Below are 57,671 nucleotides of genomic sequence, written 5' to 3'. Positions count from 1 at the left end.
GCGAAGAACGGGCCGTAGGGGGCGTACATGCAAGCCCCGGCAATCACCAGCAATGCATAGGACGCCCAGAAATGCTCGGTGCCCAACGCGTAGGAGCCATAGAACGCCAGCGCGGCGATCAGCAAGGGCGGCCAGACGAAGCGCTTGCGCTTTTGCAGTTTGTCAGAGGCCCACGACACCCCGACCATGGCCAGCACCGCTGCCAGGTAGGGCACCGAGGCCAGCCAGCCGGCCTCGACGATGTCGACGTTCGCCGCTTGCTTGAGGATCGAAGGCAGCCACAGCACGAAGCCGTACACCCCGATGCTCCAGCAGAAGTACTGCAGTGACAGCACGATGACCTGCGCCGAGCGAAACGCTTCGCGGTAGTTCTTCACCGGCTTGATGCCTTGCTGCTCAGCGGCCAGGGCCTGTTCGAGCGAGGCTTTTTCCGCCTCGTTCAACCAGCCCACCTGGGCTGGCCGGTCGTCCACCAGGCGCCACCAGATGAACGCCCAGAGCACCGCCGGCAGGCCCTCGATGATGAACATCCAGCGCCAGTCGAAATGCTTGATCAGGTACCCCGAGACCACCGACATCCACAGGATGGTCACCGGGTTGCCCAGCATCAGGAAGGTATTGGCGCGCGAGCGTTCGGCGCGGGTGAACCAATGGCACAGGTACACCAGCATCGCCGGCATCACCGCGGCCTCGACCACCCCGAGCAGGAAGCGGATGCCAATCAGCAGGTAGACGTTGCTGACCATGCCGGTCAGGGTCGCCAGGCTGCCCCAGAGGATCAGGCTGACGAAAATCAGCTTTTTGACGCTGCGTTTTTGCGCGTAGATGGCGCCAGGCACCTGGAAGAAGAAGTAGCCGAGGAAAAACAGCGCCCCCAGCAGGGACGACAGCGCCGGGGTGATGTTCAGGTCATCGGCCATGCCTGAGGCGGCGGCGAAGCCGTAGTTGGCGCGGTCGAGGTAGGCCAGGCTGTAAGTGACGAAGACGATCGGGATGATGTACCACCAACGGCGTGGGGCGAGGCTTGTCGATTGCATGATGCGGCTCCTGAGCTTGTTGTTTTTGTAGCAACCGGCCGGCGTACCGGCGATCAAAGTTTCAGGCACTCTTGAGTAACGCGTACGCTTCCAGCTCCCGGCGCAGGGGCAGTCCTTCCATGTCGCCGCGCGATTGCACGGCGCGGCTGCCGCACCAGTTGCCGCGAGCGACCGCCTCGGCCAGCGGGCGGCCTTCGAGCAGGCCACTGACCACGCCAGCGGCAAAGGCGTCGCCGGCGCCGACAGTGTCCACCACCCTGGCCACGGGTACAGGGGCGACCTGCCCTTGGCCTTGAGCATTGCGGTAGTAGGCACCCTCGCCGCCCAGCTTGATCACCACATGCTCGACACCACGGTCCAGGTAGAACGCAGCGATGTCTGCCGGGGTTTGCAAACCGGTCAACAGGCGCCCTTCCTCCAGCCCTGGCAGCAGCCAATGCGCCTTCACCGCCAGCGCGTTGACCTCACGGACCATGCTCGCACTGTCGGGCCACAGCGACGGGCGCAGGTTGGGGTCGAAGGAGATGCTGCGCCCTTCGCTGCGCATGCGTTCGACCAGCTCATGGGCCAGCGCCCTGCAGCCGGCCGACAGCGCCAGTGGAATACCGGTAGCGTGAAGGTGGCGGGCCTGCAGCAACGCCGGGCTGAGCTGCGCCAGCGACAGGTGGCTGGCCGCGGAGTTGCGGCGAAAATACTCCACCACCGGGTCGCTGCCGTCGTCGCAACGGCCCTTGAGCTGAAAGCCGGTCGGGTGCTGGTCATCGACCTCCACTTGGCTGCAGTCCAGCCCTTCCTGCTGCAGGGTGTCGAGCACGAAGCGCCCGAGCGAGTCGTTGCCCACCCGGCTCAGCCAACGCACCCGAAAACCCAGGCGGGCAAGGCCGATGGCCACATTGCTGTCGGCGCCGGCAATGCGCTTGGTAAATGCCCCTACAGCCGCCAGGTCACCGACCTGCTCGGCAACGAACATGGCCATGGTTTCGCCAAAACACAGAACGTCATGCGTAGGCATGGCTCACCTCCTCGCTCATGGCGATGCGGGCCAGGTTATTGACCTGGGCGCGGGTCAACGCCAGCAAATCAGCGCCGGCCAGCGGGTACTCCACGGCGCGCATCAGCCCAGGGGTGAACTCGGCGAACATCGCCTCCCAAGCCATCAGGTCGCGTGCCTGGGGCACAACAGCTACCAGGCGCCCGCTGGCTTCGCGCTGCACCGCCTTGCAATGCACATAGCGCACCCAGCGGCCAAGCGACTGGGCTGCCTGCGCGGCGGATTCACCCTGCCATTGCCAGTTGCCGATATCGAAGGTCATGCCCAGCGCCAGCCCCTGCTCCTCGCAGCGCTGGAAAAACTGCAGCAGCGGGGCGATGCGCCCGCCCTGCACGGTCTGGTCGTTCTCCACCAGCAACAGCGGGTCACCCGGGCGCAGGTGCGCTTGCAAGCCTGCCAGGTCGCCTGCGCCAGGGTAATGCCCCAACGACACCTTCAGCGCCACAGCGCCGAGTGCGCGGGCCAGCGCCAGCTTGGCGGGCAAGCGCGCGTCCAGCTGCCCTTCAGGCGTCCACAGCTCCAGTGGCGTGGAATACAGGCACTGCAACTGCAGCGCGGTGATTGCCGCCGACAGCGCGGTGGCATCCGGCGCCTCGTCGAACAGCTCTTCGCGCAGTTCGACACAGCTCACGCCGGCAGCGGCCAGCATTTCAAGGAAGCTCTCCTGGCCACGCTCCCGGACCAGGCTGGCACCGTAGCTGGAAAGGCTGATGGAAACGGGGTTCGCGTGCATTGTTCTTATCCTTATGAAACCGGTTTCATTTTTAGGCTGCAGCAATGGCCGGCGTCTTTGCCAGCCATTGCTTCAGTTTCGTGATTGCGTGGAACCTCGGATGATCAACTCTGCTTCGAAGTTCAGGCGCCGGGGCGCCCCGCTCTCCCCGCGCAGGCGGTCGAGCAGGCAGTCGAAGGCGGCCACGCCGATGCGTTGGGTGGGTTGGGCGAGCGCGGTGATGCCGCTGCCCACCAGCGGGTACCAGTCCAGTTCGTCCAGCGCAATCAGGCCTACGTCCTGGAACAGGTTGCAACCAGCGTCGTGCAGTACACGGGTCACCGCCAGGGTGGCCACGCCGTTGAAGGTGAAGATCGCCTGCGGGCCATGGCCCTTGCTGGCGAGAAAGGCGTCAAGCCGGGCGGGCAGCGCGTTGTCGATTTCCACCAGTTGTTGGCGCATGCCAGCGCGGCGGCTGATCGACGCGGTGAATGCCTGGGTGCGTTCCAGCCGGGAGCTGGTGCCGTCCAGCGGTTCGGTGACCGCCAGGATGTCGCGGTAGCCGCGCGCCTGCAAATGGTCCAGGGCCTGGCCGATGGCGTGGGCGTTATCCAACCCTACCAGGTCGACGTTCAGCTCTGGCAGTTGCCGGTCTACCAGGACCATGGGCATGTCACGCTGCAGGTTCAGCAGTTCGCCGGGGTGATGGCCGAGGGTGTTCACGATCAGGCCCTCGACGTTGTAAGACTGCAGGGCCGCCAGGTGATGGCGCTCTTGCTCGTCGTCGCGGTTGGTGTTGCACACCACGAGGCTGTAGCCGTGCTGGCGGCAGGCGGTTTCAACGCCGTGCATCACCGCGACTGAATAGGGGTTGAGGATGTCTGCGACCAGCATGCCGATCAAACGCGTCTGGCCACGCTTGAGGCCGCGGGCCATCTGGTTGGGCCGGTAGCCCAGGCGTTCGATGACTTCTTCAAGGCGCTTGGCGGTAGCTTCTGCCAGCAGTTGGCGATCGCCGCCGATGTAGCGCGACACGGTGGCCTTGGAGACGCCGGCAACGCGTGCGACCTCGCTGATGGTCACGCGCTCACGGGAATGGGCAGGCAGATCGGTCATTTCGGTCCCTTGTGATTATTGTCGGTGACGGTGAATGAAACCGGTTTCAATACATCAAAACCGCGCGCTTTCGTCACCTACCGTTCGTCGGGATTTTACAGGGGTGCGACCTTTGCGGGTCACTGAGTAATTCAATTTGCCAGCGATCACCGGCGAAGCCGGTGCCATGCACCGCAGTGTCCGCATCGCCGGCAAGCCGGCTCCCACAAAGGTCTAGTGCCAGTCTTATTGACGCCACATCTAGCCGCCAAAGGCTGGATTGGTGTCCACTATTTGAGGCGCCGCTCACCCCCCAGTGGGAGCCGGCTTGCCGGCGATCACCGGCGAAGCCGGTGCCATACACCGCGGTGTCGGCACCACCGGCAAGCCGACGCCCACAAGGGGATAGCGCCAGCCCTATCGAATGGCCTTCACATCACTGGCCGAAACAGCGCTGCCCTGGTTACCCCAACTGGTGCGGATGAAGTTCACCACCTCAGCCACTTCCTGATCGCTCAAGCGCCAGCCGAACGCTGGCATGGTGAGGTTCGACGGCGCGGTATGGGTCGCCGGCACCGTGCCGCCTTCGAGCACCACATGAATCAGCGAGGTGGCATCGGCCGTCTGTACCACCGGATTGCCGGCCAGCGCCGGGAACACCCGGGTATACCCCTGGCCATCGGTGCGGTGGCAGGCGGCGCAGTTGTCGATGTACACCGCCGCACCCGGCTTGCTGTCATCGCCATTCCACAAAGCCTGTGCCACTTGCTTGTCATACACATGCGGCTGGTCGTCCGGGTCGCTTGCCGGCAGCGTCTTGAGGTAGCGGGCAATGGCCGTCAGGTCGCCATCGCTCAAGTGCTGCATGCTGTGTTCGACCACATCGCTCATGCCGCCGAAAACGGCACTGCGGTCACTGCGGCCGGTTTTCAGAAACTGCACCAGCTGCTCCTCGCTCCAGCTGCCCAGCCCGTCCTTGTGGTCACCGCGCAAGTTCTTGGCGATCCAGCCTTCCAACGGCGCGCTGCCGGCAAGGAACTGCTCGCCATCGGCGGGGCTTAGGGCCTTTTCCTGCATGGTCAGGGCACGCGGTGTATGGCACGCGCCGCAATGGCCCAGCCCCTCCACCAGGTAGGCACCCCGGCTGACCACCGGGTCTGCGCCGGCCGGCGCTTGCCAGGCTTTCACCTCTGGCGCGAACATGCCCCGCCAGATCGCCAGCGGCCAACGCATGCTCAAGGGCCAAGGGATGTCGGTGGCCTTGTTCGGCTGCGCCACCGGTTGCACGCCTTGCATGAAGTAGGCGTACAGCGCGCGCATGTCCTCGTCCGTGACCCGCGCATAGGACGGGTACGGCATGGCCGGGTACAGCGTGCTGCCGTCCTTGGCCACGCCCTTGCGCACGGCCAGGTCGAAATCTTCGAAACTGTACTGGCCGATGCCGGTGACATCCGGGGTGATGTTGGTGGAGTACACGGTGCCGATAGGGGTTTGCATCGGCAGCCCACCGGCAAAAGGCTTGCCGCCCTTGGCGGTATGGCAGGCCACGCAGTCACCGGCACGGGCCAGGTACTCGCCCTTCTTCACCAGTGCATCGGTGGCTTCCTCAGCCTGGGCAGCCAGGCCCGTGCCCAACAGCAGGGTCGCGATCAACAGTCGTTTCATGCCATCGCTCCTCACGCCTGAACCAGCGGGCCGGGGTTTTTCAGGTACTGCTCGCGGATGGCCCGCGCCGACCAGTAGGTCAGTGCCGCCACCAGGCCGGTGGGGTTGTAACCCAGGCCTTGGGGGAACGCCGAAGCCCCCGGGACGAACACGTTGTGCACGTCCCAGCTTTGCAGGTAGCGGTTCAGGGCACTGGTTTTGGGGTCGGTGCCCATGATCGCGCCGCCGTTGAGGTGGGTGGTCTGATAGTTGGCGGTATTGAAGTGCTCCTGGACCTTCTTGCCGAGCACAGCGATCGTTTTCGGGTTCATCGCCTGGGCGATCTTGCTTAGCTTGTCGACCATGAACTGATTCATCTTGATGTCGTTTTCCTGCCAGTCGAAGGTCATGCGCAGCAGCGGCTGGCCATAGGCGTCACGGTAGGTCGGGTCGAGGTCCAGGTAGTTGCCACGGTAAGACTGGTGCGCGCCGTGGGCGTCCATCGACACCTGGTGGGTGTAGTAATCGGCCGTGGCCTTCTTCCAGGCACTGCCCCACGCGGGCGTGCCCGGTGGGTTGGCAACACCGGCAATCGGCCGGCTGCCGGCCTGGTTGACCCACATCGGCGAGCCGCCGACGAAACCGTGCGGCCCATGGTCGAAGTTGTCGGCGTTGAAGTCGTCGATCGCCACACCGTTACCGCCAGCGCCGATGAAGTTGTTGGTGTAGGTGTCCTTGTCGAAGAACGCTTTCACCGTGCCCATATTCTGGTAGGCGAAGTTGCGCCCCACGACCCCTTCGTTCTTGATCGGGTCATAGGGTTTGCCGATGCCCGACAGCAGCATCAGGCGCACGTTGTTGAACTGGAACGCGGCCAGGATGACGATGTCCGCCGGCTGCTCCACTTCCCGCCCCTGGGCATCGATGTAGGTCACGCCGGTAGCCTTGCGCTTGCTGTCGTCCAGGTTCACCCGTAGCACGTGGGCATTGGCCCGCAGCTCGAAATGCGGCACCTGGCGCAGCGCCGGCAGGATGTTCACGTTGGGCGAGGCCTTGGAGTACATGTAGCAGACGTACCCGCTGCAGAAGCCGCAGAAGTTGCACGGCCCCATCTGTGCGCCATACGGGTTAGTGTAGGGGCCCGAGGTGTTGGCCGAAGGCAGGTTGTAGGGCTTGTAGCCCAGGCTGGCGGCGGCCTTCTGGAACAGCTGCGCCGACACCACGTTCTTCTGCGACACCAGCGGGAAGGGGTTTGAGCGGTCCGGTGCATAGGGGTTGCCGCCCTTGCCTTCGCCGACCACCTTGCCGTTCACGGTCCAGGCCTGGCCCGAGGTGCCGAAGACCTTCTCGGCGAAGTCGAAGCAAGGTTCGAGCTCCTCGTAGCTCACGCCAAAGTCCTGGATGGTCATGTCTTCAGGGATGAAGCGTTTGCCGTAGCGCTCTTCGTAGTGGCTGCGCATGCGCAGTTCCATCGGGTCTACACGAAAATGCACGCCGGACCAGTGCAAGCCTGCGCCGCCCACGCCCTTGCCGGGCAGGAAGGCACCGAGCTGGCGGTTGGGCAGCGCGACATCGTGGACGCTGTGGCGGATGGTGACGGTTTCCTTGGAGACATCCACGAACAGCTTCTTGCGCACGCTGTAAGTCAGCTCATCGATGACCTGTGGGTAGCTGCCCTCGGGGTAGGTGTCCTGCATCGGCCCGCGCTCCAGCGCGACCACCTGCAGCCCGGCCTCGGTGAGTTCCTTGGCCATGATGGCGCCCGCCCAGCCGAAACCGACGATCACCGCATCGACCTTCTTCATTGCATTGGCCATGCCTTACGCCCTCTCGCCACGAATCGATACTGCCGGGAAGGGGTAAGGCTCGTTGCGCTCGGCCCAATCCATGAAGTCTGCGCGGGCACCTGGGAAGCCGATTTGCGTCCAGCCGACCATGCCCTTGTTGCCACCGTGAATCGGGTCACAGAAGAACCCCTCGCGGGTGTTCTGCACCAGCAGGCTGAAAAACACCTTTGCCGGCAATTGGTCGAAAACGATCTCACCGGCTTCGATCTTGGCAAGAACCTTGTCTCGGGTAGCGCTATCTTGCTCGGCGAAAGTTTTGCCGCTGGCATTTTTGCACCAGGCGTCCGCAGCGGCGATGCCCAGGCGGTAGATTTGCTGTGGGCTCAGTTGCAGCTGGTAGCCAAGCTCCGGGGCGGCATCGGCCTTGAACGGGCCTTGCATGTACCACTGGGCACCTGTGGCATAGGGGGTGTTCATCTGGCGGTCGATAAATTCGGCGGCGCCTGCTTCGAGTGCGCCGGGGCCCAGCTCGTCAGCGGGGATGATGCGCGACACCGCCGCCTGCACGAAGGCCCATTCCTCAGCGGTGAAGAACGTCGGCTGGTAATGGCCAGCGGGCGGTGTCGCGGGTACCTTCGGTTCGCGGGCCGGCTGGGCCAGCAGTTGGCCGGCACCCAGGCCGGTGCTGGTCGCCACGGTGACCACGGGAATCAGGGTCAACGTTTTGCGCAGGAAGTCCCGGCGCGGGTTGTCGGGGGCATGCTCAGGCATTGCGAGTCCTCATCAGCATAGGGCGGCCTTGGGTTGCGCCGTCTGGGTTTCGGTCAGGGAGAGGCCCTGATAAACCGCCTAATCTAGCTGGTTCGGAAACATTTTGAAACCGGTTTCATATCACTTGCATGGGTCGTGGCCACCCGCGCAGGCGCGCTTGCGTGGGTGGCCACCCAAAGCGAAGAACAAGCCATCCACTCACTAGAGCACACTTGTACTCCACCCATCAAAACTCGACCACATACCCCACGATCACCCGATTTTCATCCGCCGCATCCGCAAAATTCGAGCGCATGCTCGCATTGCGCCAGCGCAGCGAAAGATTCTTCAGCGCCCCCGACTGCACCACATAGGTCACGTCCGTTGTGCGCTCCCACTCCTCCCCTTCACCGCCTCGCGCAGCCAGCGCCCTGCCCTTGGCGCTGGCGATGCGCTGCGGGTCGACCTGATCGCCTTTCACATAGCGCACATTGAACGTGAGTCCAGGTATGCCCAGCGCGGCAAAGTTGTAGTCATAGCGCAACATCCAGGCGCGTTCGTTGGCCAGCGCAAAGGTGCTCACCTGCTGTTCGCTGAACAGATAAGTGTCGGTCCCGCCCACATAGGCGTAGGCCGTATCGCCACTGACCTTCTGATAACCCCCGCTGAGGGTATGGCCGGTGAAGCTGTAACCAAACTGGGTGCTCAAGGTCTGGTTATCCACCTCACCGAGCAACGCCCTTCCCTGCTCCTGGGCATTGAACCAGCGCCATTCGGTGAAGGCTTCACCTGGCCCCACGCCAGTCCTGTACTTGAACCCGGCGTAATCCCGGCGGATCAGGTCATCCAGTTGGCTGGCGTGCAGGCTCAGGGTCAGGTTCTTGATCGGCTGATAATCGGCCCCCAGGTAATACAACCGGGTACTGCTCACTGTGGCCGAATAGGCGCCCTGCTGCGCCATCGCCGTCAGGTCTTCATAATCGGTGGAGTCACGCAGCTTGGTGGCATCTACCTGCAGTAACGTCAGCACCAGGTTGTCGAGGTCCTTGCTCACCAGTTGCGCGCCGTTGAACCATTGTGGGAACAAGCGGCTGTTGTTCGACGCGAGCAACGGCAACTGCGGGCTGAGCGCGCCCACCTGCAGCTCGGTCTGCGACAGCTTCGTCTTGAACGTGGCGACCGCCTTGCTGTAGCTGTCCGCCGCGCGCTTGTCGCTGCCCCGCGGCAGCAGTCCGGTGCCGCTGCGGTTCGGCGATGAATCGAGCTTTACGCCAAGCATCCCGACCGCATCCAGGCCAAACCCCAGCACACCCTGGGTGTAGCCGGACTGCCACTTGAGCATGAAGCCCTGGGCCCATTCGCCACGCCGGGATTGGCTGGCGGCATCACCGTGAAAGTCGCGGTCAAAGTAGAAGTTGCGCAGCTCCAGGCTACCTTTGCCGTCCTCGACAAAGGCAGCCTGCGCGGGTTGCCACGCGCAGCAGAACGCCGCGAGCATCAGCGATGCCCGCACGGAGGTGGAAGTGATCATGAATGTGCCTTGTTATTGTTGTTGTCGGGCAGGTTCAGGCCTTGGGGTTTTTGACGTAACGCATCACCACCAGGCAGGCGAGCAGGATCAGCGGCGCAATGGATAGCATGCCCATGTAGCTGCTACCGGTGAGGTCGTTGATCTGCCCCACCATCACCGGCGCCACGATGCCGCTGAGCTGCCCCACAGAGTTGATCGCCGCCGTGCCGGTGGCGATCGCCAGGCCCGAGAACGTGGACTGCGGGATGGTCCAGAAGATCGGAATGGCGATGAATGTACCTGCCGTGGCCAGTACCAGCGCCGCCATCATCGCCCAGGACGAGTCCGAGAACAGGCACGCCAGCAAGTAGCCGGCCGCGGCCGCCAGCAGGCAATAGACCAGGTAGCGCTTGCGCTCGCCGGTGCGGTCCGAGCGCCGGGTCAGCAGCACCATGCCGACACAGGCTACCGCGTACGGCAGCGCAGACAGCACGCCGACCCACAGCATGTCCTGCACACCCGAGGACTTGATCAGGTGCGGCATCCAGAAGTTCAGGCCATAGGACGCGGATTTCACCACGTAATAGATGAACGCCATGATCGCCACTTCGCGGGTCAGCAGTACCCGCCACAACGACCCCAGCACCGGTTTCTGCGCGCGATGGTCCTGCGCCAGGTTTTCCACCAGCAGGTCTTTTTCTGCACGGCTCAACCAGCGGGCCGACTCGATATCACGGTCGAGCTTGTACAGCACTACGATACCCAGCACTACGCATGGCAGGCCCGACATCAAAAACAGCCAGTGCCAGCCGGCCAGGCCAAGCACGCCGTCCATGGTCCCCAGCAAGAAACCCGCTGCCGGCCCACCCATCGCACCGGCCAGAGGCACTGCGAGGAACCACAGGCCATTCATCTTCGCCAGGTGTCTACGCGGGAACCAGCACGCCAGGTAGAACAGGATCGCCGGCCCGAAACCGGCCTCCATCACACCGATCAGAAAGCGCAGGAAGTACAACGTGTACTGTGTGTAGGCGAACACCAGCGCGGCGGTGGCCAGCCCCCAGGACACCATGATCCGGCAGATCCACGCCGGCGCTCCGTAGCGTTTCAGGCCCAGGCTGCTCGGCACTTCGAACAATACGTAGCCGATGAAGAACATGCTCGCGGCCAGGCCATAGGCAGCGTCGCTCAGGCCAAGCTCAGCCTGCATCTGGGCTTTGGCGAAGCTGATGTTGATGCGGTCGAAGTAGGAAAACAGAAAACAGATGATGGCCAGCGGCATGATGCGCCAGGCCACGCGGCGGTACAGCAGCAGTTCATTGATGTGGCTGTCATTGCGCTCGCGCGCCAGAACACCGGTCAAGGCAACCATGATGGATCTCCGTTCTTGTAATTATTGGAGAGCGGCGGCGCCCTTATGGGCGCCACTGAAGGGCTGTTAGCCAATGCGCACAAGCTTTTCCTTGTAGGCGGCCCCTTTGCGAAGGTAATCGGCTGCGTTGGCATGCATGTGGGCGATAGCGTCAGGCGTCAGCTCGCGCACCACCTTGGCCGGTGCGCCGAGGATCAGGGAATTGTCGGGGAAGACCTTGCCTTCGGTAACGATGGCGCCCGCGCCCACCAGGCAGTTGCGGCCGATGACCGCGCCATTGAGTACCACCGCCTGGATGCCGATCAGTGCACCATCGGCGACCGTGCAGCCATGCAGCATCGCCTGGTGGCCAATGGTGACGCCATTGCCCACGGTCAGTGCGAAGCCTGGGTCGGCATGCAGCACCGCGCCTTCCTGAACATTGCTGTGCTGGCCAATGCGGATTGCAGCGTTGTCGCCGCGCAGCACCGCCTGCGGCCAGACACTGGCACCCTGCTCCAGGGTGACGTCGCCTATCACCGTGGCCTGTTCGGCGACGAAGGTTTCTGGGTGTAGGTTGGGAGTGAGTGTGTCGTAGCGATAGATAGCCATCCTTAGCACCCCTGCTCGTCAGTCTTGAGAACGCCCGCTGCACACAGCTGGGCGATGTGTTGGTCGCTGTAGCCCAGCTCGCGCATGACCTTGTGCGTGTGCTCGCCAATGCGCGGGATCGAGCGGCGCGGTTGCAGGCGCTGGCCATCGAGCGACAGCGGCAGCAACGGCATCGGCGTGCTGCTGCCGTCTTCCAGGACCAGCTCGGCCATGCCGCCGCTTTCTAGCAGGTGCGCATCATCGAACAGTTCTTCAGGGCGCCGGATGGGCGCGAACGGGATGCCGTTGGCCTCCAGCTCGACCGCCAGTTGCTGGGCATCGAGGTTGGCGAACACCTCAGCCAGGTGCGCCAGCAAGCGTGGGCGCTGCAGCACCCGGTCATTGTTGGTGGCCAGCGTCGGGTCATCCCGCAATGCGGCCTGGCCCAGCAGCTGGCACAGCGCGTTCCACTGCCCTTCCCCGGTCGCGGCCACGAACATCTGCTCGCCCCCGGCAAAGGTGAACACGTCGTAGATGGCCCAGGCACTGATGCGGTTGGGCATGGGCGCTGCGGCCTCCCCGGTCACCACATACTGCTGCATGTGCTGGGCGGCCAGCAGTACGCAGTTCTCGTACAGCGCACTTTGTACCTCGCGGCCGCTGCCGGTGCTGTTGCGCTCGTTCAGCGCGGCGAGCACGCCAATGGCGCCGAACATGCCGCCCATGATGTCGTTCACCGAACTGCCCGCGCGCAAGGGCCGGCCCACCGGGCCGGTCATGTAGGCCAGGCCCGCCATCATCTGCACCACTTCGTCCAGCGCCAGGCGGTTGTCGTAAGGGCCACTGAGGAAGCCCTTGTGCGAGGCGTATACCAGCCGGGGGTTGCGCTGGCGCAGCGCGGCGTAGTCGAAACCAAGCTTGTGCATGCGCCCGGGTTTGAAGTTCTCGATGAACACGTCGGCCGTGTCGATCAGCTGCAGCACGGCTTCGCGGCCCTGGGGCGTTTCGACGTCAACGGCGATGCATTGCTTGTTGCGGTTGAAGGTGCGGAAAAAACCCGCCCCCGCACCCAGCAACCGGCGCGTGCCGTCACCGCGGGTAGGCTCGATCTTGATCACTTCGGCGCCAAGGTCACCGAGGATCATGCCGCAGGTGGGGCCCATGACCATGTGCGAAATCTCGACGACACGGATGCCATCCAAGGGGAGTCTGGACATTGCTGTATCCCTTAATAGTTGAGTGGCAGCCCGGCACGGGCGATAGCGCCGTAGAGCGGCTCTTCGGGCAAGGCGTCACGCAGCACCTGGCGTGAGTCGATCAGCGCCTGCAGGTCGATGCCGGTGTCCAGGCCCATGCTCTGCAGCATGAACACCAGGTCTTCGGTGACGGTATTGCCCGAGGCACCCGGCGCGAACGGGCAACCGCCAAGCCCCGCCAGCGACGCGTCCAGCTCGCGGATGCCCTGCTGCACGGCGACCAGGCTGTTGGCCAAGGCCAGGCCACGGGTGTCATGAAAATGCGCGGCGCGCAGCCGCTCGCCGGCGATGGCACGTACGGCCTGGATCACCGTCGCGACCTGGCCGGGGTTGGCGTAACCGGTGGTGTCGCCCAGCGAAACCAGGTCGCAACCGGCCTCGATCACCTGGCGGGTCAAGGCGCACAGGTCGCTCAGCGGCACGTCACCCTGGCGGGTGCAGCCAAAGGCCACCGACATGCCGGCGATCATCTGCACCTCATGCCGGCCCGTCTCATTGCGCAGCTGGCACATGCGCCCCAGCTCCTCGACCATCTCCTGGGGCGTACGGCGGACGTTGGCCAGGCTGTGGGCAGTGCTCACCGACACCGGCGCCACGATACGCTGCGCGCCAGACTCCAGCGCATCCAGGGCGCCGCGCAGGTTGGGGGCCAGTACCGTGACCAGCAAATCGGGGTATGTCAGGGCGTGGGCGACTACCTGTTTGGCGTCGGCCATCTGAGGCAGCAGCCTGGCCGGCACGAACGAGGCGACTTCCATATGGCGTACGCCGGCGGCGTAGGCGCTGTCGATCCATCGCAGCTTCGCGGCGGTCGGCATGACCGTTTGCAGGCTCTGCAGGCCATCACGCAGGCCGACTTCGTTGATTGTTATTGTTGTCATCAGGGGTTCTCTGTCTGAAGCGTGCAGCCAGACTACGAGTACCACGGCAGGCAGAAAAGACGTCTTTCACGGGCTGATCCATCGCCAGCCACGATGGATATCAGGGCAGGCTTTGCCTGGCTGGGGCGCGCAACAACAGGTGGTCCAGCAAGCGCCGCGCCGACAGCGACAGCGAATGCCGGTCGCGCATGCAGATGACGAATTCACCCAGCGCCCAGTCATCGGTCAGCGGGATCACGCGCAAATCGAACAGCGGCGCATAGCGCGCCACGGCCTCCTGCGGGAACACCGCCAGGCCCAGGCCGAACTGCACCAGCCGGTACGCGGCGTCGAACGACGACACATAGGAGCGAAAACGCAGTTCTTTGCCGGTTGCCTCGGCGCTCTTGCGCATGAAGTTGTTCAACGTGGCGAATGCCGAAAGGCCCAGGTGCTCGTAGCCCAGGGTTTCGGCAAAGGCAATGCTGCTGCGCCCTGCCAGCGGGTGGCTGGCGCCGACCACCACGGCCAGGTGGTCCTGACGATAAGGCACGTATTCCAGGTCACCGACTGCCGCAGACTGCCTGCAAATGCCCAGGTCGGCATTGCCCTCAGCCACCCCGCGCACCACATCCGGGCTGAACCGCTCTTCGATGTCTGCCTGGATCAGCGGGTGTTCCAGCATGAAGGCCGACAGCTCCTCAGGCAGAAACTCGATGATCGACGACACATTGGCCAGAACCCGCACATGCCCACGCGCGCCTTCGGCGTATTCGCTCAGCTCGCTGTCCAGGCGCTCCATGGCCCGCGTCAGGCCGCGGGCATGGCGCAACAGCGCAAGCCCTGCCGGGGTTGGTTCGACCCCACGTTTGCTGCGGGTGAACAACGCAGTGCCAAAACGGGCCTCGATATCGGAGATACGCTTGCTGACCGCCGACGGCGCCATGAACGCCCGCTCGCCGGCGCGGGCGATGGTGCCCTCTTCGCAGACCACGATGAACAGGTGCAGTGACAGGTGATCGAGGGGCTGCATGGCAGTGTCCGGGCAGAGGGTGGCAGCCATCCTAGCATCAGTTGAAAACGGCGCTGTTGTCTCTTGGGGTGGGCTTGGCTCGTGTTCGCGGGTGAACGCGTGCCCACAGGTTTACCCAACGGCTTTATCATGGGGCCCCCTTACCTGAGGCCCGCCATGTTCGATTGGGAAGATCTGCGCCATTTCTCTGCCTTCATCAACGAAGGCTCGCTCTCGGCTGCGGCCAAGCAATTGGGCGTCGACCACGCCACTGTGGCCCGGCGCATCGCCGCGCTGGAAGCCGCGCTCAATCTAAAACTGGTCGACCGCCGCCCCAGGGCCTATGTGCTGACCGAGCAGGGCCGCCGCGTGGGCGAATATGCCGAGCAAATGACCCAGTCGTCTTTCGCCCTCGAACACTTCGCCACGGCGGACCAGCAACAGGTTGCAGGCGACGTGGTGCTGGCCGCCCCGCCCGCGCTGCTGGGCAGCATCATCGCCCGGCGCCTGGGCGAGTTGTGCAGCCGTTATCCGCAGCTGCGCCTCAAACTGGTCGGCAGCAAGTCCCGGGCCTCGCTGGCACGGCGCGAGGCTGATATCAGCATCACCTTGGCCAGGCCGAGCGAACCGACGCTGGTGGCCAGCCTGCTCGGCCACCTGGATTACCGCCTGTATGCCGCCCCCGGCTACCTGCGCAGCACCAGCGCGCCACGCTACATCGGCTACGACCAGTCCCAGGCCAAGTCGCCGCAGCAGCAGTGGTTGCTCGCGCAAACCCACCATCAAACCTTTGTCTTGCAAAGCAACGACCTGCGTATCCAGGCCCAGGCGGCGGCCGGCGGCATCGGCATCGCCTGCCTGCCGGCGTTCATGGCCCAGGAGCATGGCCTGCAGGCCATCGGGGAAGAAACACAAACCATGAGCATCGAAATATGGCTGGCCGTGCATGAGGACGTGCGCAATACACCACGCATCAAGGCCGTCACCGACTTTTTGCAGCAACAGGTCAAGCCCCTGCTGCGCTTGTGAATTTCTGCAGAGCTCGCCTGCAGCGATACGGGATTTCCGCAAGGCCATAGCCCCGCTAAGCTTCACCCATCGCAAACGACCACGAGGAGAAGCGGATGCAGTACGTCAAGTTGGGCAACACCGGCCTGGATGTTTCGAAACTGTGCCTGGGCTGCATGACCTTCGGCGAGCCGGGCGCCGGCACCCACCCCTGGACCCTCGGCGAAGACGACAGCCGCCCGATCATCCGCCACGCCGTGGAGCAAGGCATCAACTTCTTCGACACCGCCAACAGCTACTCGGCCGGCACCTCGGAGCTGATCCTGGGCAAGCTGCTGAAGGCGTTCACCCGCCGCGAAGAAACCGTGATCGCCACCAAGGTGTTCTTCCCGGCCAACATGTGGGAAGGCAGCACCCGGCCCAACGAGCAAGGCCTGTCCCGCAAGGCGATCATGGCCAATATCGACGCCAGCCTCACCCGCCTTGGCACCGACTATGTAGACCTCTACCAGATCCACCGCTGGGACTACCACACGCCCATCGAGGAGACCATGGAAGCGCTGCACGATGTGGTCAAAGCCGGCAAGGCGCGCTACATCGGCGCCTCCTCGATGTATGCCTGGCAGTTCGCCAAAGCCCAGCAGGTGGCGACCTGCAACGGCTGGAGCCGCTTCGTGTCGATGCAGAACTACCTCAACCTGATCTACCGCGAGGAAGAGCGCGAAATGATCCCGCTGTGCCTGGACCAGGGCGTGGGCCTGATGCCCTGGAGCCCGATGGCCCGCGGCCGCCTGACCCGCCCGCATGGCCAGCAGACCGAGCGTACCCGTACCGACATTTCCGGCCAGTCGTTCTATGAAAAAACTGAAGTGGAAGACGGTCGGGTGATCGATGTGGTCGAACAGATCGCCGGCGAACGTGGCGTGCCCATGGCGCAGGTGGCGCTGGCCTGGGTCCTGGGCAAGCGAGGGGTTTCGGCGCCGATCGTAGGGGCATCGAAGGTGGCGCACCTCGACGATGCGATTGGCGCACTGCAGTTCGAGCTCAGCGCTGAGGAAGTGGAGCGCCTGCAAGCCCCGTACGTGCCACATGCGGTGACGGGCTTCAAGTAGGCCTGTGAAGTACCACCTGTGGCAATCCGATGCCCGCACAGCACTGCGCTGCCTGTGCGGGCCTCAGTAACCCGTCATCTCCAGATACCCACGGCCCTTCTCGCCCACACGTACCGGGCCCTCCCAATAAGGGAAGCGTGTGCCCATCCAGGCCTTGGGCTCTAGCGCATCCACCTCGACATCCACCTGCACCGCTGGCACTTTCACCCGCCAGCGGGTGGGCACCTGTTTGCCATTGTCTTGCCGCGTCCAGGCCAGCGGTGCCAATTCGATCTGCCCGCCCTGCAGCGCCCGTACCTGCCCCTGGGCATCGACCCAGGTGCCCGCGCGGTAAGGCGGCCCTTGATCCTCGCGTACCTGGAACAGCATCAGCTTGGCGCCCGTATCCAGGTGCAGGGAAAACCAGTCCCAGCCACTTTGCCCGGCGGCCAACGGCTGGCTGCTCCATTCCCGGTCAAGCCAGGCCTGCCCTGTGACGGCGACACGCTGCCCCGCTCGCTCGACCTCTCCACTGACCCTGTAGAACGGCTGACTGTAGTAGTACGACGCCTGGCCCTTGCCGGATTTTTCGCTGTAGCCCTGCACCCCGTGCAGCAGCAGCGGCTGATCGCTGGTGAGGGCCAGGTCATAGCCAAACCCCTCCCCGCTGGCACGCATCTGCAGGCGCTCGACACCGGGCTTGCCCAGCAGCGACCAGTCGTTGATCCACGCCCGGAACGGTTGCGCCTCGACGCCAGCCTGGCCGATGCCACCGCGCGCCAGGGTTTCACTGACCTGATGGCCGCCCGGGCCGGTCAGCGCGGCGTGGCCCATCCACAGGTTGGGGCTGTTCCAGTTCCAAGTCTCAGGCCCGGGCCGCAAGGCCGAGCGGAACAACGTCCATTGCACGCCCCAGTCACGGCCCTGGGCATCGCGCAGGTTGGCGGTGACGTACCACCATTCGATACGAAAGCCCTCGTGCGTGCCATGGTCACGGGGGAATGCCAGCGCATGCCCCGGTACCACCTGGCTGAACGCCGCCGCATCCTCACCCAGGCCCGCAAAGCTCTTGGCTGCTGGCGCAGGCGGGTCGCAGCCGGCCAGCAGCAGGCATGCCATCAACAGCCACGTTTCAGCTTTCATCGGCAAATTGCCTCAACAGTGCGCTTGGCTGGCTGCGTGCCAGCTGCCATAACGGCCAGGCGCTGGCCAGCAGGCTGGTCAACAGACCTAATACCGCCAGTTGCACCAGCTGCCCGGTAAATACATGCCAAGGCAACCGCCAACCGAACGCCTGCACGTTCACCACCGCCACCAGGCACCAGGCCAGCAGCAGGCCCAGGGGTATCGCCAGCAGCACGGTGAAGCAACTGAGCATCAGCGTTTGCCCCAGGCTCAGCCAGGCCAGCCAGCGCCGTGGCACACCCAACGCCCACAACGGCGCCAACTGCCCCAGGCGGCGCTGGCTCAAGGTCAGCTGGCTGATGAACAACGCAACGCCGGCAACCCCTAGCGTCAGGCTGTTCAATGCCGCGGTGACCGCGAAGGTGCGGCTGAACACCTCGCTCGACCAGGCTTTGAGGCGGGCCTGCTCCACCACCTGATTGTCATCCAGGGCATAGCGTCGTTGCAGTTCATCCTTCAGTGCAGCTACCCGTTCAGGCGGTACCAGCAGGCTCAAGCCGGCCAGGCTGGCCGCTGGTGCATGCCTGCGCAACCAGTCAGCGTTGACCAGCACATGGCCCTTGGGGTTGCCATAGTCGGCATAAATGCCCACCACGGCCATGGCCTGCGGTGGCTCGCCAGGCAACTGCAGGGCCTGCCCTACAGCCAGGCCAAGGCGACGGGCCAGCTGCTCGCTGAGCATCGCACCACGGCCGTCGGCCAGCGCCTGCCAGGCGCCCGGCGCCTGCTGCAGCAATGGCCAGTGCTGACGGTAGAAGCGGTGATCATCCACCCCCTGTACCTGCACCGGCCACTGCTGCAGGCGCCAGTCCACCCGCCAGCTGGGCAGCACCGCGCTGACGGTACGGTCTGCCCGCAAGCGCGCGTAGATCTGCTGCGCCTGCGCGCTGTCGCGGGGCGTGACGTACACATCGGCGGCCAGGCGCTGGTCCAGCCAGCCGATGAAGGTGCGGCGAAAGCCTTCGGTCATGCCGCCGACCCCGACACTGGCGGCCAAGGCCAGCAACAGCGCCATCAGTGCCAGGCTCAAGGCCGGCAGTTGCTGGCGGCTGTCGGCAACGAACCACTGCGCCAGCGGGCGCTTGCACACCCGCGCCAGGCCGCCGAGCAAAAGCGCCAGCAACCCCGGCAACAACAGCGCCGCCGCCAGCAGCAAAGCGGCCAGCATGCCAAACGCACTGGGCAGCCCCTGACCCAGGTAGCCGCAGCCCGCCGCCACCATCAGCAGCACGGCGCCAGCGCCACCCTGGCGCCGCAACCAAGGCACTTGCGCCAGGCGCCAGGCCTGGGGCTGCGCCAAGGCCAGCAATGGCAGACGCGCCGCACGCAGCAGGCTGTCGAGCCCCGCCAGCAGTGCGCCGAACAAGCTGACGGCAATGCCTGCCAGCCACCAGTGCGCCGGCAAGTGCAATTGCCCTGCCACCTGGGCCCCATAAAGCCCGCGCAGGCTGGAGGCGAAATCAGGCAGCATCAGCGCGGCCAGCAGGTAGCCTGCAGCCACGCCCGCCACACCACCCAGCAGCGCAAACAACCCCAGCTCCAAGGCGAGCGCTGTCAACAGCACCTTCAGGCTCACACCGCATGCGCGCAAGGTGCGGATCAACCCGCGGCGCTGCTCCAGCGCTAGCCCGATGGCAGCATGGGCAATGAATAACCCCACCACGAAGGCCAGCAGGCCGAGGGCGGTGAGGTTCAGGTGAAAGCTGGCGGTCAGCCGCTGCAGGTCGGCATCGTCGCCGGGCGGCTGCAGCTTCAGGCTGGCCGCGATGTCACTCGGCAGTGGCCGGTCACTGTCGCTGAGCAGCCACGACAATTGCCCGGGGGCATCGAGCAAGGCCTGCGCCTGGCCGATGTCGACCACCACTACACCCGGTGCCAGCTGCGCGTGCAAGGTAAGCGGCGGCAGTACCTGCCCGTCCACCGTGCTGACCTGATCGCCGGGCTGGCGGCCCAGCTGGCGCAGCGTGTCCGGGCCTACCCACGCTTGCCCCGGCGTGCCCACGAACGCCTGTAAGTCAAAATTCTGCACATCGGCACCGGCCACGGCCATGCCCGGCAACAGGCCAAGCGGCTCGATGCCGATCAGCCGCAACGCGACCTGCTGCTGCCCCGCCAGGCGCAGGCGCCCTTCCAGCACGGGCGTCACCGGCCAGCCCAGCCTGCGCAATTGCACATACAACGCCTGGTCGAAACGCTGCCCCGAGCGTGCTACCAGTTGTGGGCGGGCAGGCCCGGCAAGCACCGCACTGGCTTGTGCGTAGTCGTTACGGGCCTGGGTGTTGAGCGCCTGAACGCCGCTCCACAGCGCCGTGGCCAGCCACAGCCCGGTGAAGATGCTGATGCACTGCAGCCGGTGGCGCCACCAATGGCTGCACAGGGCCTGCAAGGTGGTCCGCAAACTGATCATCACCCCTGCACCCGGCCCATCTGCAGCATGCAGCGGCGCTGCAGCCTGGCGGCCAGGCGCTGGCTGTGGGTCACCATCAGCACGCTGCTACCCGCCTCGTTCACCAGTTGCAGCAGCAGCGCCAACACTTCATCGCTGCTGGCCTCGTCAAGGCTGCCGGTGGGCTCGTCAGCCAGCAGAAGTAACGGCCGGCTGGCCAGCGCGCGGCCGATGGCAACGCGCTGCTGCTGCCCGCCAGACAGTTGCTCCGGGTAGCGTTGCAGCAATGGGGCCAGCCCCAACCGGCGGGCCAAGTGGGTCACCCAGGCCGGGTCATGGCGCCCCGCCAGGCGCGCTTGGAAGGCCAGGTTGGCCGCCACGTCCAGGCTGCTGATGAGGTTGTACTGCTGGAACACCAGGCCGATGCTCTCGCGCCGCCAGCGTGCCAAGGCCGCTTCGCCGCGGTTGTCCAGTGGTTGGCCATCGATCAGGATGCGCCCGCTGTCGGCGCGGTCCAGGCCCGCCAGCAGGTGCAGCAAGGTGCTCTTGCCGCTGCCCGACTCGCCCATCAGGGCCAGGCTGCTGCCACGGTCCAGCGACAGGTCCACCCCGCGCAGCACCTCCAGAGGGCCTTGGGCGGTGGCGAATGACTTGCGCAGGTTTTCGACGACCAACATTAGCTTGGGACCTTGTTTGGGGGGCAACAGTAGGCATAGCTGCAAACGCCGCTTTGGGGCAACTGTTTGCACTGTTTTCACTGGCCTCATCGCCGGCAAGCCGGCTCCCACAGGGACCGCGCAGTGCTTGAGCTCTGTGCTGTACCTGGACTGCCCAGGGCATTGGATGGGTGTCCAGATTCCTGAACCCAGCCCAGGTCCCTGTGGCCGGCTTGCCGGCGATGAGGCCAGCTTGCCGGCGGTGAGGCCGGAACAGCCGCCTCAGTTCAGCAACGCGTGCTGTACCTGCCCCACCGTCGCCGCCAAGCTGTTCAGGTGCAAGCTCTGCACCCGCTCCACCGGTGCCAGGTCCAGCGGCCAGTGCAGCGCGATGCTGCCCACCAGCCGCCCCTCCACCCGCACCGGCAGGGCAATCGCCCGGATCAGGAACGGCAAGCGCACCGGGTATTCCCAGAACCCTTCGGTGCGCTGGCCAAAGCCGTTGTGCCCATCAGCCTCGATATCGCGCAACAGCGCCTCATCGCGCACCCGCTCATGCGCCGCCAGGCGCTGTACCTCATCCGGCGCCAGCTCCTTCAGGCACGCCCGGCCCATGGCCGAGTGAAACAAGCTGGCATGGTGCCCAACGAGCTGGCAGGTGTGCGGGTAGCGTTTGCGCAGCACCTGCGCAATGGCGCTTTCCATCACCTCCAGCCGTTCGCCGTCAAAAGAAGAAAGGTCCGCCACCAGCCCGGTGCGCTCGCTCAGCTCCAACAACAGCGGCGCGGCGCGTTCCACCAGTGTGCGCTTGAAGCGCAGCTGGCGGTCGCCAAACAGGCGCCGGGCACACAAGCGGTAACGGCGGTCGCTCAGGCCACGGTAGACCCAGCCCTGCTCCTGCAAGGTGGCGAGCATGCGCGATACCGTGGCTTTGGGCAGTGCCGTCAGGTAATGCAGCTCTTCGAGCCCCAGCGCGTGGTGTTCACCAAGCAGTTCGACAATCGCCAGTGCCCGCTCCACCGAGCGCACGCCCCCGCTGTCTGCGGTAATACCCATGGGTTCGACCTCCGTGTCTGTGCGTGGATGGTCATCATGCCCAGCAAGATACGGGCCTGCCCAGGGCTTTCAGCGCACCTGCAGGCACCCAGGCGGCTGCCGCGCTACCCAGCGGGTCAGTTGTTCGTGGGCATAGGCCAGTTGCAGCACGGCATGGTCCGCCTGGGCCGGGCCTATGATCTGCAGGCCCATCGGCAGCCCGGCGGCGTTGAACCCCACCGGCACGCTCATGCTCGGCAGGCCGGCCAAAGTCGGGCCAATCACCACCTCCATCCAGCGGTGGTAGGTGTCCATCGCCTGCCCGCCAACCACCTTGGGCCACGGCTCGGCTGCATCGAAAGGGAACACTTGGGCAGCCGGCAACAGCAAATAATCGTAACGCTCGAACAACTTGCCCAGCGCCAGGTACCACGCGCTGCGGTCCAGCGAAGCCTGGTAGACGTCCGCCGCGGTCAGGCGCAGGCCGCCCTCCACTTCCCACTGCGCCTCAGGCTTGAGCTGTGCACGCTTGCCTGGGTCGGCATACGCCGCGCCCAGGTTGCCGTGCACCAGGAAGTGGCGAAGGGTGAGCCAGCATTGCCATAAACGCCCCGGGTCAAACCCTGGCTGGCACGCCTCGACCTCGCAGCCCAGCTCGGCGAAGTCTGCCAAGGCCGCCTGACACAGGTCCATCACCCCCTCGTCCATCGGCAGGTAGCCGTCAAAGTTGCCCAGCCAGCCCACCCGCACCCCTTTGAAATCGCGCTGCAACCCGGCGGCAAAGTCACGCGGGCCGTCACTGAGCGACAGCGGCGCGCGCGGGTCGTGCCCGGCCTGCACCGACAGCAAGCGCGCCACGTCCGTCACCGTGCGCCCCATCGGCCCCTCGGTGGCCAACTGCTGCACGAACAGCTCCGGCGTTGGCCCGTAAGGCACCCGCCCTTGCGAAGGGCGCAGGCCGAACACGTTGTTGAACGCGGCCGGGTTGCGCAGCGAGCCCATCATGTCGCTGCCGTCAGCCACCGGCAGCAGGCGCATGGCCAACGCCGCCGCGGCGCCGCCACTGCTGCCGCCGGCCACACGGCGGTGGTCATAGGCATTGGTGGTGGTGCCGAACAACGTGTTGTAGCTCTGCGAGCCGAGGCCGAATTCCGGCACATTGCTTTTGCCGACAATGATCGCCCCGCTCGCCCGCACCCGCGCCACGCTGATGGCGTCATGCGCCGGCACTTGCTCGGCAAACAGCGGCGAGCCAAGCGTCGTGCGCAGCCCCGCCGTGGCGGCCAGGTCCTTGACCGCCTGCGGCATACCATGCATCCAGCCGCGCGACTGGCCGGCGGCCAATTCGCGGTCACGCACCTCGGCCTCGGCCAGCAGCACCGCGCCCTCGCGCAGCGACACCAGCGCATTGACCTGTGGGTTGAAGCGCTCGATGTGGCCCAGGTAGGCCTGCATCACTTCACGGCACGACACCTGGCGCGCGTGGATCGCCTCGGACAGCGCCTGGGCATCCAGGGCAACGATCGGGTCAATGGCTAACGGGTTCACGGTTTCACTCCAAAGTTGAAAGCGGCAGCTTTGCCAGCGCGAGGGGCTTCTTTCAGGCAGTAGGTGCCCAGCAGAGTCAACAAGCAAGCGAACAGCACATAGAACGACGGCGCCACCGGGGTGCCCAGCACCTTGCTCAGCCACGTGACGATCAACGGCGCGAAGCCGCCGAACACCATCACCGCCACGTTATAGGCCACCGACACCCCGGTGGAGCGCACCTCGATCGGGAACTGCTCGGCCAAGGCGGTGGGCGCCGGCCCGAAGAAGCCGCCGATGGCGGTACACAGCAGCAGTTGCATCACCAGCAGGCGCTCGATCGACGGCGCTGCGGCTACCCACACGTACAGCGGGTACACCATCACGAAAAATGCCAAGGTAAAGGCCATCAGCACCGGGCGCCGGCCAAGCCGGTCCGACAGTGCTCCGGCCAGGGGGATGACCACGGTCATCAGGCCCACGGCCAGCATCTGCACCAGCAGCACCTGGTCCAGTGGCAGGCCAAGGTTTTTGTGGGCGAAGGTGGGCATGTTCACCAGCACCACGTAAAACGACACGGTCGCCCCACAGGCCAGCCCCATCGACACCAGCAAGCTGCGCCGATGCTCGCGCAGCACCTGCCACAAGCTCGGCGCCTGGCCCTTGGCCTGCTTGCGCGCTTCGAGGAACGCCTCGGGCTCTTCCATGTGCTTGCGAATCCACAGCCCCACCGGCCCGATCAGCAAGCCGATCACGAACGGAATTCGCCAGCCCCAGCTGTCCAACGCCTCGGGTGTGCACAAGTGGGTCACCAGCGCGACCATGGCCGCGCCCGAAAACACCGCCAGGCACTGCCCTACCAGTTGCCACGAACCATACAACCCCTTGCGGTGGGCCGGTGCGCTTTCTACCAGAAACGCCGTGGCACTGGCGTACTCCCCGCCCGTGGCAAAGCCCTGCAGCATGCGCGCCACCACGATCAACAGCGGCGCGCCCATGCCAATGGCCAGGTAGCTGGGCGCAAAGGCGATCATGGCGATGGACACTGTCATCAGTCGGATGATCAGTTGCATCGCCGCCTTGCGCCCTTTGCGGTCGGAATAGATACCCAGCAGCACCCCGCCCACCGGCCGCATGAAAAAGCCCACGCCGAAGGTGGCCAAGGCCATCAGCAGCGAGGCGTACTCGTCGTCGGAGGGAAAGAACTGGCGGGCGATGATGCTGGCCAGAAAGCCGTACACGATAAAGTCATACCACTCCAGGGCGTTACCGATGACCGCCGCGACCACTTGCCGGGTACGCGACGCGCCTGTTTGCGAAGTCTGCATGCGGGACACTCCATCAATCTGTTGGCCAGAAACGGCGGCGAACGGCGAGCTGCAAGCTGCAAGCTGCAAGCTGCAAGCAGAAGCGGGCCATGCGCGGCCTTTACTTGCAGCTCGAAGCTCGAAGCTTGAAGCTGCCTAGTTGAGCCAGCGCTCGGTGAGGGCGCCCCAGTAGGCGGCACCGGTCAGCAGGATGTCGTCGTTGAAGTCGTAGGCAGGGTTGTGCACCATCGGGCGCTGTACGCCGTTGCCGATGAACAGGTAGGCGCCGGGGCAGCGTTGCAGCATCCAGGCGAAGTCTTCGCTGCCCATCAGCTTGCGGGTGTTGCCATCCACCGCCTCGGCGCCGAGCAGCTCGACGCCGACCTGGTGGGCAAAGGCGTTTTCGTCGGGGTGGTTGACCAGCACCGGGTACGCCGGGCGGTGTTCGATGCGGGCGCTGCAGCCATAGCTTTGGGCCTGGCTGACGATGATCGCCTGCACCCGCTCCAAGGTCTGCGCCCGCACCTCGGCGTTCAGCGCACGCAAGCTCAACCGCAGCAGCGCCTGCTGCGGGATCACGTTGGCCGCCTCGCCTGCCTGCAGGGCGCCCACGGTTACCACCGCCGCCTCCTGCGCATCGATATTGCGCGCCACCACGGTTTGCAGCGCCATCACCACACTGGCTGCCGCCACCAATGGGTCGACCGTCAGGTGCGGCATGGAGCCATGCCCGCCGACGCCTTCGATGGTCACGGTCAGCAGGTCCTGCGAAGCCATCATCGGCCCTTCACGAAAACCCAGGTGCCCCGCCGGCAGCCCCGGCATGTTGTGCATGCCGAACAGCGCATCACACGGGAAGCGCTCCAGCAGCCCATCGGCCAGCATCGCCTCGGCCCCGCCCTGGCCCTCCTCGGCCGGCTGGAAAATCAGCGTCAGCGTGCCGTCGAACTGGCGCGTGGCCGCCAGGTAGCGAGCCGCGCCGAGCAGCATGGTGGTGTGGCCGTCATGGCCGCAGGCGTGCATGCAGCCCTGGTGACGGCTGGTGTATTCAGCGCCGGTGGTTTCTACGATAGGCAGTGCGTCCATATCGGCACGCAGGCCCAGTTTGCGTGGGCTGCTGCCATTGCGCAGCACGCCGACCACACCGGTTTTGCCGATGCCGGTGTGCACTTCGTAGCCCCACTCCTGGAGCAGTTGCGCGACCAGGGCCGCGGTGCGGCTTTCTTCAAAACCGAGTTCGGGGTGGGCATGGATATCGTGGCGGATGGCGCGCAGGTCGCTGGCTACGTCGGTGAGCCAGGCCAGGATGTGCTGGTGCTGCTGCATGGGGAATCTCCTCGCGCGGGTGGGTCCCGTTCTTGTTGTTCGCTTTGAGGTCACGACGGTTGAGGCAGGTCGTGGTTGCGAACAGATAAGCGCGAGTGGGGCGGGAGCACAATTGAATGTGGTTTCACGTGGTGGAACATCACGGTGGCGGGGATGTTTTCCTACGGAAAACGGCTGAAAGAATCAGATTAATTCCCTTTGTTGTAGTCCATTTCCCAAAGATAATGCGTGCACCTGTTTTTCGTTGCATGCGCTAAACGTGGGTCATAGTCTCGGCCGGTCGCTGCCAATCGGCGATACGGTTTTGACAGACCGTGAGTCACTGAGAGCATGTGCAATGCCTGTTATGGCAGCTGTACGTGGGGCACCTCTGTGTGCGCCGGGATTCTCAGTGCCCTCGGTCTGTCAACCCACGAACAGCTGCCACCCTTTCCGTTTGACAGCGGATTTGCGGCAGCCCTGCAGGCACTGAGAGGGTTTTATGCTGAAGATAGTCCCCGACCCACCCCACACTCCCCACACCCTGGAAGACACACTCATGATGGCTGCGGACTACGCACTCTGTGCCGAGGCCGTCGCCCAGCAGGCGATGATGATGCACCCCAAATCGCCCTGCTCCTTGTTGATCATGACCTCCATGCACGAGCTCGAAACCTTGCGCAAGCTGCTTGAGGTGGCCTTGGTGCAAGTGCAAATGCCGACAGAGCCGAGAACGCTTCACTAAGCCGCATCATGTCAGGCCTGTTCTGGCGTTTTCAAAGGCTAACCACTCGCACGGCGCCGCCCCTGAGGTTGTAGACGACCCTTAGGCGCGTGGTGAACCCGTGTGGGCCCGGCTTGCCGGCGAAAGGGCCAGCCCAGGCACCCGCATTTTCAGGGAGCTAGCCAATGCCAAAAGACGGCACAAACGAATACACCACACCCGGCAAAACCATGTTCTACCAGGCTGAGGGCCAAACCCGCCCGCTGTTCTGCATCGCCCCAGGTATCCCCTGCCAGGATGCCAGGGAGCAAGCCTCGGAGCTGATGGGTTGCGTGCGCGATCTGACCATCACCGGGGTGATGGATGAAAATCCGCAACTGATCTGGGCGTCCTACTACCTGAGCGCGCTGGCCAAGGCGCTTCTGGATGATGCTGAGCTCGGGATGCGTCGTTAGGTAGTCAATCTGCAGGCTGGCCTTTTCGTGTGGCAGATTTTGATGGGCCGGCTGTGTAGTTATCGAACGAGGCTTGGGATGCGGCCACCGATCTCTTATCGAAGCCCATGGCCGGGGCGACTCAATGGCGTGTCTGGGTGCTCTGCTTGGGGATAACGACCTTGAGATCAAAGGGACGCCCAACGTTACCCCGTTGACAATATCCGACAATTGACCGAACCCATCGACACGAGCGACCTTGAGCGCTATAGAATGACGTTATCAATAGTTTTACTGAAGCGCTTATTGCGTACGGCCATCGACAAAGGGATTCAGGGTTACTACATGATTTACCCCCTAATTTTATTCCGAGTACACCAGGCTTCGATTGGCCTGAGGCGTCAAGCTGCCTGCGCTTTCCGGACTTCAACACCCTAGGTTTTGAGCACGCACCAATGACTCCGAGTAAATGGTCTACTGAATCTGTCAAGTTCAGGATACGTGCCGCATTGACCCTTTTGATATGTGCGGTCATAGGCGTATTCTCTACCTATTGGCTGATTGCTCATGTGCTGCCAATTTACGGGCAGCTGTGGCGACAGGCATCTGCAATTGAGGTTCAATACATGGCTTTCGGCTTGCTCATGGCCCCGCCCGTGATGCTTGTTTGCGTCGTTGCAAGCGCGTTCGCAATATACACAGGAAAAAGGTTCGATCCACCTACCAAATCCGGCCTTGCGAAATTTCAGACGGGAATGATGAAAGCCTCTGTTTACTCGCTCATCGTGCTCGCGCCGTTAGCGGGCATCATCACGACAATTGCGCTTAATAAACTGGACTATACCAGTTGCCCACAACTGAGGAAGTCAGGCTCGGCCTGGCAGACCTATTGGGTAAGCCACCCCGGTTTCTGTTTTGTGCCCGACAGTTACACAGAAAATAGATGGCCCTGCAAAATGGTGGATGGGAAAAAACTATGCCTTAACATGGATGAGTGACCTTATCGGGAGCAGATAGGGCTTGAATTAGGCCGGGAAATCAGAAGTCAATAAGCTTGGCTTGATCATCGACAGTCTTAAGGTAGAAGAAACAGAATGCTCTGGCCAGGCGTCTCCTCACGCAATACCCGGAGCCCTTGCCACAGGAAACGCTTCTGCTCCGCGGTGCCATTAATCTCCGACTGCTTGGCAATCCGCCGCACCAGGCTTTCATAGCTATTAAACCCTCGTATTTTCAATCTAGCCGTTTACCACTGTCCGAGCGGGTATTGCGACTGTCCAACTGGACGTGGCCTTCGTACTCGCACTTGATTTCGCCACGCACTTTGTCGAGGGAGCGTATCTGTTCACCTGCCGGATCGTATGGGTAGCGACGGTGAATCGGGTTACAGCGTCGACCACCAGCAGCGAGGCGTTGATGCCGGTGTTGTGTACTTGAGAGAGATTTCTGCCGGCAGCGTTGACGCAAACTGCCACCCCTTGCGCCCCATGGCGTCATACCCGAAGCACCTGGTGAGCTTGCCCTGCGCGCGGTACACCTCGCGGAGCTTGCCCGAACAGTCGTCGAAGCGCTCAACGCGACCGCAGGCGTTCCACCACAAATACTTGGACTTGAAGTTTGCATCGAAGATCGGGAGCGGTATGAAAAAATGGGTGTTCCGATACGCGATCAACGCTTTAAAAATTTGTAGTGACCGAACGCTCGGCCACTACCTACACGGAACTAAACAAGAAGCCAACAAACGCTAGCAGCGATTACTTATCCATAAAAATAGTCTACGAAACGAGCAGCATTATGCTCACCCAAAATCGGAGTAACTTCTTCACTCAGCAAGGTTAAAAATATGCTACTAACACCCTCATCACTAGAAATATCAAATATATTGAACCGACCGTAAACTATATCTACCAATCTCGCGAGCGCCAATATAAAGTCGGCCAAAGAATCAGCAACCTGAAAACATTCTACGACATCATAACTTGCGAAGACCGGAGTTTTCTCAACATCAGTTACAGCGATGATTGGCTTGCCGCCGCCACTATCATCCATTATCACCAGATCTTGGTGTGGCCAGTCATCGTTCAAGACAACGCTCTCGGCAGAATTGACCCAACGATAGCCAAGCTGCGCTTTCTTCAAAGAGGCTAGATCAAACATCTTAAGAGGTGTAAGACCCGTCTCAAGCCGCACACCACAAGGCTCGTATTCATCATAGAAAAGGTCAGTTTCAATAGAGCGGGGAAGCTCGGCAGGCCAATTAGACTCAGCGGCATGTAGCGCTCGATAAAAACCATCAATCTGATATTTATCATGCACCAAGCTCAATTCCTTCAGCGCATCTTTTATATCTCTCATTCCAGCCTCCAATAGTTACCCGCAAGCCCGTTTTTACACTTTTAAGGCGGACGATCAGACCGCCTTCTACGGATTCTTGTAGTTTCCGTGGCGCCCCTGATCGGCATTCAACTACCCATCAATTACGCTTGAATGGTTGGCACACTTCAGGAATATAATCTTCCGAGCTTCACCATCCCGGCATCTTCCTTGTTCAGCGAAACCATAAAAGTGCTTCCACCAGACTCATAAGCAAAAGGAATATAGGCTTGAAGCCTGCGATCTTGACTTGCATACTCCTTCATTGATGTTTCTATCGGCAGACTACCAAATTTTATTGAGTTGAAACCATTTATACTACGAGTCATAATTCGCCCCGCACCATAGCCTCCGCCATTTATTACAAAGCAGAAAATATCTCCAACCTTTATACTTCGCAATGCAGTTTTTTTATTCAAGCCAAAAAATTGAATAGCACACCGCTACGCTCTCTCTTCTCCGGCGGCCAAGCCAGTGACATCAGCTCCGTACAACCACTGTTGAATGAGGTTAGCATTCCATATTGCGTTCGATGAAGCGCAAGCCCAAGCCCAAGCCTTGCTTACCCTCCCTGTTCGACCGGCCCAAATACCGACAGCGCAACATCATCGAACGCACGTTTGGCTGACTGAAAGAGAACCGCCGGATCGTGACACGCTCGACAAGCTCCCAAAAAGTTATGCCGCCATGGTCTCACTCGCATGCTCCATGCGGTGTGTGCGACATCTCTTTTTACACAGAACCTAACATTGATCACAACAATTGCACCTCAAGATATTTAACGAACCACAGACAATCAAAAATCAACATCACCTTCATCAACTAAAGAATCGATAAAATCACTAAAGGAACATGACATGACTCTTTGGGAATTGATGTGATTAAGTCGCATGCCAAGATCCGCTTGAAAAGTATCCCGGCTGCTGACTAGCAAACACTCCAAAATCACAGTCCTCTAGAGCAATTCTAGCCCCACCAATCTTTAGCGCAGCATCAGCAATCAGCCTTGAGTCATTAAGTGTAATGTAACGAACATTATTTGCTTTCATTAACTGCACCCTGGCATTGCTGCCCCTTTTGATCATGCCGCCAATAGGATCTTGAGTTACAAACCTTCCGACTACGGAATCGTAATATCAAAAAGTGTTTTAATACAGCCCCGTTTCGCTGTCGGAATACTGCCCTTGAAATCTCAGATTCTGCTCGATTTCAGTGACGGTCAGCTGCTCAATCGCTCCCCAAGAGCGATACGTCGCCTGCCAAACAATCTAACCTTCGCTGTTACTTAACTCTAATGGCGTCCCGATCTGGTCCGTATGGAAGTAGTAGACCTTAGGATCTTGTCCCTCCGCCTGATCAACACGAGCCAGCGGCGCATAACTGCCTGGCTCGTACAGGTACAAGATGTTCTGCTCCGGCGTCTCCTCACGCAGCATCCTCAGTCCTTACGAGAGGAAGCGCTTCTGCTCCGTGATGCCGTTGATTTCCGACTGCTTGGCTACCCGTCGACCCAGGCTGTCATACCGATACGAGCCGGTGCGTTCCAGCTTGCCATTCACCAGCGTCTCCGCCCGAACCAGCCGGTTCTCGCAGTCATAGCTATAACTCTGCAGCTTGCTATCCCCCGAGCGCTTCTCGATCAGTTTGCCCCACGGGTCGTAACGGTACTCCTGATCGCGCCAACGCTTGATGCGGTTGTCTTGGACCTTCTCAAACTGCCGCCACCCGCTTCCGATTCAACAATTTTAAAGATCGTCATTCAAGTATTTAATCAGCAGGTGAACATCACTCCAGATCGACGCCCATATTCAAAGACCTACAGGAAGCAAAGCAAATCGAAAATCTTACGATCGGAACTAATTTACCAGAACATTGCCATCAATTTACAGAAAAAGCTAAAACTGCATTCGAGTTTAAATTTCGCCTATAAAAAATTCAACAAGCTACGCCAACAATATCATTCAGCCTGCCTCAAACAGCTCCTTAACATCCTCGTCGCCCATCTGCTCATAAGGAGGCAGACCTAGAGAATCATTCTCTGATATTTTTTTCTCATCCTCATTTACATCAATACTTTTCAAGTCAAATGGCGGAGTGCCAAACACAAACCGCAAACCATCTATTTTATCATCATTCTCTCCTTTCGCATTGCCGATCACAGACCATTCCCCCTCTCCCATTTCTAACAACGAAAAAGTATCCAATATAACCGGGAATTTTTTTATTTTATTTCTGACAGATAACCCCTCACTGGGCGACGCAGCAGTCTCACAATAAATCTCAGAGACATAACCCAGCTCTATCTTTCTTATCAACCTCGCGAATCCATACACTTCCTCGTCAATTTTAAAAGCAAGGATGTCGCCCGATGAATATTTGATGGTTTGATTTTTGCGCACTGAAGCATCCTCACACTTATCTGAGCCAGTTTCCAGGCCATAAAACAACCCGGGACCATTAACCTTGAGAGATAACTCAATCATATAGCGTATTTCACCAAGCGCAGGACGTCTACCCAAGGATTCGAGATAAAGCTCCTGAAGCTCCTCCAACAACTTCCCAATTCGATCTAAGGGAATATCTCCGACAACTAATTCATTTTTTCCGGGTACATTCCACCATCCCATCATCAATCTCCTCAACAGGCAACGGCGCTCGACGTCGACTTTTTGATGGATCAACCCACGCTATAGGGTTGATTCCATATAAATAAAGATTGGATCCACCATCAATTCCAATGGGATCTTGAGTAGTAAATCTATCTACTTTCGAAGTACTGGCCCTGGCAGCGCAGATTTTGCTCGACTTCATTGATGGCTAACTGCTCAATCGCCCCCCCCAAGGCAGATACGTCGCCTGCCAGACATTCTCACCCTCGCTATCCGTAAGCTCCAGCGGTGTACCGATCTGATCGGTATGGAAGTAGTAGACCTTCTGCCCTTCCCCTTCCGCCTGATCCACTCGCGCCAACGGCGCATAGCTACCCGGCTCGTAGAAATACAGAATACTCTGCTCAGGCGTCTCCTCACGCAGCATCCTCAGCCCTTGCCAGAGGAAGCGCTTATGCTCCGTGATGCCGTTGATCTCCGATTGCTTGGCTACCCTGCGTCCCAGGCTGTCATAGCGATACGTGCCGGTGCTTTCCAACTTGCCATTGACCAGCGTCTCAGCCCGAACCAGCCGGTTCTCGCAGTCATAGCTAAAGCTCTGCAGCTTGCTGTGCCCCGAGTGCTTCTCGATCAGGTTGCCCCACGGGTCGTACCTATACTCCTGATCCCGCCAACGCTTGATGCGGTAGTCTTGGACCTTCTCAAACTGCCGCGCATTGAAGTCCAGCCTGTTGGCGGCCGGGTCGTAGCGGAACTCTTCACTACCTACGAGGGAACCGGTATCACGGTTGTGCAACTGGCCGTGGGCTTCGTACTCGTATTTGATTTCGCCACGCAATTTGTCGAGGGTGCGTACCAACTCCCCAGCCGGGTCGTACTGGTAACGGCGGTGAATCGGGTTGTACGCATGCTCCACCAGCAACGACGTATTGATGCTGGGTTGTGCACTTGCGACAGCTTGTCGGCGGGTACCGTTGACGCAAACTGCCAGGCCTTGCGCCCCATGGCGTCGTAACGAAAGCAACTGGTCAGCTTGCCCTGCGTGCGATACACCTCGCGATGCAGGTCATCGCGCTCCATGTCGCTGATGACCTGGCCGTCCAGGTTCAGCTGGTGCAGGTGACCACTGCCGTAGTACAGGTGGTTGACCTTGCGCCCGTCTGGTAGGGTCAGTGTGGTCAGGTTGCTCAGCGGGTCGTATTCATAATCCCGTGCTCCGCTCGGGGTCAGTTCCTACGTCAAGCGTCCCAGCAGGTCGTAGCGGTAACTCAGCTTTTCCTCCCTGATGCTCAACTGCTTGCCCACACTGCTCGGCGTGCGCTCAATGCTCAGCAACCGATCAACATCGTCATAGGCATAGTGTTGTCGCGCATCGCGGTTGACCTTGGCCAGCAAGCGGCCAATTGCGTCACGCTCGAACAGCGTGTTGCGTTCCGGGCGCTCGCCGTTTTCGCCATAGCCGATTTCATCCAGGCGAACCAGATTGCCGCCCGCGTCATAGCTGAAGCGCCGGGTCAGGTTGTCCGGCCGCACTTCTTCACTCAGGCGGTCCGAGGCGTCATAGGCAAAGCGGTAGGCCGCGCTGTTTTCGTTGACCAACGCAGTCAGGCGAATCGCTTTGTCGTACTCGTAACGAATCGACTGCCCTTTAGCATCCTCGCGTCTGCTGGGCAGGCCACGCGAAGTACGTTGCAGGCGCGTGATCTAGCCTTTGCCGTCGGTGTGGGTCAGCACTTGGCCGAGGGCGTTGTAGGTACATCGGTGACGGCGATCAGGTGTTGCCGCTCATCGTAGCGGTAGTAGGTGCTTTTGCCCGAGTAGTCGAAACGATCGACCTGGGCGTACGCGTTCCACCACAGGTACTTGGACTTGAAGTGGGCATCGAGGATGGTATGCGGCAGGCCGTCTTCGCGACAGAAAATCTCGTTCCCTCACTAAGCGTAGCTTTGGATAACCTCAAGCGCGGCAATGGCAGCGACATAACCCCTACTGCAGACTTAAATGAATCTCAATAAATTGGGGCGGTTACTGCCCCATAGATATCATCTCCTATTTTAAAGAGCATGACCTAGATTCGGCCTGTAGAACATACACATTATGTAAAGTGGAACTGATTTGACCGATGACGCCAAATCTTATAACAGGGCGCTAATCTATACACCACCCAGAAACCAAGAACATTGAATTATACGGCTTAAGTCAAAATGTGAATCGTCAGAGACCATTTATCCAAATCTCGAACTCCTTGGCCTCCTCCGCCGAGTTCAACTGGGCAATCCACTTGCACTCCCAGTCTGGCCTAACCATATCGGAAACCGCAAAAACTACAATTTTACCGGACAAATGCGTAGCACGCACCTCATCCAACACGTCTACGCACATTTGAAAAACACCTTCATAATGAGCTTCAAAATCTTGCTCTGGACTTACGGAATCGCTCAGGCTTGCTAACTCCTCAGAAATCCCATCAAACAATTCAGCAGCATAAGCTTCATGGCTCCACTCCGCTGGCGCCCACTTATAATATATAGCATCATCTGGATCACTCGACTGCATTGCCTCCAAATTGCTCTTCAGATTAAAGGTGGGGACTAAAGTACGAGCATCTGTGTCCGAGTAAAGAGCAAACGCACAAACTTCATGACCCGAAAACTCATTAGCCATTCTATTAATAGCGGCAATCGTAGCCGCCTTAATTTTTTCTTTCAAACCCTTACAGTCCATGTACTCACCTTCATCATCTATGGCAATAAATCAATCGTACCGTCCGCTAAATGCTGTCTCATTTTTTTATAGCTGCGACTACGCTATCTCTGGACCTTGCGCCACCGGCATCGGCCTTAGCCAAAGCCTCGTATACTTTTCGCAGTTGAGTGCCCAGTATTGGGTGTCCAAACCACGTTCTCTTTACCCTTTCACCAATCAATATCATGTCTTTCCAGAATTTCCTTACTCTTATCAAGAATAGCTCGCATCTCTTTGCCTTTACCATTCTTGAACACAATGTGATGGGCATGCGGCCTGACCATTCCTTTAGAGGGGTCACCTCCACCAATGCTTCTGAGATGATTACCCCACTTGACAGTATCGGCGCACAGGCCCAAGGGATCCACCCAGATGAATGGATTGACTGTATACTCATAAAGGTTCAAACCACCATATAAACCGCTTGGATCTTGCGTTAAAAACTTACCAACTTCAGGGTCATAGTACCGTAACGTATTGTAATGAAGTCCTGTGTCGTAATCAAAATACTGACCTTGGAATCGCAGATTTTGCTCAATCTCATTAACAGCAAGGCTCTCAATCGCCCCCCACGAACGATACGTCGCCTGCCAAACGATCTCACCCTCACTATTGCTCATTTCAAGGGGCGTGCCGATCTGATCGGTGTGGAAGTAGTAGACCTTCTGCTCTTGGCCCTCCGCCTGATCAAGACGAGCCAACGGTGCATAGCTGCCCGGCTCAGTAGCGGAATGGTGGTGCTCGCCATCACTGGACCAGTGCTTCACCACAGGGGGTTTGTCGTGATGAAATTGCCAGCGGTACTCGCAAATCAAGGGCATTGCTGTGGCGGACCACGACTTACTGAACTGTCAGACCCAATGACCGTTCCGATTGAAAGGTAATGGCAACCCGGCATACGAAGAAGATAATGGATTGAGGAGGTGTCCAAGCCCCCAAAAAAACGCTAAGTTTTAAAAGAGCAATCTGCCAACGCCCATCAAGTCTCACAGCGACACATGATACCTGACTTACCAAAGGCCGCTATACCTTGAACTGCACGCCACAAATATTGTTTTTCTCAAAAATAGTCTTCACCCGAGCAGCCACAACAATCGTAGCGATATCTTCCTCAGCCCTTATAATATCGCTGGACAAGTCAGCACCCTCAGCCAACACAATCTTAGTAAACCATCTCGGCCCATCCGGCAAGTAACTAAGCAAGGGCTCACTTTCAGAACCCTTCAAATCAAACACAGGCGATGTAGTGACAACATTGAATAGCTTATACCCGGCATAGGAGACACCTGAAACCACTAATTCAGCATCAATAAACTGAACACCAGAAACACCCTCCTTAACCATTAGTTCGTACAGTCGCGGCGAGATCAAATTTGGCCCATCACTAAAGAAAAAATCGTATTCCAATAACTTCCTGGCGCTAATGCCTTTAGCGCTTTCAAACCGCACAACTACAGAATCTGTTACAACCAAGCCCTCCTTAAATATACTTGAATCCTCGCCCGACAAAACCTTAGCCTTAAGCCAGTAGCTTTCCGGATAATCATCTGAAATACACAGAATATAGTTATCAGCCACAACTCATCCCTCGAACAGAGTTTTTGTTCAACATTGTTTTACCGGAACGAAGACCTTTCCTCTCATCAACCATTATTCCATGGATAGCTTTCTGGTAATCGGCTTTATTCCAACCATTCTTTTTACCATAATCATGGTAATATCCAGGTTTTCCTCAACAGCGGCACTATACTGCGCATGAGGACCTCGACGCACAGTTCGAGTAGGGATGATTTTCCTCATACTTAGGCAAATATATTATATTAGACAACTTATGAATATTTACTTCTCCCGCCTGCATGGCCGCATGGTTAGACAGCTGCTGCGGAAAAATATGGTGCTTTTGAAAGCCTTCAATCCCCGGCATGATATTGTAGGCAAGCCAACCTAATGTTTCCAGCCAGCTAACCGGATTAGGTACATACTTGTATAGGTTGCCCCCCACAAGCCCGATTGGATCAATTGTTACATGGCGCCCTAGTTCCGCATCGTAATATCGAAATGTGTTGTAGTGCAGTCCAGTTTCACTATCAAAGAACTGGCCTTGAAAACGCAGGTTCTGCTCAACTTCGTTGACCGCAAGCTGTTCAATCGCTCCCCAAGAGCGATACGTCGCCTGCCAAACAATCTCACCGTCGCTATCCGTCAGCTCCAGCGGCGTACCAATCTGATCGGTATGGAAGTAGTAGACCTTCTGCCCTTCCCCTTCCGCCTGATCCACCCGTGCCAACGGCGCATAGCTACCCGGCTCATAGAGATACAGAGTACTCTGCCCCGGCGTCTCCTCACGCAGCATCCGCAGCCCTTGCCAGAGGAAGTGCCTCTGCTCCGAGGTGCCGCCGATTTCAGCGGTTTTGGCAATCCGCCGCCCCAGGCTGTCATAGCGATAAGCGCCCGTACTTTCCAGCTTGCCGTTGACCACTGTCTCGGCACGCACTAAGCGGTTCTCGCAGTCATAGCTAAAGCTCTGCAACTTACTATGCCCCGAACGCTTCTCGATCAGATTCCCCCAAGGGTCGTAGCGGTACTCCTGATCCCGCCAACGCTTGATACGGTTGTCCTTGACCTTCTCCAACTGCCGCGCATTGAAGTCCAGGCGGTTGGCGGCCGGGTCATAGCGGAACTCTTCGCTGCCGACCAACGAGCCGGTATCGCGGCTATGCAACTGGCCGTTGGCTTCGTATTCCTACTTGATCTCGCCACGCAGCTTGTCCAGCGTGCGCACCAATTCGCCCGCCGGGTCGTACTGGTAGCGACGGTGAATCGGGTTGTAGGCGTGCTCCACCAGCAGCGAAGTGTTGATGCCCGGGTTTTGCACTTGCGACAGCTTTTCCGCCGGCAGGGTCGAAGCAAACTGCCACGCCTTGCGCCCCATGGCGTCATAGCCAAAGCAACTGGTCAGCTTGCCCTGCGTGCGATACACCTCACGGTGCAGGTCATCGCGTTCCATGTCGCTGATGACCTGGCCGTCCAGGTTCAGCTGGTGCAGATGGCCGCTGCCATAGTACAGGTGGTTGACCTTGCGCCCGTCCGGGAGGGTCAGCGTGGTCAGGTTGCTCAGCGGATCATATTCGTAGCCGAGTACGCCTTGTGGGGTGATTTCCTGGGTCAGTCGCCCCAGCAGGTCATAGGCGTATTCCAGCTTTTCTTCGGTGATGCCGAGTTGTTTGCCGATGCCGCTGGGTTGCCGTTCAATGCTCAGCAACCGGTCAACATCGTCATAGGCATAGTCTTGTCGCGCATCGCGGTGGAGCTTGGCCATCAGGCGGCCAATGGGGTCGCGCTCGAATAGCGTTTCGCGTTGTGGCTGTTCACCGTTCTCGCCGTAACCAATTTCATCCAGCCGGGTCAGATGACCGCCGTCGTTGTAGGTGAAGCGCCGCGTCAGGTTGTCCACCCGCACTTCTTCCACCAGCCGGTCCGACGCATCGTAGGCAAAGCGGTACGGCATGCTGTTTTCGTTGACCAACGCAGTCAGGCGGATGGCCTTGTCGTACTCGTAGCGAACTTGCTGACCTTTAGCATCCTGGCGGCTGCTCGGCAGGCGTCGGGCGGTGCGCAGCAAACGCGTGGTCTGGCCCTTGCCATCGGTATGGGTCAGCACCTGGCCGTAGACGTTGTAGGTAAACGTCTCTGCCGTGCCGTCCGGATGGTCGATCTTGACCACCTCCCCGTCCGGTTTGCGTTCCAGCATGGTGGTCTGGTTCAACGCATCGGTCACGGCCACCAGGTGATAGCGCTCGTCGTAGCGGTAATAGGTGTTCTTGCCCGAACAGTCCTGATACCGCTCGACCTGGGCCAGGGTGTTCCACCACAGGTGCTTGGATTTGTACGTCGCATCGATGATGGTGTGCGGCAGGCCATCATCGCCGTTGAGGTACTCGGTCATCTGGCCCAGCGCGTCGATTTCGGCGAGCAGGTTGCCCTTGTCGTCGTAGCGCTTGCCAGGTGCTGCCGTCCGGGTAGGTGACCTTGGTCACCATCTTCACCCAAGCAAATTACCGATAGCGATATCGGACGGACAAAAAATCTTTACCCCCCACAAAGTGAACTTATAAAATCATCAAACCTCGAACAAACCTTTTCCAAGCGCTTTTCATCTTGAAGCCACAAATATACCATCCCGGCATCTTCTTTGTTCAAAGAAAGCATAAAGCTATTTCCACCATCATCATATGCAAAAGGAATATAACCTTCAAGACTGCGCTCTTGACTCGCATACTCTTGCATTAATTTTTCTATCGGTAGATTACCAAATTTTATTGGATTAAAACCATTTATACTGAAAACATACTGATCACCTTCGACCTCGGTCGCCTCGGGAAAGCCGCCATTATTCTTAAGATAAATCTTCTTGAATAGAGGAGGAAGCTTTGCTCCTGCCAAATATTCAATTTGGGAAAAATCGCCCATATCAATACCCGACTCAGACTCTTCGAGATCTAACATGCCGTTCCTCCTGCCTTTTTTGCTGTCGCTGGTTTCCTGGCAGGGAATGTATATGGCTTACCAGTTGCTGCCTTGTACTGGGCCACTCCTCCTTTATGAGGAATACCTTGGTGTGCTCTCTGCTCCACTAGCTGCATAGTAACACTGTTAGTTTTAGGATCATAGTCATCCAGATGATGCCAAACATAGCCACGAGGGGTCGTTTTCTGATTCAATTCAGCGACCTTATTCGCTGCTTCAAAATCCTTAATGTAGTCGCCCGTATATTCTATTGTAAGTATAGGGTTGACATTAGGCCTTTTCGCATAAAGGGCATTACTGCCAGAATAATCTAACCCACCCCCAGTGTGTTCGTTACACCTGAATACCCGCGCTCTGCAAGAGTGCTTAGTGCATCCAGGCCAAGGGGATCCACCCAAGCTGTTGGGTTGGCTACGTATTTGCATAGATTCCAGTCACCTCCTAAGCCAATAGGGTCTTGGCTAATAAACCGTCCAATTTCAGGATCATAGTATCTAAATGTGTTGTAGTGCAGGCCCGTATCTGAGTCGAAATACTGCCCCTGAAAACGGAGGTTCTGATCTATATCCTTGACCATCAGTTGTTCGATCTGCCCCCAACACCGATACGTCGCCTGCCAGACAATCTCACCGTCGCTATCCGTCAACTCCTGCGGCGTACCGATCTGATCGGTATGGAAGTAGTAGACCTTCTGCCCTTCCCCTTCCGCCTGATCCACCCGTGCCAACGGCGCATAGCTACCCGGCTCATAGAGATACAGAGTGCTCTGCCCCGGCGTCTCCTCACGCAGCATCCTCAGCCCTTGCCAGAGGAAACGCTCTGCTCGGCAGTGCCGTTGATTTCGCCGTTGAAGTACTCGGTCATCTGGCCCAGCGCATCGATTTCGGCGAGCAGGTTGCCCTTGTCGTCGTAGCGCGCCTGCCAGGTGCTGCCGTCCGGGTAGGTGACCTTGGTCACCAGGGTGGTCAGGTGGTGGTATTCGTAGGCGATGGTGCGGCCCAGCGGGTCGGTTTCTTCGAGCAGGCGGGCGAACTCGTCGTACTTGAAGTGCAACTGGTTGCCGTCCGGCAGGGTCAGGCCGACCATGTTGCCGAAATCGTCCAGGTCGATGGCGTAGCGCTCGCCGCCGTAGTCGCGGCTGGCAAACACCCGGTGGTCGGCGTTGTACTGCACCTCCAGCTCGCGACCGAGTACGTCCGTGGCCCAGCTGATGTGCTGGGTGAAGTCGTAGCGGAAATGGAAGTGCTCGCCGTCGCTGGTCCAGTGCTCGACCACGCGGGGTTGGAAACTTCGCCAGCAAGAAAGTCTGCCGCTATCTCACTTCGAAATGAATAATTTTGTATAAAATCTTTGACAAATAGCCCTAATCGCTCCAGAGCATGAAATGAAAGCGAATGAGACAAGGTTGGCATTCGCTCTCGTTCTAGAATTTTTTTAAAGATCGGGGGTCGGCAAGACAAGCCTCCACAAGTCAACAGCAACACTTAAAGCCATTACTCATTCAAGGAGAGGGCGCGGGACAAAAACCTTAGACCAAGCCCACCCTCTGCATTACTTAACTTCGCGACCAGCGACGCAGGAGCGGCCTAAGATTTCAGAAAGGCCCCACTCTAGTAGCTTACAGAGCAGGATCTTAAATCATTCTTCCTGGATCAAAATCACACTCCCACCGAGAGCGGTGACTAACGCATCAAAGAACCATCTATGCCATCCGCAATGAAATACAAATGACCTGAGTCATTCTGCTCAGCCATGTCAATCCTATTAGCTGATCCACCCTCATGCAAGTGAGTTCGCCCCCAATAACAGTTCCCAACCTGCCTCACATAGCAGCACAAAAAATTTCCACCTCACGTCTTTCACCGATAGCCAATACACCTCCAATAAAACTTAACTCATCAATGAATCTAGCGCAGCCTGGTAACAACCATTCATTCTTACTAAAAAATTTCTATACCTGCCTGACAACACCACATTTAATGCAGAATAAAATTGATTCATGACAGAATTCTTCAGGCTAGACCTGTATACAGATAGCATACTTTCACCCAGCTAACCACCGAACGGCTCACTTACAATAGCCCTACAAGAAACAAGAAACCCAAGTATCGACACCTAGTTAAACACCCATAAACTCTTTAATATCTTCATCACCCATAGGCGCGTAGAGAGGAAAGCTAGCTTTAGCACCACTAAAGGGCACTTCATTGTCAAATATATCAACCAATTTTACATTGTCAGCCACTCCATAAACAAATCGGACTGGTTCCTCAACCGAAGGTTGATACTCCAGGTCGTGAGCAATAATTCGCCAGTCCCCCTCCGTTTTACGATCAAAAAGTGAGTACGAATCTAAAATAACAGGTCTAGCAAACCTTTTTTCAGGAATTTCATTTATGTTCGGCTCTTGGGTTACGACATCAAATATCTCCGCAACATGGCCAAGGCTATTACGGGTCATGATTCGCCCTACACCATAGCCTCTGCCATTTATTACAAAGCAGAAAATATCTCCGATTTTTATACTTCGCAATGCAGTTTTTGCTTTTTTATCCCAACCAAAAAATTGAATAGCACTCATCCACAAGCTCCTTTCAAACCAGCAGTCTTTCTATCGAAATTACTTTCAAAGTTCGCCTGTCGAGCGGCACTTCTTGTTGTGTTAGCATGATCATAAGAATTGATTTTGTTACCGCGATTAGTCGACGAGATATCCTCACCAATCACTCCAGTTTTCGTCTCATAGTGTTCTATATAAGCCTGTTCAAAACCGCGAGCCTCACCATAGGTCACATTTTTATCAAGCGGGACCATTTGAGATCCACGCCCTAACCTTCCTGTGCCCATGTGCTCATTCCTCCGGCGGGATAAATCATCAGTGATCCCTACGTAGTAGGGCTTTTCAGCACCTTTATCAAACAACCCATAGACATTATAGCCAGGCGCTAATTCATGTACCCATCCAAGAGGGTCAATCCATCGCACTGGGTTTGGAGTGTATTTGTAAAGATTATCCCCACCTTCCAACCCTATCGGATCTGGAGTGATGAAGCGTCCAATTTCTGGATCATAGTACCTGAAGGTGTTGTAGTTAAGGGCTGCCTCATTGTCAAAATACTGCCCTTGAAAGCGCATATTCTGCTCGACCTCACTGATCGTCAGCTGCTCAATCGCCCCCCACGACCGATACGTCGCCTGCCAGACAATCTCGCCCTGACTATCAGTCAGCTCCAGCGGCGTACCAATCTGATCGGTATGGAAGTAATAGATCTTCTGCTCATCCCCTTCCGCCTGGTCAACCCGCGCCAACGGCGCATAGCTACCCGGCTCATAGAGATACAAAATGCTCTGCTCCGGCGTCTCCTCACGCAGCATCCTCAGCCCTTGCCAGAGGAAGTGCTTCTGCTCCGAGGTGCCGCCGATTTCAGCGGTTTTGGCAATCCGCCGCCCCAGGCTGTCATAGCGATAAGCGCCCGTACTTTCCAGCTTGCCGTTGACCACTGTCTCGGCACGCACCAGCCGGTTCTCGCAGTCATAGCTAAAGCTCTGCAGCTTGCTGTGCCCCGAACGCTTCTCGATCAGATTCCCCCAAGGGTCGTAGCGGTACTCCTGATCCCGCCAACGCTTGATACGGTTGTCCTTGACCTTCTCCAGTTGCCGCGCATTGAAGTCCAGGCGGTTGGCGGCCGGGTCATAGCGGAACTCTTCGCTGCCGACCAACGAGCCGGTATCGCGGCTATGCAACTGGCCGTTGGCTTCGTATTCGTACTTGATCTCGCCACGCAGCTTGTCCAGCGTGCGCACCAATTCGCCCGCCGGGTCGTACTGGTAGCGACGGTGAATCGGATTGTAGGCGTGCTCCACTAGCAACGAGGTATTGATACCGGGGTTGTGCACCTGCGACAGCTTTTCTGCCGGCAGGGTCGAAGCAAACTGCCACGCCTTGCGCCCCATGGCGTCGTAGCCAAAGCAACTGGTCAGCTTGCCCTGCGTGCGATATACCTCACGGTGCAGGTCATCGCGTTCCATGTCGCTGATGACCTGGCCGTCCAGGTTCAGCTGGTGCAGGTGGCCGCTGCCGTAGTACAGGTGGTTGACCTTGCGCCCGTCCGGCAGGGTCAGCGTGGTCAGGTTGCTCAGCGGATCATATTCGTAGCCGAGCACGCCTTGTGGGGTGATTTCTTGGGTCAGTCGCCCCAGCAGGTCATAGGCGTATTCCAGCTTTTCTTCGGTGATGCCGAGTTGTTTGCCGATGCCGCTGGGTTGCCGCTCAATGCTCAGCAACCGGTCAACATCGTCATAGGCATAGTCTTGTCGCGCATCACGGTTGAGCTTGGCCATCAGGCGGCCAATGGGGTCGCGTTCGAACAGCGTTTCGCGCTGGGGCTGTTCACCGTTCTCGCCGTAACCAATTTCATCCAGCCGAGTCAGATGACCGCCGTCGTTGTAGGTGAAACGCCGCGTCAGGTTGTCCACCCGCACTTCTTCAATCAGCCGGTCCGAGGCATCGTACGCAAAGCGGTACGGCATGCTGTTTTCGTTGACCAACGCGGTCAGGCGCACGGCCTTGTCGTACTCATAGCGAACTTGCTGACCTTTGGCATCCTGGCGGCTGCTCGGCAGGCCTCGGGCGGTGCGCAACAAACGCGTGGTCTGGCCCTTGCCATCGGTATGGGTCAGCACCTGGCCGTACGGGTTGTAGGTAAAGGTCTCTGCCGTGCCGTCCGGGTGGTCGATCTTGACCACCTCCCCGTCCGGTTTGCGTTCCAGCATGGTGGTCTGGTTCAACGCATCGGTCACGGCCACCAGGTGATGGCGCTCGTCGTAGCGGTAATAGGTGTTCTTGCCCGAACAGTCCTGATACCGCTCGACCTGGGCCAGGGTGTTCCACCACAGGTGCTTGGATTTGTACGTCGCATCGATGATGGTGTGCGGCAGGCCATCATCGCCGTTGAGGTACTCGGTCATCTGGCCCAGCGCATCGATTTCGGCGAGCAGGTTGCCCTTGTCGTCGTAGCGCGCCTGCCAGGTGCTGCCGTCCGGGTAGGTGACCTTGGTCACGAGGGTGGTCAGGTGGTGGTATTCGTAGGCGATGGTGCGGCCCAGCGGGTCGGTTTCTTCGAGCAGGCGGGCGAACTCGTCGTACTTGAAGTGCAACTGGTTGCCGTCCGGCAGGGTCAGGCCGACCATGTTGCCGAAATCGTCCAGGTCGATGGCGTAGCGCTCGCCGCCGTAGTCGCGGCTGGCGATGACGCGGTGGTCTTCGTTGTATTGAATCTCCAGCTCGCGGCCGAGCACGTCGGTGGCCCAGCTGGTGCGCTGGGTGAAGTCGTAGCGGAAGTGGAAGTGCTCGCCGTCGCTGGTCCAGTGCTCGACCACGCGGGGTTTCCCGTTGAGGGTTTCCCAGCGGTAGTGGCAGCCCAGGCCAATGGCGTTGCTGTGGGTCACCATCACGCCGTCGGCGTAGCTGAAGCTGCGCAGGGGTGCCGCTGGTGGCGCTGATGTCGGTCAGCGTGCCTTGTATGGTGCAGGTGCAGTGCAGGAAGTGGCCGAGGCCGTTTTTTAAAGCGTTGCAGCAGTTTGGCACTTCGCCAACAGGACTGAGGCTTGTGCCTCAGGCCTTAATTTAGATTTTTAAAGATCAACTGGTTAGACAAGCGGAATTTGCAACGCCAACCATACCCTTTGTAAACTCATGGAACTCCAACCCTGCCAATCAAAATCCTTAGCTACTAATAATGCTTAGCTGATTAGTCACGCGCTCACAAATCAATCTCTGGCTCATCTTTTAGATCAAAAACAAAAACAACGAACATCTGAGCCAGCCAACGATAAGCTTAGTTAATTTTCACTAACAGGAAGTTCAGAGCTATAAGATCGGTCGAATCAAAACATGCTCACCCGCCGACCAAGTCAAGGCAGAAAATTACCACCATCATAAATTGCAAATGAGAGCAACGTTACAGGCATAACTTGTTAAACTTTCACAGTTACAATAGCCCACCGAAACAATTCGCATCAGAAGCATCTTGAGCCCCAGACCGTGCTATAGCTTTAATCGAATCGCTTCGCTTTCGTCATCACTATCTCACCAAGTCGTATCACTTACCCCGCCCCAAAAAATGCTTCAATGACTCTGGCAATTGAGCAAAAATCTGAGTTTCGAAGCGCTGCGACATCATTAAGATCAATCGCCACCTCAGACCAGGACAATTCCGACTTAATAAAGAGCCTCGCAAACCAGCATGTTGCAGCGGTGCTTTTTTAGTTCATGCCACCATCTATTAAATCGCAATTCCAAAAAGTGGCTGAAGAGTATCTTCAGCCTGTGGCAAGGCAGGACTTCTCGTCAATTGCTTGCTAAACTCTCGGAGCTCCGTAGCGGCATCACAGAAGCCTACCGCTACTACCCCCCCCACTCCTACACAGATCTGCTCACCTCGGAAAGCACCCGGAAACATAACTAGCCAAAAGCTTACTAATAAAATCCACGCTGTGGAACTTAGAAGCCGATTCTGCAATAAGTCCAAAATCATCCGAGATATAACCTGCAACTTCAGAATTACTCACAAGAGAAAAAACCTTTTTGAAGACCAACTCTCTTATCTCACTTACAATTACCTCGCTCCCGCAGACAGGGTAATCAAGAGCCTTAAGCTCTTCAAAAGCGCTGACCCACGCCTCATCAAACTCAGGCTCGTCACGCTCATCTAAAGCGTTATCCCAGTCACTAACACCATTCAAGATAGTTTCAAAAAAACCATCTCTCTCAACAATCTGCTTTATAGAATCCAAAGAATTACTCATCTCAAGCCACTCTCTTTAAGCCAGTTTTCAATTAAATCAACCGCTGCGCGCGGAGTAACACTTTCCCCAAGTACATGAGTTCCATTTGGAGAAACCACATCTACCTTTATGTGATCCAAATCTTTATATGCCTCTCGATACGCAGAAAAAAGCTGATCATCAGTGCCCTTGAAGTCTCCTTGTCGTGGACCAATTGGCCCTCGTTCCGCCTCATGTAGAAGCCAATGTTCATGCTCTGGATTTTCCCCCTTTGGAAATAATGTCGGCCTGGTTTTATCAGATCTCGATACGGCAAAAGGTCTTCCTTTAGACTTCCGTACCGATGGAACATGATGCCCAAACTTACTCACACCCATCCCTTTCTTTTCGCACCAGCCCCATGGGTCGATTCTATTAAAGGGATTAGAAACATAGCTATAAAGATCGTATCCGCCCAACAGGCCTATCGGGTCATGGCTGATGAAGCGACCGGTTTCAGGATCATAATATCTAAAAGTATTGTAATGCAGTCCCGTCTCGTCATCATAGTACTGACCTTGGAAACGCAGATTCTGCTCAATGTTACTGATGGTAAGCTGCTCAATCGCTCCCCAAGAACGATACGTCGCCTGCCAAACGATCTCGCCTTCGCTGTTACTTAACTCTAATGGCGTCCCAATCTGGTCCGTATGGAAGTAGTAGACCGTCTGCTCTTCCCCTTCAGCCTGATCAACGCGAGCCAACGGCGCATAGCTGCCCGGCTCGTAGAGATAGAGGATGCTCCGCCCCGGCATCTCCTCACGCAGCATCCTCAGCCCTTGCCAGAGGAAACGCTTCTGCTCGGTGGTGCCGTTGATCTCGGACTGCTTGGCTACCCGTCGACCCAGGCTGTCATAGCGATACGCGCCGGTGCTTTCCAACTTGCCATTGACCAGCGTCTCAGCCCGAACCAGCCGGTTCTCACAGTCATAGCTAAAGCTCTGCAACTTGCTATGCCCCGAGCGCTTCTCGATCAGGTTGCCCCACGGGTCGTACCTATACTCCTGATCCCGCCAACGCTTGATGCGGTTGTCTTGGACCTTCTCAAACTGCCGCGCATTGAAGTCCAGCCTGTTGGCGGCCGGGTCGTAGCGGAACTCTTCACTACCTACGAGGGAACCGGTATCACGGCTGTGCAACTGGCCGTTGGCTTCGTACTCGTATTTGATTTCGCCACGCAATTTGTCGAGGGTGCGTACCAACTCCCCAGCCGGGTCGTACTGGTAACGGCGGTGAATCGGGTTGTACGCATGCTCCACCAGCAACGACGTATTGATGCCGGGGTTGTGCACTCGCGACAGCTTGTCGGCGGGTAGCGTTGACGCAAACTGCCAGGCCTTGCGGCCCATCGCATCGTAACCAAAGCAACTGGTTAGCTTGCCCTGCGTGCGATACACCTCGCGGTGCAGGTCATCGCGTTCCATATCGCTGATGACCTGGCCGTCCAGGTTCAGCTGGTGCAGGTGACCGCTGCCGTAGTACAGGTGATTGACCTTGCGGCCATCCGGCAGGGTCAGCGTGGTCAGGTTGCTGAGCGGGTCGTATTTATAATCCAGTGCTCCGCTCGGGGCCAGCTCCTGCGTCAAGCGTCCCAGCAGGTCGTAGCGGTAACTCAGCTTTTCACCCGTGATACCCGATTGCTTGCCCAAACTGCTCGGCGTGCGCTGAATGCTCAGCAGTCGGTCGGCCTCGTCGTACTCGAAATCCTGGCGGGCATCGCGGTTGACCTTGGCCAGCAAGCGGCCAATCGCGTCACGCTCGAACAGCGTGTTGCGTTCCGGGCGCTCGCCGTTTTGCCATAGCCGATTTCGTCCAGGCGAACCAGATTGCCGCCAACGTCATAGCTGAAGCGCCGGGCCAGGTTGTCCACCCGCACTTCTTCACTCAGGCGGTCCGAGGCGTCATAGGCAAAGCGGTAGGCCGCGCTGTTTTCGTTGACCAACGCAGTCAGGCGAATCGCTTTGTCGTACTCGTAACGAATCCACTGCCCTTTTACATCCTGGCAGCTGCTGGGCAGGCAACGCGAAGTACGTTGCAAGCGCGTGGTCTGGACTTTGCCGTCGGTGTGGGTCTCCGCTCCCAAAACTCACATACGATTTTAAAGAGCAGTATTCCATTTTAAGAATCCTGGATGACAAACTGAGCATCTTTACACAACGCGTAGCTGGACAGCCCTCAGATATCGTCCAGCTCAGACCAAGGATCGTACTTGTACGTGTCATCTATTAGCAAAAATGATATCCCTTTCAATTCTCTTGCAGCCGCAAAAAAACGCTGACTGCAAAATAGCTCCAAAGTTTCCTGACATCTAAACATATCACTCTGTATATCTTTGGATATCACAAGCAAATCTATCTTATCGATACTCACTGAGCATGGATAAAGGGAGCTATCAATTACTTTACCTGTCTCAATATCTTTCGAGACTTTGTATATTGACTTAGCTTTATCCATTGCAGCCAAGCTTTCCCCTGGAAGGAAAATAAAAAACTCACCCCGCCGAGTCTTTTGCCCTACTTGCAACTCGAGCGGGACCGCCCTATACTTGACTCCCAAACTATCGCAAACATCTAAAAATCTCTGAGAAACATAGGTAGCTCCAATCTGGTAAAAATCGAAGTCGATCTTATTAATATCTAAATTCGAATCCGTCAAATGAAGTTTGTATTTATGCTTTATTTCTAGCTCTTGTGGATTGGCTTCATAGGGATCCCATTCGAACCTTTCGCAATTAAAGAAGCCCGCCATACTTACGGGGCCTCCAGCCTCCGTTAAGTCAGTATTCATAACATAATAAATGTTTTCATTAGTGCTCATAGGAGTCGCCCCGTAATAGCATCCACAACAAACTTATTAGCCTCAAGCCCTTCCCGTGCGAAATTTTGTATTTTCCCGATACCCAAAACTAACTGCGTATCTGACAATTTTTGAGCCTCAAACAGCTTATTTAATGCCGAGACCTTTGACTCAATCACATCAGTATACTTTGCATGGTTTGACCAATGCCCCGGAAGATCTATTTTTTGCGTCAAACCTTTACTACCTGGTAGAAAAATCCCATTGGAAGGTCCATCACCGTTGAATCCTGTAGATTTAAGCCGATCAAACATTTTGGCATATTGTGGGTTATTAAGGATTTCTTCAGGTATAAGGTGATGGTTTGCCATCCCGTCACCTTTTCTAGCCCCCATGTTATTGCCCAGCTTTGTAGAGCACCACCCCAGCGGGTCAATGCTGAGAACAGGGTTTGCAGCGTACGAGTAAATATTAATCCCGCCTGCCAAACCTATTGGATCCTGCGATAAAAAACGCCCAATTTCAGCGTCGTAGAAGCGAAATGTGTTGTAGTGTAAACCTTTTTCACTATCAAAATACTGGCCTTGGAATCGCAGATTCTGCTCGACTTCATTGATCGTCAGCTGCTCAATCGAGCCCCACGAACGATACGTCGCCTGCCAGACAATTTGGCCTTCGCTATCAGTCAGCTCCAGAGGCGTTCCAATCTGGTCCGTATGGAAGTAGTAGACCTTCTGCTCGTGGCCCTCCGCCTGATCAACCCGAGCCAACGGTGCATAGCTGTCCGGCTCATAGAAATACAGAATACTCTGCTCAGGCGTCTCCTCACGCAGCATCCGCAGCCCTTGCCAGAGGAAGCGCTTCTGCTCCGTGATGCCGTTGATTTCCGACTGCTTGGCTACCCGTCGACCCAGGCTGTCATAGCGGTATGCGCCAGTGCTCTCCAACTTACCATTGACCAGCGTCTCCGCCCGCACCAGCCGGTTCTCGCAGTCATAGCTAAAACTCTGCAGCTTGCTGTGCCCCGAGCGCTTCTCAATCAGGTTGCCCCACGGGTCATAGCGGTACTCCTGATCCCGCCAACGCTTGATGCGGTTGTCCTTGACCTTCTCCAGTTGCCGCGCATTGAAGTCCAGCCGGTTGGCCGCCGGGTCGTAGCGGAACTCTTCGCTGCCAATGAGGGAACCAGTATCGCGGCTATGCAACTGGCCGTTGGCTTCGTACTCGTATTTGATTTCGCCACGCAATTTGTCGAGGGTGCGTACCAACTCCCCAGCCGGGTCGTACTGGTAACGGCGGTGAGTCGGGTTGTACGCATGCTCCACCAGCAACGACGTATTGATGCCGGGGTTGTGCACTTGCGACAGCTTTTCTGCCGGCAGGGTCGATGCAAACTGCCACGCTTTGCGCCCCATGGCGTCGTAACCAAAGCAACTGGTGAGCTTGCCCTGGGTACGGTACACCTCGCGGTGCAGGTCATCGCGTTCCATATCGCTGATGACCTGGCCGTCGAGATTCAGCTGGTGCAGGTGACCGCTGCCGTAGTACAGGTGATTGACCTTGCGGCCATCCGGCAGGGTCAGCGTGGTCAGGTTGCTGAGCGGGTCGTATTCATAATCCAGTGCTCCGCTCGGGGTCAGCTCCTGCGTCAAGCGTCCCAGCAGGTCGTAGCGGTAACTCAGCTTTTCACCCGTGATACCCAATTGCTTGCCCAGACTGCTCGGCGTGCGCTGAATGCTCAGCAGTCGGTCGGCCTCGTCGTACTCGAAATCCTGGCGGGCATCGCGGTTGACCTTGGCCAGCAAGCGGCCAATCGCGTCACGCTCGAACAGCGTGTTGCGTTCCGGGCGCTCGCCGAGGCGAATCGCTTTGTCGTACTCGTAACGAATCCACTGCCCTTTGGCATCCTGGCGGCTGCTGGGCAGGCCACGCGAGGTGCGCTGCAGACGCGTGGTCTGGCCTTTGCCGTCGGTGTGGGTCAGCACCTGGCCCAGGGCGTTGTAGGTAAAGGATTCGGCGGTGCCATCCGGATGGCAGATGCGCAGCACTTCGCCGTCGGGTTTGCGCTCCAGCGTCGTGGTCTGGTTCAGCGCGTCGGTGACGGCGATCAGGTGCTGCCGCTCATCGTAGCGGTAGTAGGTGCTTTTGCCTGAGCAGTCCTCGAAACGATCGACCTGGGCGTAGGCGTTCCACCACAGGTACTTGGACTTGAAGTTCGCATCGATGATGGTATGCGGCAGGCCGTCTTCGCCGTTGAGGTACTCGGTCTTGTGGCCCAAGGGATCGATTTCGGCGATCAGGTTGCCCTTGGCATCGTAACGAGATTTCCAGATGCTGCCATCGGGGAAGCAGGTTTCAGTCACCAGTGGCGTGGCGAGGTGATGTTTGTAGCTGATCTTGCGGCCCAGTGGGTCGGTTTCCTGGACCAGCCTGCCAAAGTCGTCGTACTTGAGCGCCAGGTGATTACCGTCCGGCAAGGTGAAGCCAATGATGTTGCCGAACGCATCGAATTCCATGCCGTAGCGCTCGCCGCCAAAGTCACGGCTGGCGACGCAAATCAAGGGCATTGCTGTGGCGGACCACGACTTACTGAACCGTCAGACCCAATGACCGTTCCGATTGAAAGGTAATGGCAACTCGGCATTCGAAGAAGATCGTGGATTAAGGAGGTGTTCAACCCCCCAAAAAAACGCTAAGTTGTAAAAGAGCAATCTGCCAACGCCCATCAAGTCTCACAGCGACACATGATACCTGACTTACCAAAGGCCGCTACACCTTGAAGTGTACGCCACAAATATTGTTTTTCTCAAAAATAGTCTCCACCCGAGCAGCCACAACAATCGTAGCGATACCTTCCTCAGCCTTTATAATATTGCTGGACAAGTCAGCACCCTCAGGCAACATAATCTTACTAAACCATCTCGGCCCATCCGGCAATTAACTAAGCAAGGGTTCAATTTCAGAATTCTCCAAATCAAACACAGGCAATGTAGTGGCAACATTGAATACCTTATACCCGGCATAGGCGACTCCTGAAACTACTAATTAAGCATCAATAAACTGACACCAGAAACACCCTCCTTAACCATTAACTCGCACAGTCGCAGCACGGTGCGGGTCATCGCGCTCCATGTCGCTCATCATCTGGCCGTCCAGATTCAGTTGGTGCAGATGGGCGCTGCCGTAGTACAGGTTGTTGACCTTGCGCCCGTCCGGCATGGTCAGCGTGCTCAGGGATTCGTATTCATAGCCGAGCACGCCTTGCGGTATTATTTCCTGGGTCAATCAGCGCTGCGGGTCATTACCGTATCGGCGATGCCCATTTACCTGCCGATGCTGGTTGAGTACATGGTTACCGGCCAGGTCGTCCATGGCCAGATGCGGTACCGGTTCCACCACTCTGCGATCATTGCTATTAACCGGCCAACTCATAATCCAAGTCGTCTACTGAACGATCCTTGGAAACAGCGGGCAAGCAGTCCACCGCTTGAAAAATCAAACCATAGCCGCAGTTGGCGAAAGGACTCCGAAGTCCTACGTATCCATTAATTGTCAAATTGTAAAGGCCTGATTCGATTTCAAGAAAATCATTACTCGAAAGTCGGGACTCGTACCTCTTCCTGTAACTCAAGAAAAAGTCATCATCCCAATCCAAAAGAGCATTTAAATCAGACGCAATCATAATGCCTGATTTAATATTGATCGGAAAATCAGAGTAAGAAAACTTTGGCACTGGCAGTTCATACTTAGCATCATTTTCGTTTTCAATGAAAACTGAGTAATCCTGCTCTGAGATTTGATACATTGGACAAATCACGCCGTTTTCAACAGCAGCCCTACCCAAATTTTCATCCTGAATAAACTGCTCGAACACGTTTGAATCTGTAACACCATTATGCTTCAAGAAATTTGACAATACCAGCGGGTCAAACAACACAATGCCTGGGGAAAACAACTGAATATTAGCTTTTGTTTTCATTAACCACACCCTCCTGCAGAATTACTACTCGAAGCCTTACCCAGAGACTTGGTAAGAGCCTCACCGATTGTTACGTTTTTCGCAAGAACCTCACCAGAACGTGGGATTTTGAGTGTTCCTTTTTGAGGGAAACCCTCATATGCCTTATCCAGCTTTTTAACTAGGCCCTCAGTAGTTCCCTCAAACTTCCTGTTGAAAGGTACTCCTTCTTTTCTAATCGCGTCATGAAACTCCTGGTGCAATTTATCAGAGCCTTCAATCTCATTAGGGAACCATGATGGGGAATCAAGTTTAGTACCCAGTTCAGGGAACCCGTGAGTGTTCGCATGAGCACGCGGAAAAGGGTGATGCCCCATTCCGTCAGGCTTTAGAGGTTTCCAAAATGCCATCCATCCCCATGGATCGATCCACGATGATGGATTTGGTGCATATCGGTAAAGGTTGAGTCCTCCATTTTTCCCAATTGGATCTTGAGTAGTAAATTTGCCTACTTCTGGATCGTAATATCGGAAAGTGTTGTAATTTAGATCATTTTCATCATCGAAGTACTGGCCCTGGAAGCGCAGATTTTGCTCGACTTCATTGATCGTCAGCTGCTCAATCGCGCCCCAAGACCGATACGTCGCCTGCCAGACAATCTCGCCCTGACTATCAGTCAGCTCCAGCGGCGTACCAATCTGATCGGTATGGAAGTAATAGATCTTCTGCTCATCCCCTTCCGCCTGGTCAACCCGCGCCAACGGCGCATAGCTACCCGGCTCATAGAGATACAAAATGCTCTGCTCCGGCGTCTCCTCACGCAGCATCCTCAGCCCTTGCCAGAGGAAGTGCTTCTGCTCCGAGGTGCCGCCGATTTCAGCGGTTTTGGCAATCCGCCGCCCCAGGCTGTCATAGCGGTACGTCCCGGTGCTTTCCACCTTGCCATTGACCAGTGTCTCAGCCCGCACTAAGCGGTTCTCGCAGTCATAGCTAAAGCTCTGCAACTTACTATGCCCCGAACGCTTCTCGATCAGGTTGCCCCACGGGTCGTAGCGGTACTCCTGATCCCGCCAACGCTTGAGGCGGTTGTCTTTGACTTTCTCCAATTGCCGCGCATTGAAGTCCAAGCGGTTGGCCGCAGCGTCATAGCGGAACTCTTCGCTGCCAATGAGGGAACCAGTATCGCGGCTATGCAACTGGCCGTTGGCTTCGTATTCGTACTTGATCTCGCCACGCAGCTTGTCCAGCGTGCGCACCAATTCGCCCGCCGGGTCGTACTGGTAGCGACGGTGAATCGGGTTGTAGGCGTGCTCCACCAGCAGCGAGGTGTTGATGCCCGGGTTCTGCACTTGCGACAGCTTTTCCGCCGGCAGGGTCGAAGCAAACTGCCACGCCTTGCGCCCCATGGCGTCGTAGCCAAAGCAACTGGTCAGCTTGCCCTGCGTGCGATACACCTCGCGATGCAGATCATCGCGTTCCATGTCGCTGATGACCTGGCCGTCCAGGTTCAGCTGGTGCAGGTGGCCGCTGCCGTAGTACAGGTGGTTGACCTTGCGCCCGTCCGGCAAAGTCAGCGTGGTCAGGTTGCTTAGCGGGTCGTATTCGTAGCCGAGCACGCCTTGTGGGGTGATTTCCTGGGTCAGTCGCCCCAGCAGGTCATAGGCGTATTCCAGCTTTTCTTCGGTAATGCCGAGTTGTTTGCCGATGCCGCTGGGTTGCCGCTCAATGCTCAGCAACCGGTCAACATCGTCATAGGCATAGTCTTGTCGCGCATCACGGTTGAGCTTGGCCATCAGGCGGCCAATGGGGTCGCGTTCGAACAGCGTTTCGCGCTGGGGCTGTTCACCGTTCTCGCCGTAACCAATTTCATCCAGCCGGGTCAGATGACCGCCGTCGTTGTAGGTGAAGCGCCGCGTCAGGTTGTCCACCCGCACTTCTTCCACCAGCCGGTCCGACGCATCGTAGGCAAAGCGGTACGGCATGCTGTTTTCGTTGACCAACGCGGTCAGGCGCACGGCCTTGTCGTACTCATAGCGAACTTGCTGACCTTTGGCATCCTGGCGGCTGCTCGGCAGGCCTCGGGCGGTGCGCAGCAAACGCGTGGTCTGGCCCTTACCATCGGTGTGGCTCAGCACCTGGCCGTAGACGTTGTAGGTAAACGTCTCTGCCGTGCCGTCCGGATGGTCGATCTTGACCACCTCCCCATCCGGTTTGCGTTCCAGCATGGTGGTCTGGTTCAACGCATCGGTCACGGCCACCAGGTGATGGCGCTCGTCGTAGCGGTAATAGGTGTTCTTGCCCGAACAGTCCTGATACCGCTCGACCTGGGCCAGGGTGTTCCACCACAGGTGCTTGGACTTGTACGTCGCATCGATGATGGTGTGCGGCAGGCCATCATCGCCGTTGAGGTACTCGGTCATCTGGCCCAGCGCATCGATTTCGGCGAGCAGGTTGCCCTTGTCGTCGTAGCGCGCCTGCCAGGTGCTGCCGTCCGGGTAAGTGACCTTGGTTACCAGGGTGGTCAGGTGGTGGTATTCGTAGGCGATGGTGCGGCCCAGCGGGTCGGTTTCTTCGAGCAGACGGGCGAACTCGTCGTACTTGAAGTGCAACTGGTTGCCGTCCGGCAGGGTCAGGCCGACCATGTTGCCGAAATCGTCCAGGTCGATGGCGTAGCGCTCGCCGCCGTAGTCTCGGCTGGCGATGACGCGGTGGTCGGCGTTGTACTGCACCTCCAGCTCGCGGCCGAGTACGTCCGTGGCCCAGCTGATGCGCTGGATGAAGTCGTAGCGGAAATGGAAATGTTCGCCGTCGCTGGTCCAGTGCTCGACCACGCGCGGCTGGCCATTGAGGGTTTCCCAGCGGTAATGGCAGGTCAGGCCCAGGGCATTACTGTGGCTTGCCATTACGCCGTCGGCGTAGCTGAAGCTGCGCACGGTGTCGCCGTTGCGGTTGATCACCGTGCTGAGCTGGCCGTGTTCGTCGTAGCGGTATTGAGCCAAGGTTTCGACCGCTTCGTTATTCACCACCCGCTTGATGTCGGTCAGCCGGCCCAGCGGGTTGTCGTAATGCAGGTGCACGCGGGTGCCACCGGTGGCACTGATATCGGTCAGCCTGCCATCCTCAGTGCGGGTGAAGTGCAGGAAGTGGCCGAGGGCGTTTTCGATGCGCTGCAGCGGCACGTCGGTGTCGGTGTCTGGTACTTCGCCGAAGTAGAAGAACAGGTTGTCCAGCGTCTGCAGAATGTAGTGGCCGCCCTCGGTGCACACCAGGTACACCTGCTCGTGCGGGTTGTAGATGCGTTCGCCCGGCTGCAGGGTCACGAACGGTACTTCGCGGCCCTGGTTGTCGGTGAGGTAGATGAAGCTGCCCTTGCGGCGCAGGCTTTGTTCCCACGGCAATACCCAGCCGCGGCCGAGCACGCTGTCGACTGTCAGGTCGCTGGCGTAGAAGCGCGACCACTCGATGGGCATCAGGCCGGGCAGGCTGAAGTCAATTTCGTCGGGGATGAGTTTGCGGCCGGTGGTCAGGTCTACCGGGTTACCGGTGAGGGCGCCCATGGCCCGCTGCGCTACCGGTTCAACTACGTAACGGCTGGCGACTTCGCCGGCGACAAAGCCTGCGGTGAACTTCAGGGCGCAGGGCATGACGGCTTTCATGCCGGCCTGGGTGCCGGCCTTGATCAGCTGGGCGATACCGCCGGCGGCACCGGCGACGGCCATCAGCACGTCTACGGTCGTGCGCAGCCATTTCGGGACTTCGTCGTCCACGGGCAGATATTGGTAGGTACCACCGCCAATCAACACGTTGTCCGAACCACCGGAAATGGTCGCACCACAGGTCAGTTTGTCGCCCTTGCGTGCAGCCGCAACGCTATTGATGAAGACGTTGGTCGAGCCTTCGGCGATCTTCACCGGCCCTGGGTGTTTGTCGCAGGCGCCGATGCTTTTTTCAACGCGTGCGGCTTTGAGGCTGTTGATGAACACATTGGGTGAAGCGGTGGCTATCGTCCCTGAGGGGGATGACCGACTTCGCCCCCACGCCTCCCCCGCAGCAGTGAGCAAGCTACCGCCGACGCCCGCTGCCATACCGGCCAGCAGTGCGACGCCAAACCCACAGGTGAAGGTGGCGATGGCCACCGTGGCCACCAGCGCGATACCCAGGGCGGCTCCAAGAAGGAACCCTCCGAGTGCACTGGTGTGCGCGATTTCGTCGCCGAACCGGGCTGCTTCGAACATGAGGGGTTACTCCTGTTCGCTTGGCTCGGTAGTCGTCCCACCGTTCGTACGGGGTTGGAAGCTGGCCAGCAGGTTTTGCCAGTCCTGATTCTGTTGAGGGCTGAAGTCTGCCTGGGCTGTGGTGGAGAAAATCAGTGCGCGTTCAGGCGTCAGCAGAAACGCGGCCTGGCGCTGGTAAAACGGGCGGCCTTCATTGATGTAGTACGCATCGATCTGCAGCCCCTCGATGGGCGCTGTGGTCGACAGGGTGACGGCTTTCGTGCCCAGGAGCGAGTAGTTGCGCAGCTTT

At 58.3% G+C, this 57,671-nt stretch carries 39 protein-coding genes and 10 pseudogenes (2 of these 49 running past the window's edge); 6 read left to right on the top strand and 43 right to left on the bottom strand.

The window, feature by feature from the left end:
* From ABRP30_RS12275 to ABRP30_RS12215, 13 genes are all read right to left on the bottom strand, one after another.
* Nucleotides 1-1,037: the 5' portion of an MFS transporter gene (locus ABRP30_RS12275; protein ID WP_267823623.1), read on the bottom strand. 256 nt of this gene lie to the left of the window's left edge; the window shows 1,037 of its 1,293 coding nt (coding positions 1-1,037); the start codon lies at nucleotides 1,035-1,037; the stop codon falls past the left edge of the window.
* 61 nt (nucleotides 1,038-1,098) lie between these two features.
* Nucleotides 1,099-2,049 carry a sugar kinase gene (locus ABRP30_RS12270; protein WP_267823621.1) on the bottom strand — a complete coding sequence of 317 codons (951 nt, stop codon included), beginning with the start codon at nucleotides 2,047-2,049 and terminating at the stop codon, nucleotides 1,099-1,101.
* Nucleotides 2,036-2,821 carry a sugar phosphate isomerase/epimerase gene (locus ABRP30_RS12265; protein WP_267823619.1) on the bottom strand — a complete coding sequence of 262 codons (786 nt, stop codon included), beginning with the start codon at nucleotides 2,819-2,821 and terminating at the stop codon, nucleotides 2,036-2,038. Before ABRP30_RS12265 ends, ABRP30_RS12270 begins: the two co-directional genes overlap by 14 nt.
* 72 nt (nucleotides 2,822-2,893) lie before the next feature.
* Nucleotides 2,894-3,916 (bottom strand): LacI family DNA-binding transcriptional regulator, encoded by a 1,023-nt coding sequence (locus tag ABRP30_RS12260; protein ID WP_267823617.1) that lies wholly within the window; start codon nucleotides 3,914-3,916, stop codon nucleotides 2,894-2,896.
* Between the two features lie 396 nt (nucleotides 3,917-4,312).
* Complete coding sequence (locus ABRP30_RS12255) at nucleotides 4,313-5,560, bottom strand: cytochrome c (RefSeq protein WP_267823615.1); 1,248 nt, start codon at nucleotides 5,558-5,560, stop codon at nucleotides 4,313-4,315.
* A gap of 11 nt (nucleotides 5,561-5,571) precedes the next feature.
* Complete coding sequence (locus tag ABRP30_RS12250; protein ID WP_241806881.1) at nucleotides 5,572-7,356, bottom strand: GMC family oxidoreductase; 1,785 nt, start codon at nucleotides 7,354-7,356, stop codon at nucleotides 5,572-5,574.
* Nucleotides 7,357-7,359: 3 nt separating this feature from the next.
* Entirely contained in the window at nucleotides 7,360-8,097 is a 738-nt protein-coding gene (locus ABRP30_RS12245; protein WP_267823612.1) for a gluconate 2-dehydrogenase subunit 3 family protein, read from the bottom strand.
* A 226-nt stretch (nucleotides 8,098-8,323) separates the two neighbouring features.
* Entirely contained in the window at nucleotides 8,324-9,607 is a 1,284-nt protein-coding gene (locus ABRP30_RS12240; protein ID WP_267823610.1) for an OprD family porin, read from the bottom strand.
* 34 nt (nucleotides 9,608-9,641) lie between these two features.
* Nucleotides 9,642-10,958, bottom strand: a complete 1,317-nt coding sequence (locus ABRP30_RS12235) for an MFS transporter (protein ID WP_349975501.1) — start codon at nucleotides 10,956-10,958, stop codon at nucleotides 9,642-9,644.
* Nucleotides 10,959-11,024: 66 nt separating this feature from the next.
* Entirely contained in the window at nucleotides 11,025-11,549 is a 525-nt protein-coding gene (locus ABRP30_RS12230) for a gamma carbonic anhydrase family protein (protein WP_349975502.1), read from the bottom strand.
* A gap of 2 nt (nucleotides 11,550-11,551) precedes the next feature.
* On the bottom strand, nucleotides 11,552-12,745 hold the full coding sequence (locus tag ABRP30_RS12225; protein WP_349975503.1) for a CoA transferase: 1,194 nt from the start codon (nucleotides 12,743-12,745) through the stop codon (nucleotides 11,552-11,554).
* A gap of 11 nt (nucleotides 12,746-12,756) precedes the next feature.
* Complete coding sequence (locus tag ABRP30_RS12220; protein WP_267823602.1) at nucleotides 12,757-13,665, bottom strand: hydroxymethylglutaryl-CoA lyase; 909 nt, start codon at nucleotides 13,663-13,665, stop codon at nucleotides 12,757-12,759.
* Between the two features lie 100 nt (nucleotides 13,666-13,765).
* On the bottom strand, nucleotides 13,766-14,677 hold the full coding sequence (locus ABRP30_RS12215) for a LysR family transcriptional regulator (protein WP_267823600.1): 912 nt from the start codon (nucleotides 14,675-14,677) through the stop codon (nucleotides 13,766-13,768).
* 156 nt (nucleotides 14,678-14,833) lie between these two features.
* Here ABRP30_RS12215 and ABRP30_RS12210 point away from each other — a divergent pair, with 156 nt between their 5' ends.
* Both ABRP30_RS12210 and ABRP30_RS12205 read left to right on the top strand, forming a co-directional pair.
* On the top strand, nucleotides 14,834-15,685 hold the full coding sequence (locus ABRP30_RS12210) for a LysR family transcriptional regulator (protein WP_267823598.1): 852 nt from the start codon (nucleotides 14,834-14,836) through the stop codon (nucleotides 15,683-15,685).
* A 95-nt stretch (nucleotides 15,686-15,780) separates the two neighbouring features.
* Nucleotides 15,781-16,776, top strand: a complete 996-nt coding sequence (locus ABRP30_RS12205) for an aldo/keto reductase (RefSeq protein WP_349975504.1) — start codon at nucleotides 15,781-15,783, stop codon at nucleotides 16,774-16,776.
* A gap of 63 nt (nucleotides 16,777-16,839) precedes the next feature.
* Here ABRP30_RS12205 and ABRP30_RS12200 read toward each other — a convergent pair whose 3' ends face one another.
* From ABRP30_RS12200 to ABRP30_RS12170, 7 genes are all read right to left on the bottom strand, one after another.
* Nucleotides 16,840-17,898, bottom strand: a complete 1,059-nt coding sequence (locus tag ABRP30_RS12200) for a lipocalin-like domain-containing protein (protein ID WP_349975505.1) — start codon at nucleotides 17,896-17,898, stop codon at nucleotides 16,840-16,842.
* Nucleotides 17,888-20,347, bottom strand: coding sequence for an ABC transporter permease (locus ABRP30_RS12195; protein WP_349975506.1), 2,460 nt, complete (start codon nucleotides 20,345-20,347; stop codon nucleotides 17,888-17,890). The genes ABRP30_RS12200 and ABRP30_RS12195 overlap by 11 nt, the downstream gene beginning before the upstream one ends.
* Nucleotides 20,347-21,003: an ABC transporter ATP-binding protein gene (locus ABRP30_RS12190; protein ID WP_267823590.1), complete on the bottom strand. Its 657-nt coding sequence runs from the start codon at nucleotides 21,001-21,003 to the stop codon at nucleotides 20,347-20,349. Before ABRP30_RS12190 ends, ABRP30_RS12195 begins: the two co-directional genes overlap by 1 nt.
* A gap of 261 nt (nucleotides 21,004-21,264) precedes the next feature.
* Entirely contained in the window at nucleotides 21,265-22,038 is a 774-nt protein-coding gene (locus tag ABRP30_RS12185; protein ID WP_267823588.1) for an IclR family transcriptional regulator, read from the bottom strand.
* Nucleotides 22,039-22,107: 69 nt separating this feature from the next.
* Nucleotides 22,108-23,565 (bottom strand): amidase, encoded by a 1,458-nt coding sequence (locus ABRP30_RS12180; RefSeq protein ID WP_267823586.1) that lies wholly within the window; start codon nucleotides 23,563-23,565, stop codon nucleotides 22,108-22,110.
* Nucleotides 23,562-24,872: a citrate-proton symporter gene (locus ABRP30_RS12175; RefSeq protein WP_349975507.1), complete on the bottom strand. Its 1,311-nt coding sequence runs from the start codon at nucleotides 24,870-24,872 to the stop codon at nucleotides 23,562-23,564. Before ABRP30_RS12175 ends, ABRP30_RS12180 begins: the two co-directional genes overlap by 4 nt.
* 135 nt (nucleotides 24,873-25,007) lie before the next feature.
* The gene (locus ABRP30_RS12170) at nucleotides 25,008-26,177 is read right to left on the bottom strand and encodes a M20 aminoacylase family protein (RefSeq protein ID WP_267823582.1); all 1,170 of its coding nucleotides are present in this window, start codon (nucleotides 26,175-26,177) and stop codon (nucleotides 25,008-25,010) included.
* Between the two features lie 481 nt (nucleotides 26,178-26,658).
* Here ABRP30_RS12170 and ABRP30_RS12165 point away from each other — a divergent pair, with 481 nt between their 5' ends.
* The 3 genes from ABRP30_RS12165 (at nucleotide 26,659) to ABRP30_RS12155 (ending at nucleotide 28,312) form a co-directional block, all read left to right on the top strand.
* Nucleotides 26,659-26,901 (top strand): hypothetical protein, encoded by a 243-nt coding sequence (locus ABRP30_RS12165; RefSeq protein WP_349975508.1) that lies wholly within the window; start codon nucleotides 26,659-26,661, stop codon nucleotides 26,899-26,901.
* Nucleotides 26,902-27,065: 164 nt separating this feature from the next.
* The gene (locus ABRP30_RS12160) at nucleotides 27,066-27,335 is read left to right on the top strand and encodes a DUF3077 domain-containing protein (protein ID WP_241807125.1); all 270 of its coding nucleotides are present in this window, start codon (nucleotides 27,066-27,068) and stop codon (nucleotides 27,333-27,335) included.
* A 488-nt stretch (nucleotides 27,336-27,823) separates the two neighbouring features.
* The gene (locus ABRP30_RS12155) at nucleotides 27,824-28,312 is read left to right on the top strand and encodes a hypothetical protein (RefSeq protein WP_349975509.1); all 489 of its coding nucleotides are present in this window, start codon (nucleotides 27,824-27,826) and stop codon (nucleotides 28,310-28,312) included.
* An 86-nt stretch (nucleotides 28,313-28,398) separates the two neighbouring features.
* Here ABRP30_RS12155 and ABRP30_RS12150 read toward each other — a convergent pair.
* The 3 genes and pseudogenes from ABRP30_RS12150 to ABRP30_RS12140 form a co-directional block, all read right to left on the bottom strand.
* Nucleotides 28,399-28,857: pseudogene (locus ABRP30_RS12150) on the bottom strand (type IV secretion protein Rhs); the annotation flags it as partial.
* Nucleotides 28,858-29,072: 215 nt separating this feature from the next.
* Nucleotides 29,073-29,669 (bottom strand): hypothetical protein, encoded by a 597-nt coding sequence (locus ABRP30_RS12145; RefSeq protein WP_349975510.1) that lies wholly within the window; start codon nucleotides 29,667-29,669, stop codon nucleotides 29,073-29,075.
* A 146-nt stretch (nucleotides 29,670-29,815) separates the two neighbouring features.
* A complete protein-coding gene (locus tag ABRP30_RS12140; protein ID WP_349975511.1) occupies nucleotides 29,816-30,106 on the bottom strand; it encodes a hypothetical protein in 291 nt (96 codons plus the stop codon).
* Between the two features lie 12 nt (nucleotides 30,107-30,118).
* Between ABRP30_RS12140 and ABRP30_RS12135 the strand changes: the two are divergent.
* Nucleotides 30,119-30,434 (top strand): annotated as a pseudogene (locus ABRP30_RS12135) (IS5/IS1182 family transposase); the annotation flags it as partial.
* 392 nt (nucleotides 30,435-30,826) lie between these two features.
* On the opposite strand, the pseudogene ABRP30_RS12130 reads toward ABRP30_RS12135, so the two are convergent.
* The 20 genes and pseudogenes from ABRP30_RS12130 to ABRP30_RS12035 form a co-directional block, all read right to left on the bottom strand.
* Nucleotides 30,827-31,408 (bottom strand): annotated as a pseudogene (locus ABRP30_RS12130) (RHS domain-containing protein); the annotation flags it as partial.
* Nucleotides 31,409-31,648: 240 nt separating this feature from the next.
* On the bottom strand, nucleotides 31,649-32,317 hold the full coding sequence (locus ABRP30_RS12125; protein ID WP_349975512.1) for a cytoplasmic protein: 669 nt from the start codon (nucleotides 32,315-32,317) through the stop codon (nucleotides 31,649-31,651).
* Between the two features lie 43 nt (nucleotides 32,318-32,360).
* Nucleotides 32,361-34,206 (bottom strand): annotated as a pseudogene (locus tag ABRP30_RS12120) (RHS domain-containing protein); the annotation flags it as partial.
* Between the two features lie 304 nt (nucleotides 34,207-34,510).
* Entirely contained in the window at nucleotides 34,511-35,020 is a 510-nt protein-coding gene (locus ABRP30_RS12115; protein ID WP_372490449.1) for a DUF4303 domain-containing protein, read from the bottom strand.
* A gap of 191 nt (nucleotides 35,021-35,211) precedes the next feature.
* Nucleotides 35,212-35,763: pseudogene (locus tag ABRP30_RS12110) on the bottom strand (RHS repeat domain-containing protein); the annotation flags it as partial.
* Between the two features lie 301 nt (nucleotides 35,764-36,064).
* Nucleotides 36,065-36,619: a hypothetical protein gene (locus tag ABRP30_RS12105; protein ID WP_349975514.1), complete on the bottom strand. Its 555-nt coding sequence runs from the start codon at nucleotides 36,617-36,619 to the stop codon at nucleotides 36,065-36,067.
* Nucleotides 36,620-36,785: 166 nt separating this feature from the next.
* A pseudogene (locus ABRP30_RS12100) lies at nucleotides 36,786-39,081 on the bottom strand (RHS repeat-associated core domain-containing protein); the annotation flags it as partial.
* Nucleotides 39,082-39,130: 49 nt separating this feature from the next.
* A complete protein-coding gene (locus ABRP30_RS12095; protein ID WP_349975515.1) occupies nucleotides 39,131-39,547 on the bottom strand; it encodes an SMI1/KNR4 family protein in 417 nt (138 codons plus the stop codon).
* Complete coding sequence (locus ABRP30_RS12090) at nucleotides 39,541-39,993, bottom strand: HNH endonuclease (RefSeq protein WP_349975516.1); 453 nt, start codon at nucleotides 39,991-39,993, stop codon at nucleotides 39,541-39,543. The genes ABRP30_RS12095 and ABRP30_RS12090 overlap by 7 nt, the downstream gene beginning before the upstream one ends.
* Nucleotides 39,933-40,852, bottom strand: a pseudogene (locus ABRP30_RS12085) (RHS repeat domain-containing protein); the annotation flags it as partial. The gene ABRP30_RS12090 and the pseudogene ABRP30_RS12085, both read right to left, overlap by 61 nt.
* A gap of 835 nt (nucleotides 40,853-41,687) precedes the next feature.
* The gene (locus ABRP30_RS12080; RefSeq protein ID WP_349975517.1) at nucleotides 41,688-42,149 is read right to left on the bottom strand and encodes an Imm26 family immunity protein; all 462 of its coding nucleotides are present in this window, start codon (nucleotides 42,147-42,149) and stop codon (nucleotides 41,688-41,690) included.
* Between the two features lie 380 nt (nucleotides 42,150-42,529).
* Nucleotides 42,530-45,128 (bottom strand): annotated as a pseudogene (locus ABRP30_RS12075) (RHS repeat-associated core domain-containing protein); the annotation flags it as partial.
* Nucleotides 45,129-46,003: 875 nt separating this feature from the next.
* Complete coding sequence (locus ABRP30_RS12070) at nucleotides 46,004-46,375, bottom strand: hypothetical protein (protein WP_349975518.1); 372 nt, start codon at nucleotides 46,373-46,375, stop codon at nucleotides 46,004-46,006.
* Nucleotides 46,372-48,374, bottom strand: a pseudogene (locus ABRP30_RS12065) (RHS repeat-associated core domain-containing protein). Before ABRP30_RS12065 ends, ABRP30_RS12070 begins: the two are co-directional and overlap by 4 nt.
* 194 nt (nucleotides 48,375-48,568) lie before the next feature.
* Nucleotides 48,569-49,210: an imm11 family protein gene (locus ABRP30_RS12060; protein ID WP_372490448.1), complete on the bottom strand. Its 642-nt coding sequence runs from the start codon at nucleotides 49,208-49,210 to the stop codon at nucleotides 48,569-48,571.
* Nucleotides 49,207-51,741, bottom strand: a pseudogene (locus ABRP30_RS12055) (RHS repeat-associated core domain-containing protein); the annotation flags it as partial. The pseudogene ABRP30_RS12055 and the gene ABRP30_RS12060, both read right to left, overlap by 4 nt.
* Before the next feature lie 529 nt (nucleotides 51,742-52,270).
* A complete protein-coding gene (locus tag ABRP30_RS12050; RefSeq protein ID WP_349974183.1) occupies nucleotides 52,271-52,474 on the bottom strand; it encodes a hypothetical protein in 204 nt (67 codons plus the stop codon).
* A 130-nt stretch (nucleotides 52,475-52,604) separates the two neighbouring features.
* Nucleotides 52,605-53,168: a hypothetical protein gene (locus ABRP30_RS12045; protein WP_349974184.1), complete on the bottom strand. Its 564-nt coding sequence runs from the start codon at nucleotides 53,166-53,168 to the stop codon at nucleotides 52,605-52,607.
* Nucleotides 53,168-57,382 carry an RHS repeat-associated core domain-containing protein gene (locus ABRP30_RS12040; protein ID WP_349974185.1) on the bottom strand — a complete coding sequence of 1,405 codons (4,215 nt, stop codon included), beginning with the start codon at nucleotides 57,380-57,382 and terminating at the stop codon, nucleotides 53,168-53,170. The genes ABRP30_RS12045 and ABRP30_RS12040 overlap by 1 nt, the downstream gene beginning before the upstream one ends.
* Nucleotides 57,383-57,388: 6 nt before the next feature.
* A protein-coding gene (locus ABRP30_RS12035) for a DUF1795 domain-containing protein (RefSeq protein WP_349974186.1) crosses the window boundary here: on the bottom strand, nucleotides 57,389-57,671 show its 3' portion. 185 nt of this gene lie beyond the right edge of the window; 283 of the gene's 468 nt are visible here — the last part of the coding sequence; its start codon lies beyond the right edge, outside the window — the gene reads right to left on this strand; it ends in the stop codon at nucleotides 57,389-57,391.

It is taken from the genome of Pseudomonas sp. WHRI 8519 (assembly GCF_040224055.2).
Classification (GTDB): Bacteria; Pseudomonadota; Gammaproteobacteria; order Pseudomonadales; family Pseudomonadaceae; genus Aquipseudomonas; species Aquipseudomonas putida_X.
The sequence above is the reverse complement of the archived record's forward strand: the minus strand, read 5'-3'. Positions and strand labels throughout refer to the sequence as shown.

Excerpts from the sequence above, each read along its gene's own strand:
- ABRP30_RS12245 (WP_267823612.1), bottom strand. The coding sequence starts at position 8,097 with ATGCCTGAGCATGCCCCCGACAACCCGCGCCGGGACTTCCTGCGCAAA.
- ABRP30_RS12160 (WP_241807125.1), top strand. The coding sequence starts at position 27,066 with ATGCCAAAAGACGGCACAAACGAATACACCACACCCGGCAAAACCATG.
- ABRP30_RS12195 (WP_349975506.1), bottom strand. The coding sequence starts at position 20,347 with ATGATCAGTTTGCGGACCACCTTGCAGGCCCTGTGCAGCCATTGGTGG.
- ABRP30_RS12045 (WP_349974184.1), bottom strand. The coding sequence starts at position 53,168 with ATGAAAACAAAAGCTAATATTCAGTTGTTTTCCCCAGGCATTGTGTTG.
- ABRP30_RS12215 (WP_267823600.1), bottom strand. The coding sequence starts at position 14,677 with ATGCAGCCCCTCGATCACCTGTCACTGCACCTGTTCATCGTGGTCTGC.
- ABRP30_RS12210 (WP_267823598.1), top strand. The coding sequence starts at position 14,834 with ATGTTCGATTGGGAAGATCTGCGCCATTTCTCTGCCTTCATCAACGAA.
- ABRP30_RS12090 (WP_349975516.1), bottom strand. The coding sequence starts at position 39,993 with ATGCAAATACGTAGCCAACCCAACAGCTTGGGTGGATCCCCTTGGCCT.
- ABRP30_RS12145 (WP_349975510.1), bottom strand. The coding sequence starts at position 29,669 with ATGAGAGATATAAAAGATGCGCTGAAGGAATTGAGCTTGGTGCATGAT.
- ABRP30_RS12250 (WP_241806881.1), bottom strand. The coding sequence starts at position 7,356 with ATGGCCAATGCAATGAAGAAGGTCGATGCGGTGATCGTCGGTTTCGGC.
- ABRP30_RS12165 (WP_349975508.1), top strand. The coding sequence starts at position 26,659 with ATGCTGAAGATAGTCCCCGACCCACCCCACACTCCCCACACCCTGGAA.
- ABRP30_RS12235 (WP_349975501.1), bottom strand. The coding sequence starts at position 10,958 with ATGGTTGCCTTGACCGGTGTTCTGGCGCGCGAGCGCAATGACAGCCAC.
- ABRP30_RS12175 (WP_349975507.1), bottom strand. The coding sequence starts at position 24,872 with ATGCAGACTTCGCAAACAGGCGCGTCGCGTACCCGGCAAGTGGTCGCG.
- ABRP30_RS12260 (WP_267823617.1), bottom strand. The coding sequence starts at position 3,916 with ATGACCGATCTGCCTGCCCATTCCCGTGAGCGCGTGACCATCAGCGAG.
- ABRP30_RS12190 (WP_267823590.1), bottom strand. The coding sequence starts at position 21,003 with ATGTTGGTCGTCGAAAACCTGCGCAAGTCATTCGCCACCGCCCAAGGC.
- ABRP30_RS12255 (WP_267823615.1), bottom strand. The coding sequence starts at position 5,560 with ATGAAACGACTGTTGATCGCGACCCTGCTGTTGGGCACGGGCCTGGCT.
- ABRP30_RS12070 (WP_349975518.1), bottom strand. The coding sequence starts at position 46,375 with ATGAGTAATTCTTTGGATTCTATAAAGCAGATTGTTGAGAGAGATGGT.
- ABRP30_RS12060 (WP_372490448.1), bottom strand. The coding sequence starts at position 49,210 with ATGAGCACTAATGAAAACATTTATTATGTTATGAATACTGACTTAACG.
- ABRP30_RS12270 (WP_267823621.1), bottom strand. The coding sequence starts at position 2,049 with ATGCCTACGCATGACGTTCTGTGTTTTGGCGAAACCATGGCCATGTTC.
- ABRP30_RS12230 (WP_349975502.1), bottom strand. The coding sequence starts at position 11,549 with ATGGCTATCTATCGCTACGACACACTCACTCCCAACCTACACCCAGAA.
- ABRP30_RS12265 (WP_267823619.1), bottom strand. The coding sequence starts at position 2,821 with ATGCACGCGAACCCCGTTTCCATCAGCCTTTCCAGCTACGGTGCCAGC.
- ABRP30_RS12225 (WP_349975503.1), bottom strand. The coding sequence starts at position 12,745 with ATGTCCAGACTCCCCTTGGATGGCATCCGTGTCGTCGAGATTTCGCAC.
- ABRP30_RS12205 (WP_349975504.1), top strand. The coding sequence starts at position 15,781 with ATGCAGTACGTCAAGTTGGGCAACACCGGCCTGGATGTTTCGAAACTG.
- ABRP30_RS12185 (WP_267823588.1), bottom strand. The coding sequence starts at position 22,038 with ATGGGTATTACCGCAGACAGCGGGGGCGTGCGCTCGGTGGAGCGGGCA.
- ABRP30_RS12170 (WP_267823582.1), bottom strand. The coding sequence starts at position 26,177 with ATGCAGCAGCACCAGCACATCCTGGCCTGGCTCACCGACGTAGCCAGC.
- ABRP30_RS12125 (WP_349975512.1), bottom strand. The coding sequence starts at position 32,317 with ATGATGGGATGGTGGAATGTACCCGGAAAAAATGAATTAGTTGTCGGA.
- ABRP30_RS12115 (WP_372490449.1), bottom strand. The coding sequence starts at position 35,020 with ATGGACTGTAAGGGTTTGAAAGAAAAAATTAAGGCGGCTACGATTGCC.
- ABRP30_RS12095 (WP_349975515.1), bottom strand. The coding sequence starts at position 39,547 with ATGTTAGATCTCGAAGAGTCTGAGTCGGGTATTGATATGGGCGATTTT.
- ABRP30_RS12080 (WP_349975517.1), bottom strand. The coding sequence starts at position 42,149 with ATGAGTGCTATTCAATTTTTTGGTTGGGATAAAAAAGCAAAAACTGCA.
- ABRP30_RS12040 (WP_349974185.1), bottom strand. The coding sequence starts at position 57,382 with ATGTTCGAAGCAGCCCGGTTCGGCGACGAAATCGCGCACACCAGTGCA.
- ABRP30_RS12220 (WP_267823602.1), bottom strand. The coding sequence starts at position 13,665 with ATGACAACAATAACAATCAACGAAGTCGGCCTGCGTGATGGCCTGCAG.
- ABRP30_RS12200 (WP_349975505.1), bottom strand. The coding sequence starts at position 17,898 with ATGAAAGCTGAAACGTGGCTGTTGATGGCATGCCTGCTGCTGGCCGGC.
- ABRP30_RS12240 (WP_267823610.1), bottom strand. The coding sequence starts at position 9,607 with ATGATCACTTCCACCTCCGTGCGGGCATCGCTGATGCTCGCGGCGTTC.